Origin of the sequence: Micromonospora sp. LOL_013, assembly GCF_048060315.1 — a bacterium.
In the GTDB taxonomy this organism is placed as follows: Bacteria; Actinomycetota; Actinomycetes; order Mycobacteriales; family Micromonosporaceae; genus Micromonospora_E.
Map to the genome: position 1 here is coordinate 57,672 of NZ_JBHMIQ010000018.1, position 57,671 is coordinate 115,342.

Here is a 57,671-nt window from a genome sequence, read left to right on the forward strand (position 1 = left end):
GTGCCGTCGTAACTGACCTGGATACCGCAGCTGACGAACTCGGCGTCCGGGTGGGCGAGCAGCTCGGCGACCTGGGCGGCGAGCTTGCCGGGCAGCCACCGGTCGTCGTCGTCACAGAACGCGACCAGCTCGCCGGTCGCGGCCAGGATGCCGCTGTTGCGGGCGCCGGCCAGGCCGGCGGTCCGGCCGTTGCCGATCACCCGGACCGTCCGGTGCGGATCGTCACTGGCCAGCGTGATGTCCGGAGTGGACTGATCGTAGACCACCACCACGTCGACGACGCCCGGATAGTCCTGCTCGCGGATCGCGGTGATGGCCTCGCGCAGCAGCTCGGGCCGGTCCCGGGTGGGGACCACGACGCTGACCGTCGGGGTCCGGCCGGCGGTCACCGCGACCGCCGGCTGAGCACGCGGCGCGGATGCGCCGATGAGATCAACCCTTCGATGATCTCGCCGACCCGGGCGACGGCCGCGAGTCGTGCCGCGTCGGTGCCGGCGTCGGCGGTGACGCCGAAGCTCGCCGGGGCGCGCAGCCCGTCCTCCAGCGCCTCGAACAGCGCCGTACGCGACTGGCAGAGCCGGACCAGCCCGGCGTCGGCCAGCCGGCGGGCGAACAGCATCTGATGGTCGTCGACGTGCTCGTCCAGAGTGGGATCCCGCGGTACGACGATCGGCAGGTGCCGGTGCCGACGCGCTTCGAGGATGGTCGCTGGGCCGCCGTGGCACACCACCAGGGTGGCCCGCTGCATGGCCTGCTGCAGCGCGTCGTGGTCGAGGAAGTCGACTGCCCCGGCCAGCTTCGGTGCCTGGCTGTGCCCGTACTGCACGATCAGCTCGACCCGGTCCGCGGCGGTGTGCCAGTCCTCCAGCCAGCCGATCAGCCGGTCGAACCGGTGCCGGTCGGTCCCGACGGCGACCAGGATGGTGCCGGTACGCGGCCCGACGCGCTGCCGGGGGATTCGTGCGGCGACGCTGGTCGGCCCGGTGTTCGACAACGCGGATTCCACCACGATCAACTCCTTGACCTGGCCACTTCTACTCTTGTTACGTTGACATGTCATCGTCATTCATAAATGCGCACAGTTATAGCAGGTTGCCAACGACGGTTGCCTCCGGGTACTGGCGCCGCTGCTCCTCCCACTGCACGAGCATCGCCGACAGGAAAGGGCGACACAGCCGCGCGGTGAGCGTCGCCGTGTCGATGCGGTCATAGACCTCGATGTAGATCGCCGGCACCCCGCGCAACCAGGCAAGGAACACGAAGGGAAAGGCCACTCCGGCACCGGTGGTGATTACGGCGGCGACCCGCCGCCGCCGGAAGATCCGCACCGCGAGCCGGGCGTTGCGGACCAGGTTCCGCAGGTTCCGGGTCGTCGGATGGTACGCCCACATGACATCTTCGCCACGCAACAGCGACGTGGCGTCCGGCGTGTCGAAGGTCACCCAGCACCGGGTTCGGTTGACGTACCACGGCTCGAGCGCGAGCAACTGCGCGAGGTGACCACCGCTCGAGCCGACGAGCAGGAGCGTGGGTGCACTGTCAACGTCAGGCACGTTGTTGGCCACAGATGCCCCCAGAGTTCACTAGCCGGCCAACCACTGTTTGCATTGACAATATATGCGACCACGGCCGGAAAGATAATTGGCGGGGGTCGCTTGACGCCTTCCCGTCGATCCACTTGACCTGCGACAACATCCCCGATCACCACAGCTCGCAGCTACACACCGAAACCGTACGACCACCGAGCATTCCAACAAGCAGTTACTATCCGTGCCCAAGAATGTGAAAGTATTTCTATCCGTTCGATAGGATTAGTAGGCAAGCAGACCCAGGCGCCACCGCCGGCAAGCTGGCAATCACGTGATCGACAATCCAGACGTCGGGCCCACGACAAGCGGGTCTCAATATATGAGACGATCCAGGGCGACTGTCAGTCGGCGCACCGCTGCTCGATCACGTCCAGCAGCGCCGGGTGCAGCGCCGGATTCCAACCGGCACCGCCGGCCGCCAGCCGCCAGGTCCGTAGCCACATCTCAATCAGGTAACTCTGGACGATCAGCCGCCGCCGCTCGGCGTCCACACCCAACGCTGGGGCCAGCCGGTGCAGTTGGGCGTCCACAGCAGCCGCCGCGCTCGCCGCCGGAGCCCCGTCGAGCACCAGTTTGCGCTGGAAGGCATCGTGCGCCAGGTCAAAGCCGACCGGTACGTCGGGGCCACTGTGCTCCCAGTCCCAGGCGACCAGCCGGCCGGCGTACCGGCCGAGATTCCACGGCACCCAGTCACCGTGCCAGTGACCGAACTCGACCCGCACCTGCTCGAACCGCTCGGCAAGCCGTTCCACCGCCGCTGCCAGCCGGCGTCCGGCCAGCGGATCCAGTGCACCTGCCGCCGCGGCGTCGGCGGCCGTACCGTCGGAGTCACCCGCGGCCGCGGCGGCCGACCGGCGCAGGCGGTCCAGGAACGCCGAGCCGGCCAGCGGCCGCGGCGCGGCCGGCGCACCACCCCGCCGGGCGACCGCCAGCACCGCCGCGACCTGCGGCGGCTCGCCCACCCCGACCCCTCGCACGTCGGCCGGCAGCGGCTCGACGACAGTGACCGCCTGACCGGACCACTCGCCTGCGGCCAGCAACCTCGGCACCATCGGATACTCACCCACCCCCGCTACCGGCGCCACCGCCGCCAACGCGGCTGCCTCGGCACGGACCAGTTCGCGGGTGGCGTCGTTCCATCCGATCTTGGCGTAGCCGCGCGGCCGGCCAGCCGCGTCGAACAGCTGCACCGTCGGCTTGTGGTTCGGGTCCGGCGGACGGACTCCGATCGCCGCGTACCAGCGCGCCCCGCCGGAGTGCGCCGCCAGATCGTCGACCAGGGTCAGCTGCCCGGCTGACCCCGGCCCGGCCGACACGGTCAGCACCGCCGGCCGGGTCACCTGCAGCACCCCGGTCCGGGCCGCCAGACCGAGCAACGCCCGGGGCAGCCGCACCCGCAGCGGGCGCAGCGCGTTGTACGCCCAGACCGAGGCGGCGGTCACCCGACGCGGCCCCAACGGCAACAGAAACCGGGCCCGGGCCGGCGACGGCACCACCGCGTACCGGGCCAGCAGCCGGTCGGCTGGATCCAGCGCCGGCTGCGACGCCCCGGCCGGCAGCAGCGTCAGCCGCACCCGTTCGTCCGGGAAGACCGCCCGGGTCACCCAACCAAGACCGTCGTCGCGGCGACGCGGGTCGGTGCCGGTCATCGCGGCGCCCCGGCCCAGTCCAGCCGCAACCCCAGCCGCTGCGCCAGCGCCTCGTTGTGCGGCTGGTAGTAGGCGGTCAGCTCGGCACGCAACGCGTCGTCCATCGGCGCCGACCGGCGGTCGTTGTACACCTTGAACGTCGGCAGCTCATGCCGGGGCAGGCCGAGGAAATCAAGGGTACGCAGATAGGCCGACCGGGTGTCGCGGTAGAACTCCTCGCTGGTCAGGAAGAGGAACTGGGCGCGGTCGAACCGGTCCAGCCAGGGCTCGAGATGCTCCAGGTAGCGCCCACGCGCCCGGTAGGTGTACCAGTCGTACGGCTCGGAGAAGTAGTTCGGATCGACGATCAGCCGGTCGCGCTCACCGGCGGTCCGCTCCGGCTCGCTCGCCAACGCCTGCGGGAAGTCCAGCGGCTCCTTGCCCTCGGTCCGCCGCTCCTTCCAGTGCGAGTACGCCCGCTCGACCGGATCGCGCAGCAGCACGATCAGCCGTACCTGGGGCAGCAGTTGCTGGACCCGCTCGGCGGCCGTCGGGTGGAACATGTACAGCGGAGCGGCCTCGCCGGCACGGACCGGGCCGCCGTACCGGGCGGTCAGCGCGGCGCGCTGACGCTCGGTGGGAAAGTGCGACCGGTACCACGCTTCCCCCCGCGACCAGTGCTCCTCGAAGTAGTGGGTGGCCTTGGTGTTCCAGGCCGGGAAGAGCCGCGGCACCAGCGGATGCTGGATCAGGTAGTTCCACAGCGACGTGGTGCCGCCGCGCTTCGTGCCGATGATCAGAAAGTCCGGCAGCGGGCGACGGTGACTGGTACGTACTCCATAGTGCACCATCGACTCGCGTACCTGGTCGGTCACCTGGGTCGGTACCGCCTGCTTGATGCGGTCCCTGATGGACGCCATGGCCGTCTCACCCACCTCTCTGTCTGACGCTGCGCCACACCCGGCGCCGCACACCCGGCAGCGCCGACATTACGATCACGACCGCGCCGACCAGAGCCAACGCGGTACCGAGGCCGGCCGCGTCCCGGCCGGCCGCAGCGACCGCAACCACGCTGACCGCCCCGACACCGGCCAACGTCGCCGCCGCCGCCACCGACACCGGGCGGTCCACCAGTGGTTGCCCGACCACCAGCCGGGCGGCGGTCGCCGCGATCAGGTTCTCCAGCACGATCCCGGTGGCCCAGGCCACCGCCATGCCGAGCACCCCGTGCCGGGGCACCAGCCAGAACGCCAACGACACCGTCGCCGTCAGATTCACCAGCGTGGCCACCAGGTGCAGGCCGCTGTGACCACTCATCAGCAGCAACGTCTGCACGTTTCCGACCGCGACGTTCACCAGCATCGCGACCGCCAGCACCGTCATCGCCGTAGCGCCGGCGGCGAACTCCGGCCCGAAGATGCTCAGGAAACCCGGTGCGAAGACCGCCAGCAGCAGATAGACCGGCCAGGAGAGCACGATCGCCCAGCTGGTGGTCTGCCGGTGCACCGCCGCCGCCTCGGCCGGCCGGTCCGCGCCGAGCAGCCGGGACAGCTGCGGCGCGACCGCGACCCGCAGCCCCTGCAGGGCGAGCTGCCCGGCCAGGATGTACCGACCGACCGCGCCGAAAATGCCCGCCTCGGCCTGCCCGGCCAGCACCACCGCCAGCAGCACCCCGATCCACATGCCGCCCGCGTCGATGGCGGCCGAGCCGGCCCTCGGCAGCGCGAACCGCCAGAAGCCACGCCAGTCCGCCGACCCGGCCCGCAGTCGGGCGCCACGCCCCAGACCGAGCGGTCCGGCGACCAGGCCGGCGCAGACCAGCAGGGCGGCCAGCGCCGGCACCAGCCAGCCGGCCAACCCGAGCAGCACTGCGCCGCTGGCCAGCGCGGCGAGGCCGACCAGCACCGGCCGGCCGATCGGCAGCAGGAAGAACTGCACCGCCACGTAGCCGCCGATCGGTCGGACCCCGCGTACGGCCGCGAGCATCAGGCCGGTGGCGACCAGCACCGGCAACCCGACCGCGCAGAGCTGAACCAGGCGTACGGTCTCCGTGCTCGCTCGGTCGAACAGGCCGTCCGCGAGCTGTGGGGCGACCAGCAGCCCGACGACGGCCACCACGATGGCGAACACCAGCGGCGGCAGCAACGCCACCGGCAGCATCCGGGCGGCGTCCCCGGTGGCGCCGGTACGGCGCCGGGGCAACGCCCAGAGCAGTCCTGTCTCGGCCCCCAGGGTGCAGACCGCAGTGGCCACGGTGAGCAGTCCGACGGCGGCGAAGAACGCGCCCGCGCCGGTTGGCCCGTAGCCGCGGGTGATGACCACCGCCAGGACGAAGCCGAACAGCCCGCTGACCGCCGCGCCGGCCAGTCCGATGACACCGCTGCGGGCGCTACGCCGGGTCTCCCGCTGATCGGTGGCGGCGGTCACCGTGCAGCCCCGGCCAGAGGCTGCGGGGTTGGACGCTGACTGGGCGGGCGACCCGGACGTTCCCGGTCGACGAGCACCAACGCCACCCCGGCGACGTAGAAGATCGCAGTCAGGTTCTGGTTGACCAGGCCGTAGAAGGGCAGTTGGACCAGGCCGATCAGTGGCACGACGGAGAGCCACTGCGCGGCCGCCGTCCGAACCGGCCAGCAGCGGAGCCCGACGATGACGAACCAGCCGATGAAGCAGACCAACGCCGGAATACCGTGGCTGAACAGCACCGCCCACAGTTGGCCCTGGGTGCCGATCGGCGCGTCGGCGGTGACCGTGTCGACCTGCACCGGCGCACCGAAACCGAGCAGCGGCGACCGCTGGACCCAGCGCAGCACCTCCAGGTAGAGCGACAGCCGGTCGGTGTTGGTGTCGCTGACACTCACCCGGCGCTCGATCAGCTCGCCGATCGGGATGAACAGGGTGACCAGCCCGCCGACGGCCAGCATCCCGAGCATGGACGCCAACGCCTTGACGTTGCCCCGGGCCGCGGCCCGCAGGCCGAGCACGGCCAGCCCGACGCCGAGGCTGAGGAACATGCCCCGGTTGAGGGTCAGGAACGCCGGCGGCAGCGACAACGGCAGGGCGACCAGCAGGACCGCCCGGGCCGGCCCCCGGGCACCGAGCAGCAGGCAGGCCACCACCGCCGGCAGGGTGATGGCGAACGTGCTGCCGAACGTGTTGGTGTAGGCGAACGGGGCCGCCGGCCGGAAGATCGGATTGGTCGAGCGGGCGCTGTATTCGGTCGCCTGGGCGTGCACCATGTCCCGAATGAACGGGTTGCCGGACAACCCACCCGGTAGCACCAGTTCGAACGGGGTGACCATGCCGAACCGGGGCATCAGCAGGCCGAGCCAGCCGAGCAACACCAGGGCGACGAAGAACGCGCACAGCGGGCCGAGCACCACCGTCAACGCGTCCCGCTCCCGCGCCATCGTGTACACGTAGCAGCAGACGACGATCGCGGTAACGTAGAACAACAACCGGAAGGTGAAGGTGAGCAGCGCGCCGACGTCGGCCAGTTGGGTGGCGCTGACCACCACGAGAGCCAGGAAGGCCAGCCAGAGTCCGGCGCCGGCGGGCAACGGGATCCGCCCCCGGACGAACATGACGATCAGCAGCAGCGCGCCGAGCACCGGCCAGCCGAAGTAGAACAGCCCGCTGAGCCACCAGACCGGCACCAGGCCGAACATCAGCCACAGCGGCCAGATCGGCAGCGCCGGGGGGTGCCGGGCCTGGTCAACCACGGCCGCTGCCGGTGAGCACGAAGCCGAGCGGCTCGGCCCCGGCGGCGCGCAACCGGTCGGTCAACCGACGCAGGTCGGCCAGCCGGGTACGGTCCCGCTCGACCACGACGATCGCGGTGCCGGTCCGCGCCTCCCGCACGCCACGCTCGTCCGACTCGGCCGGTGGGGCGTTGAACAACACGATCTCCCCGTCGCGCGGTGCCTGGGCGTACAGGCCGATCCGGACCATGCCGGCCCCGACGGTGAGCGCGTCCGCCGGCAGCGTACGGACCGGGATGGTGGCTACCACCGGGCCACCGTCACCGGCCGCCGACCGGTCCCCGGTCGACGGCCGGTCCCCGGTCGACGGCCGGGACTGCCCGGTGCCGGCGGTCGGCCGCGGCGACGGTCGCCGTGCGGGACCCGCCGGGGCGTCCGCCGTGTCGGTCACCCGGGGCAGGATCACCGTACGGTCCTGGTCGGCGTTGGGCAGGGAGAAGATCAAGGTGCTCTCCGGGTCGCCGCTGTCGCCGGGGCGCTGCGCCGTACCCCCCGGCTGGGCCGGGGCCGTACCACCCGGCTGGGCCGGCACGAACGGCCCGGACGGCACCCGGCGCCGATCGGCGAGCAGCGCGTCGCGCAGCGCGGTCACCCGGTGGCTGTCGTCGCCGATGTAGACGTCCTGCCCGTCGGCGGCGAGTGCGACGGCGAGGCTCGCGGTCATCGGGGTGGTGTCCTCCCGGTTGCGCGACGAGATCACCACCACCGGAGTACGGACCGCCTGGCGGAGCTGTTCGGCTATGGCCATGCCGACGTACCGGACGTCGGCATCGACGGTACGCGCGTCAACCCGCAACCCGCGGCGGCGTACGGTGCCCAGCAGTGGCAGCCCGGCGACCTCGCTGGCCTCCGCCTCGCTGCGGATCCGCCGGTCCACCGACTCCCGCAGGTAGGTCAGCAGCACCCCGAGCACCGCGCCGACCAGCAGACCGGCCACCAGGTACAGGATCCCGGGCGGACCGTCGGTGGACAGCTGCTGCTGGGCACTTTGGGTGATCCAGCCGGGCGTGACGTCGATCGCGGCGATCTCGGTACGGGCCGCGTTGAGCTCGGTCAGCTGATTGCTCAGCGAGCCGAACTCGGCCAGCGCGGCGTCGGCCGCCGGGGTGCTGTTCGCGTTGGCGAGCCGACTCTGCGCCGCGTCCTGCTGCTCCGCGACCTTGACAATGCTCTCGTCGTAGGAGGCCAGCATGTCGGTCCGCTGCTGCTCGTACATCTCCTGGCGGACCTGCAGGTAGGTGGCGGCCGCCAGGTTCACGGTGTCGACTGCGTCGTCGACCGTGCCGGTCGAGTAGGTGAACCGTAGAATCTGGCCGCCGGTGGGGACCTCGATCTCCAGCGCCCGGCGGACCTCCACGACGTCGGAAGACCGGGCCTCGGCGATCCGGGAGAGTACCTCGGTGCTGGCCGCGATGCCACTCTCGACGTTCATGTTGACCGAACGGTCGGCACCGGCCCCGGGATAGGTGAAGGCGTCGGTGACCACCGGCCGGACCGCGACGACCGCGGTGGCCGAGGCCGCGGGTGGGGCCACCACCAGGTAGCCGATCGCCAACAGCAGGCCGGTCGCGGCACCCGCGACGACCGTCATCCACCGCAGACTCGGAATCCGCAGCAGGTCGGTGAGGGTCACGGTCCGGGCTGGCTGGTCACTCATCGAACTTCTTCACAATCTGCTGCGGATTGCCGATCACGACGACCCGGTCAGGTACGTCGACGCGAACCACCGTGCCGGCACCGACGACGCTGTCGTGGCCGATCCGGACGCCCTTCATCACCAGGACGTGCGCCCCGATCCAGACGTTGTCCCCGACGACAATCGGTGCCCGGGTCGCCGGGCCGGGCGGTGCGTGCCGCAGCTGCGGCGGGAGATTGTGGAAGTCGTTGTCCATCAGCTCGCAGTCGGACAGCAGACAGCGGTCGCCGACCTCAACGCTGGTCCAACTACCGATCCAGGTGGCATTGAGCAGGCAGTCGGCACCGACGGTGACCTCACCCGTGCCGGCGAAGCGGACCAGCTTGTTGAGCCGGGTCCGGTCGCCGATCGTCACCCGTACCCCTCTGCGCAGCCGGACCCGGCCCCGGATCTCGACGTCCCGGCCGAGCCGCAGCCGGGGATAGCGCAGCTGGTAGTAGGTCCGTTTGACGGCGAACAACACCCGCAGCAACGCGCCGTGCCGACGTGTGCTCGACCCCACCGGTCCGCCTCCCCTGTGCAACGATGCCTCACCATACAAAATGGCCGGTGGGCCGGCAGCCTCGGTGCTGCCGCCGGCCCACCTCTGGTCACCGGGCGGTCTACCGCCAGGTCACTCGGCCGCGAAGAACATCGACCGGTTGGTCCAGTCGAGCGCCGGGTCGGGCTCGGCCAGCACGGTCACCGAGGTGCCGGCCACGGCGACGTCGGCGGTCGGATCGAACGGCACCGCTCGCAGCCGCCCGTCGGACGAGCCGAACACGATGCTGCCGGCCACCCAGGCCATGCCACGGACCGAACTCCAGGTGACGCCGTCGGTCGGCACGGTGAATTCGGTGGCGCCGAGATAGTTGCCGTCGAGTTCGAAGTACCGGTAGAACAGCTGGTTGTTACCGCTGCCGGCGCGGGTGTAGTAGAGCCGGCCGTCCAGGTAAAACGCCGCGTTCAGCGACAACGCGTCGAACCAGGAGTTATAGCCCGAGCTCTCCCACGGACCGCCGACGCTGCTGCCGTTGAACATCGAGATGTCCAGCCGGCTGCCGGTCTCGGTGCCGGCGACCGGGCGGGCCCAGTAGATCCGGTCGTGCACCCGCCACACCGCGCCGGCGTCGACCAGGTTGGGCTGGTTGGTGATGGTCGCCGCGCCAAGCGTGGCCCCGTCGAACGGCACCTTGGTCAGGTCGCCGTTGGCGGCCGCCAGGTAGAGGTAACCGGTGCTGTCGGTCGGTGGGTTACGCGACACGATGGTCCGCCCGCCCGCGTCGGGGAACATGCCCAGCCGGCCGTGGTACTCGTTGCCCATGCCGTCGGAGTTGTGGCCGAAGTAGAGGCCGTCGGAGCCGAACCAGAGCACCGGTACTGCGGAACCCCAACTGCTCGCGCCGGCCGGCAGCGCCGATCCGCCGCTGCGCCGCGGGTTCCAGTTGACCGGCATCCCGGTCGCCACGGTCACCGCGCCGATGCCGAGCCGGTCGACCGCGCCGTCGCCGGCGTTGTCGCTGCGGTTCGGGTTGTTCAGCCAGCGGAAGTGCCCACCGGTATAGGCGATGCCGTCGCGGACCACCACCGAGGTGATGGTGTCGTTGCCGGTGAAGTTGAGCCAGGTGGCGTCGAGGCCGCTGCCCCGGTCGGCGGTCTCGTACCGGGCCAGCGAATCGCAGTACGCGGCCGGCCAGCCCGAGCCACCGTTGGTGCCGACGACGAAGTAGCTGCTGTCGTCGCCGAAGCTGATGTCCTGCACGTAGTGGGTGAAGGTTCGCCAGGAGCAGCTCGGCGCGAACCGATGGTTGCTGTCCCAGTCGGCCAGGACCGGGGTGCCGGTCAGGTCGACCATCGCGATCTGCTCCCGGGTCAGGCCTTCGACCTCGCGGAAATTGCCGCCGAACACCAGCGTGTCACCGTCGGGCGCGACGTCGAGCGTCCACACGTACGGCGGCACGTCGTGCCGGCCGACCGCGATGTCGACATCGAAGGTCGGATCGATCGCGCCGGTGTCCACGTCCAGCCGGGCGAGCCCGGCGTGCTGGGTGCCGTTGACCCAGTTGAACGCACCACCGATGTAGAGCCAGTCGCCGCTGACCTCCATGTCGCGGACCACTCCGCCGTCGGAGCGGCCCTCCCAGGAGGACACCGTGGCACCGGTCGCCGGGTCGAGGGCGACCAGATTGCGGCGGGCCTCTCCGTTGACGTTGCGGAAGACCCCGCCGACGATCAGCTCACCGGCCGGAGTGACCTCGAGGGTGTTCACCGCACCGTCCAGGTCGGGCTGGAAGCCGGCGACCAGCGCACCGGTGGACCGCTGGTAGCCGAACAGGTACGGCCGGGCCTGCCAGGTCGCCGAGCTGGTCGGCCGGATCTCGGTGAAGGTGCCACCGACGAAGATCACGCCACCGATCTCGGCGAACGCTCGGGCCTCGCCGTTGCGAGCATGTGGGGTGTGGTCCGCCGGGTTGGTCGAGACCAGAGTGGCCGGGGCCGGGGTGGGGACGACGGCGGCACCCGCAGCCGTCGCGTCGATGATCAGTGTCAGCACTACAGCAGTCGCGACCAGGGACGATGCCCACACGCGACGGCCGCTGGACAGACGCCAGCCAGGCTGGGATTGGTTCACGCTTCCCTCCAGATGGGAAATTGTCTCAGACAGCGTGCGCCAACCCCAGCCGGGTCAGACATCCACCGATCGGACGGCAGCCGATCGGGTTTCTACCAGTCTTGGCTGAACGTTCTACCAGGTCAACTCCGGCCCGGCAGCGGCTGCCGGAAGTAGGAGTCCTTGCCGGCCCTGGTGAATCCGGCCAGCGCCGACGGGTTGTGGTTCATCGTCATGTTGCAGGTGGCCGATGTGCGCGTCGATCCGGCGGAGTTGAAGTAGACCACCGCCTTGATCTTCGGATGCGCCTTGATCGCTGCCGGGAACTGCTCGAACCACCGCTGCTTCGCCGCCGGGTCGTCCGGGTGGAAGTTGCTGCCGAACTCGGCCAGCATCCGGGGTTTGCCCACGCCGATGCGGTGCTCGTCCAGCCACCGGTAGAACCCACCGACCGTGGTGTGCGGGTCCTTCCAGGTCTTGCCACCGTTGCAGGCGTAGAAGTTGTACGGATCGTAGCCGACCCAGTCCACATAGGCATCGCCGGGATAGAGGTCGACGTACCGGTCGTAATGGCCTGACCAGCCCATCATCACCCAAACCCAGACCGCGTTGTCCGCGCCGGCCTTTGCGAAGCGCTGGTGCACGTGCCGCCAGGCCCGCACGAAGTCGGCATCGCTGCCCTTGGCCGGCTCGTCCTCCGGCTCGTGGTCGAAGCCCATGAACACCGGCACCCCGGTCGCCTTGATCCGGCCGGCCACGTCGTCGATCACCGAGTCGTACCGGCCGCTGTAGACGTCCCGCCAGCTCAACGTGGTGCCGGAGGAAAAGATCCGGGACTCCCAGGCGAAGAACATCAACCGGCCGCCCCGCATCTGCTCCTGCTCGAACTTGTCAGGGAACGCCCCGTTGCTGCCGGCGTTCGAGAAATCGTGATAGCGGTGCACGATGTCGAACTTGCGCCCGACCTGCGCCTCCACCTCGGCGACCGCACCCCCGTGGTTCCAGCCCTTCGCGGCGCTGGTCGGCGAGTACATCCCCCACCAGGCGCCACAGGCGGGTACCAGCAGGTCCGACACCGAGCCGCAGCCGGCGCCGGAGGCCGGCGGGCTGGCCGACGCGCTGGGCGCGACGGTCGGCGAAGCGGACGCCGATGCGGACGCCGACGGGGCCGCGGTGGTCGGCACCGGCGCGCTCGGCGGCGCGGACGGAGTGGGCGCCGCTGCCGGTGGCGGAGTGCTGGGCGCGTCCGCCGCCGATTCGTAGCTGATCACCAGCCGGGGTCGGATTGACTGGTCGCGGTACTCGACCGACGGCCAGTAGACGCGCTGGTTCAGCCCGGTCTGGCGCAGCGCGAACGTGTAGGTGCCGTTGCCGGCGACCTGCGCGGACACGTCCCACTCGTTGTAGCCCTTGCGGACCGTCGGCAGCGTCGCGAGTGCCCGGTCGACGGTCCGGGCGATCCCGTCCGCCCCGGCCAGCGACGGCCGCGGCTGACGGGCGTCCACTGCGGTCCGGTACGCGGTGACCTGCGCGTTCAGGTCCTGCCAGGAGTACAACTGCAGACGGACCCGCAGGTTGCGGACGGCCTTCGGCAGTTGGTCGACGGTGAACTCGACGATCGCGTCCCGGGCCCCCCGCGGGTTGCGTTCGCAGAGCGCGGGACAGGTGGCCAGGGTGGTCTTCGCCCCGTTGTCACCGTCCTGCGGCACGTCGGTGGCGGTGGTGTCCGCGGTGGCCGGCACGGTGACCTCGTCGTCGGCGAGCAACGGCAGAGCGGTGACCACCATGCCGGCCAGCAGCGCGGCGCTCACGCCGCCGACGATGAGTCGGCGGCGGCCGGACCCGGTACGCGCGATGGCGTCGCTCAATCTGTGTCTACTCAAGAAAACAGCCCCCCTGTGGCATGAGCTTGCCGCGCGAGCCTAACGGGGGTGAGCTCAGATGTACGCCGCGTAACCAGAGATCTAAGCACTAATTAAATCTACCGGCGTCATCCGACGGTCTTCGCGACGACCTTTGCCATCAACCGGAATGCCTTGCCACGGTGGCTGATCGCGTCCTTCTCGGCCGGGCTGAGCTCGGCGTTGGTCCGTTCCTGACCGTCACCGAGAAAGATCGGGTCGTAACCGAAGCCACCGTCGCCGCGACCGGCGCGCAACAGCCGGCCGGACTGGCGTCCTTCGACCAGGTGTTCCTTGCCGCCGGGCAGCACCAGGGCCGCAGCGCAGACGAACGACGCCGCCCGGTGTTCGTCCGGCACGTCGGCGAGCTGGGCCAGCACCAGATTCAGGTTGGCGAGGTCGGCACCGTGCCGGCCGGACCACCGGGCACTGAACACTCCGGGCATCCCACCCAGCGCGTCGACGGCCAGCCCGGAATCGTCGGCGACCGTCGGCAGCCCGGTGTACCGGCAGCCTTCCCTGGCTTTGAGCAGCGCGTTCTCGCCGAAGGTGAGACCGGACTCGGGCACCTCCGGGTAGGGCTCCAGGTCGGCCAGCCCGACCAGTTCGACCCGGTGGGCACCGAGCGAGGTGTCCAGGATCCGCTGCAGCTCGGTCAGCTTCTTGCCGTTGCGGGTGGCGAGCAGCAGCCGGGTACGCCCGGCCGGTGCCGCGCTCACCGGTCCAGCACCCTACGCTGCGCGGCGGTCAGCTCGGCGCAACCGGCGACCGCCAGGTCGAGCATGGCGTCGAGCTGGTCCCGGCCGAACACCGCCGCCTCGCCGGTGCCCTGCACCTCGACGAAGTCCCCGTCGCCGGTGCAGACCACGTTCATGTCCACGTCGGCCGCGACGTCCTCCAGATAACACAGATCCAGCCGCGGTTCGCCGGCGATCACGCCGACGCTGACCGCCGCGATCGAGCGCCGCATCACCCGGTCCGGCTTGCCGCTGAGCGCCTTGCGGTCGGCCAACCAGCTGACCGCGTCGTTCAACGCGACGTAACCGCCGGTGATCGCGGCGGTCCGGGTGCCGCCGTCGGCCTGCAGCACGTCGCAGTCCAGCACGATCGAATTCTCCCCGAGCGCCTTCAGGTCGACGGCGGCGCGCAGGCTGCGCCCGATCAGCCGGGAGATCTCGTGGGTCCGGCCGCCCAGCCGACCCTTGACGCTCTCCCGGTCCGACCGGGTGGTGGTCGCCCGCGGCAGCATGGCGTACTCGGCCGTCACCCAGCCCAGTCCGGACCCTTTCCGCCAGCGGGGCACCCCCTCGGTGACGCTCGCGGTGCAGAGCACCTTGGTCTGCCCGAACTCGACCAGCACCGACCCTTCCGGGTGCATGCTCCAGTTGCGGGTCAGGGTCACCGGTCGTAGCTGAGCGTGGGTGCGTCCGTCGGGTCGTGCCATGTGCAGAGCCTATGTGCCGCGCCGCTGCGGGCCCCGTCCGGGTCACACCGGACCGGTCCGCTCAGGCGGCGACCGGCAGGCGGGCCACGACGCCGGGTACGTCCAGCACGGCGCGGTAGTGCTCGATCAGCTCGTCGCCGATCGCCGCCCAGGTGCGGCCGGCGACCGCGGCCCGCGCGGCCCGTCCGTACCGGGCCCGACGGGCCGGGTCGGCGACCAGCCCGGCGACCGCCCCGGCGAGCGCCGTCTGATCACCGGGTGGCACCAGCAGCCCGGTCACCCCGGGCGTGACCAGGTCCACCGGCCCGCCGGCGGCCGGCGCCACCACCGGTACGCCGCTGGCCTGCGCCTCCTGCACGGTCTGACCGAACGTCTCGTGCGGACCGGTGTGGGTGAACACGTCGAAGCTGGCGTACAGCCGGGCCAGGTCCCGGCCGTGCCGGGCGCCGAGGAAGCGGACCGCCGGCAGGGCGCGCTCCAACTCCTTGCGGGCCGGTCCGTCACCCACCACCACGACCCGTACGCCCGGCAGCCGGCTGGTCTCGGCGAGCAGGTCCACCCGCTTCTCGGCGGCGAGCCGGCCGACGTAACCGACCAGCGTCTCACCGCCGGGGGCCAGCTCGCGGCGGGTCGGTTCGCAGCGGTGGGCCGGGGCGAACCGGACCGGGTCGATGCCGCGGCCCCAGATGCGTACCCGGTCGATGCCGTTGGCGGTCAGGTCGACGGCCGCAGCGGTCGACGGCGCCAGGGTGCGGTCCGCGGCGTTGTAGATCTCGCGCAGCCAGCGCCATACCGTCGCCGCACTCCACCCCAGGTGGTACGCGCGGGCGTAGGCGGCCACGTCGGTCTGGTAGACCGCCAGGGTGGGTAGCCGCAACCGGCGGGCCACCGTCAGTCCCCGCGCGCCGAGCACGAACGGGCTGGCCAGGTGTACGACGTCCGGGGCGTGGTCGGCCAGCACCTCGGTGAGCCGGCGGCTCGGCAGGCCGAGCCGGAAACTGCGGTAGAGCGGCACCGGCAGGCTCGGCACCCGGACCACCGGGTACGGGTGGACGTGGACCTCCGCCCGCTCGGCCGCAGCCGGCGCCGGTGCGACGACCAACGGCTCGTGCCCGCGGGCGACCAGGTGTTCGGCGACCCGCACCACGGAGTGCGCCACCCCGTTGAGGTCCGGCGGGAAGGACTCGGTGACGATCGCGACGCGCATGGGTGTCACGGTCTCGCCTGTGCGGGTGGCCGAGGCTACGCCGCGTTGACCAGCGGGCGAACTCTGCGGCAAGAGAACCGTTGGCCGGTGTCGACCGGTCAGACCTCGTAGTGGGCGCCGGCCCGGACGATCTCGACCGGCCCGTCGAAGCTCGATGCCGCCGCCTCGAACGTCAACGCCTCGCTGCCCCAGGCGGTGACCAGATGGGTCAGCAGCAGCCGACCGACCCCCGCCTTGGTTGCGGCCTCCCCGGCCTCCCGGCCGGTCAGGTGCAGGTCCGGCGGGTTGTCCACCCCGTCGAGGTAGCTCGCCTCGCAGAGGAAGACGTGCGCGTCCTGGGCCAGCCGCAGCAGCGCCTCACAGGGTGCCGTGTCCGACGAGTAGGTCAGCACCCGGTCGCCGTGCTCCACGCGTACCCCGTAGGTTTCCACCGGGTGGTTGACCCGGTCGACGGTGACCTGCAGCGGGCCGATCGGAAAGCTGCCGGGCTGCAGGCCGTAGAAGGTGTAGACGTCGTCGACCGGCTCGCCGCTGATGTTGTACGCGGTGGCGATCCGGTCGGGCGCGCCGGCCGGGGCGTAGACTGGCAGCGGCGGGTACGGGCCGTCCGGGGCGTAGCGCCGCACCACCACGTAGGTGCAGGCGTCGAGCATGTGGTCGCAGTGCAGGTGGGTGAGCAGGATCGCGTCGACCGCGTGCAGGCCGACGTACCGCTGCAGGGCGGACAGCGAACCCGAGCCGAAGTCGACGAGCAGGCGGAACCCGTCCGCCTCGATCAGGTAGGCCGAACAGGCGGCCTCGGGCCCGGGGAAACTCCCGGCGCAGCCGAGTACGGTCAGACGCATCAACTGTTCCCACGATCGCGGTGAGACACCGGCGATGCGCCGTTCATGCCATCGAAGATCTCCACCAGCGGCTCTGCCACGCTCGGCAGCCTACGCCGCGGCCAGCGGCGGAATGAAAGATCCGCTGCAACTTGTCGTCAACGTGACACCGAAGCGCGAACAACTGGAGCGACTTCGACAACCCGCCCCAGGATCGCCCATAGCGCAACCAATCATTTGCACCGGAGCGCCGGAGCACAAACCATGCCGCCGGTGCGCCTCAGGCCCAGAGCTGACCTTCCAGCGCTTCCTCGGCGTCGGACAGCGTGCCGCCGTACGCACCGGTGGAGAGGTACTTCCAGCCGCCGTCGGCGACCAGGAACGCCACGTCGGCGCGGCGGCCGGCGTTGACCGCCTCGTGCGCGACGGCGAGCGCGGCGTGCAGTACGGCACCGGTCGAGAAGCCGACGAAGAGCCCCTCCACCTCGACCAACTGCCGGGTCCGCAGCACCGCGTCGCGGGTACCCACCGAGAACCGCCGGGTGAGCACGTTCGCGTCGTACAGCTCCGGCACGTAGCCCTCGTCGATGTTGCGCAACCCGTACACCAGCTCGCCGTAGCGGGGCTCGGCGGCGACCACCTCGATGCCGTCGACCTTCTCCCGCAGGTAGCGCCCGGTGCCCATCAGGGTGCCGGTGGTGCCGAGCCCGGCGACGAAGTGGGTGACCGTGGGTAGGTCGCGCAGCAGCTCCGGCCCGGTGGTCTCGTAGTGCGCCTGGGCGTTGCCGCTGTTGCCGTACTGGTAGAGCATCACCCAGTCAGGGTGCTCGGCGGCGATTTGCTTGGCGGTGGCCACCGCCTGGTTGGAGCCGCCGGCGGCCGGCGAGAAGATGATCTCGGCGCCGTACATCCGAAGCAGTTGGACCCGTTCGGCGGAGACGTTCTCCGGCATCACGCAGACCAGCCGGTAGCCGCGCAGCTTCGCCACCATGGCGAGTGAGATCCCGGTGTTGCCACTGGTGGGTTCGAGGATGGTGTCGCCGGGCCGGAGCTGCCCGGCCTGTTCGGCGGCGCGGACCATGAACATTGCCGCCCGGTCCTTGACGCTGCCGGTCGGGTTGCGGTCCTCCAGCTTGGCCCACAGCCGTACCGGCGGCGCCCCGTCGGGCACCACCGGGGAGAGCCGGGGCAGGCCGACCAGCGGGGTGCCGCCACACGCGTCGAGCAGGCTGTCGTAGCGCGTCATGGCGGGCCGCTCAGCCGCTGATGGTGTCGGTGGCGGCCGGGGCGACGTCGCTCGCGCCGCCGGCCACCGCGGGCAGGATCGTCACGGTGTCCCCGTCGGCGACCTTGGCGTCGAGCGCGCCGAGGAAACGGACATCCTCGTCGTTGACGTAAATGTTGACGAACCGGTGCAGGTTGCCCTCGTCGGTGACCAGCCGGCCACGCAGGCCGGAGTGCTTGGCGTCGAGGTCGTTCAGCAGGGCGGCGAGGGTGTCCCCCGTGCCTTCGACGACCTTGGCGCCGCCGGTGTAGCTACGCAGGATGGTGGGGACGCGAACTTCGATAGACATTGACGTGCTCCTATTGCAACGGTAGGTCGGACCAGATCGCGGTGCGGTACGGCGCCAGGTGTCAGCGGCCGGACGAACACTCGTAGTCGACCGTGGTCGGGGTCTGCCCGAACAGGTACGACTGCACCGCGTGCGGGTCGACACCGGCGTCAATGAGATTGACCGGCTCCTCGGTCACCACGCCGTCCACGATGCGGAACGACCGGATCTCGGTGACCTCCGGGTCACGGGTGGAGACCAGCAGGTAGTGGGCCTCGGGCCAGCCGGCGATCGCCGCATCGGTGCGGGACGGGTACGCCTCGGTCGCGGTGTGCGAGTGGTAGATCACCACCGGCTCCTCGTCCCGGTCGTCCATCTCCCGCCACAGATGCAACTGCTCCATCGAGTCGAACTGGTAGAACGTCATCGAGCGGGCCGCGTTCTGCATCGGGATGTGCCGGGTCGGCGTGTCCGAGCCGGCCGGACCGGCGACGACGCCGCACGCCTCGTCAGGGTGGTCCCGGCGGGCATGGGCGACGATCGCGTCGATGATCGACCGGTCGATGCTCAGCACCACCCCAGCCTACCGCCTTCTCCGCTTCTCCGGCCCGGCCGGCCCGTGGCGGTCGTCACGCTCGTCGACACTAGTCGAGCAACGCGCCGAGCAGGGACTCCTGCAGATAGCCCAGATAGGCGTAGACCGACAGCTGGTACAGCCGGCTCGACGACGGATCGTCCCGCTCGGCCGCCGCCAGCTCAGCGCCGAGATCGGTGTCGGCCCGCACCTGCAACCGGACGCCCATCGCCAGCCGGGCGTCGTTGATCGCGCGTAGCCACGCCTCGGCCGCCTCGCCGTCCAGGCGGACCTCCGCGCCCGTGTCGCCGGCGTCGGCCGGCAACGCGGCGAGCACGGCGCCCGCTTGGTCGATCTTTGCCGTCTTGAGGTCGCTCTCGGTGTATCGCCGCAGCTCCGCCGAGCTCGCCGGATCGTCCGGGTAGATGTCCGGAAACAGCCGGTCGACCACCGGGTCGTCCCGTTCGAACCCGTCGGTGAGGAGGTTCACCACCTCACCGGCGACCTTGCGCAACACCCGTACCTCGTCGGGGGAGAAGACGGCCACGACGCGCCCGTTGCGGCGCCGGAACATGCTCATGCCCGGTCGACCGTCGCCCAGAGCCCGTAGGCGTGCAGCCGGGACGCGTCGAGCTCCATCCGCTCGCGGGCGCCGCTGGACACCACCGCCCGGCCCTTGTTGTGCACGTCGAGCATCAACTCCTCCGCCTTGGCCTGGCTGTACCCGAACAACTTTTGAAAGACCCAGGTCACGTACGTCATCAGGTTGACCGGATCGTCCCAGACGATGGTCACCCACAGGCGTTCGTCACCTGGCGTCTCGACCGTGTCCGGCGTCTCGACCGGAGCAACCTGGGGAGCCGCCATTCCCCCATCGTGCCATCGGTGGGGCCGGGGCGGACAACGCCCACCGCGGTCAGCCCGGCGCGTCGCCGCTGTCGATCGCATCAGCCAACAGGTTGGCCAGGCCACGCCGTACTGCGGCGAACCGCAACGCGATCTCCTGGGACAGCGCGATCTCCACCGCCCGCAGCGCCTGCTGGATCCAGGACCGGGCCTGGTCCGGCGCCATCCCGGACGGTCCACCGCGCGGATGCCAGCAGTCGGCGGCGAGCGCGACGCCGATCGGCGGCACCGTGCACCGGGACCGCTGCACCGGGTACGCGGCGAAGACATCCACCACCATGGTGGACGGCCCGGCGACGGTGGACGGCACCGGCTCGCACCGGCCCGCGGCGGTCGTCAGGAGTCCTTCCGCGACCGCCCTGGGCGGATCCCCGAGCAGCCGGCCGCGGAGCTGCTCGCGCAGCAGCGGTCCGAGCCGCTGTGCCGGGTCCGGCCCGAACACCTGCTCGACCGCCTCGTCCACCGCGTCGTCCACGCCGGCGGCACAGGCCGCGCTGGCGTGCAACGACAGGGTCAGGAGCTCGCGGTCCAGGAAGCCGGGTATCCCGGCCGGTCCACCGCCGAACAACAACTCGCGGACGGCAGCCAGGTGCAGGTTGGCCAGCTCGATCGCCAGGGTGTGCCGCACCCGCTGGCCGATCCGTCGCACCACCCGGTCCAGCCGCTCGGACCAGCCGACTGCCGGCCCGCCGGATGGCAGTGTCAGTGGCTCGTCGAACGCCAGCTGATCGGCCAGACCGGCGCCGGCCCGGTGCAGCGCCTCCCGGGCTGCCCAGTCGGTCACCTCCCGGCGGAGAAACACCGCATCGCCGGTTGCCGCGTCGACCGAATGCCAGGGTGCCTGTTCCAGCTCCGGAACAGCGGCGAGCAGCTCGGCCCGCTGGAACGACCCGCCCGCGCTCTGTACGCCGGCCGCGGTGATCGCGACGAACACCGCGACACCGGCACCCAGCGTCCGGCGCAGCAGTTCGTGTTCGATCTGCCCGGGCGGCGGCCCGGCACCAACCACGAAGACCAGCGCGCCGCCGCGTACCGCCGTGTCGAGCAGCACCGTCGCGCCGGCCGACCGGAGCGTCTCCAGGTCGGGCGAATCGACCAGGCTGAGCCGGCGCAGCGAGGCATCCGGCCGGATCACCTCGACCCGGCGCGGTGGACGGGGCAGGGCCAGGTTGGCACCGGACCGCGCTGACCGCGCCGGGACGATCCACGGCTGCGACCAGCCGGGCAGATATGCCGCGATCCGCTCGACCGTACCGTGCCGGACGACCAGGAAACTCTCGGGCGGACGCAGATCGGGCAGCGGTTCACCGTCGACAAACGCGGTCAGCACGGCCGAGCGGCTACTGGCGGCGGCTCCGACCACGACGGCCGCGACCGGTTCGTCGGCCGGTGGGGGCGGCGGCGCCGGGGCGGCCATCGGCTACTCCACAACCAGGTCACCCGGGCGGCGCGGCTGCCTGCGCTGCCGGGGAACGCGGGCGGCGGCGCGGGTGGCCGGGCGATTCGCCGGTACTGTCACGGACTCCACAAGACGAGCTCCTTCGGGCGTCATCGCCACGAATTACCAGTCCACCGACGCTACGTGCACAATCACCTACACAGCGACGACTGTCGCTACTCACTGACCGAACACTTCATACTCAACTGCGATCCGTGACCGACCCTTCCCCCTTGGCGACCGTTCTATATGCTCCCCTGCCATGGGCCTGTGGAGCTTCGTAGGACGGTCCGAAGAGCTCGACCGGCTGTTCGCCGCCGCCACCGACGGCGGTCGCGGCCTGATCCTCAGTGGCTCCGCCGGGATCGGCAAGAGTCGGCTGTTGCGCGAAGTCGTAGGTAGACTGCCGACCAAGAGCTACGCGGTCTGGTCCGCCTCGGGCAGCGTCAGCGCCGCGGGCCTGCCGTTCGCCGGCCTCGCCCAGGTGCTCCCGGCGAACCAGCCACCCGGGTTGTCCCCCTCGGCGCTACTGCGGTGGGCCGTCGAGTCGCTACGACAACGGGCCGCAGGCCGGCCGATCGTGCTCGCCATCGACGACGCGCATCTGCTCGACCCCTCCTCGGCGGCGGCGGCGAACCTGATCGCCCGCTCCGGTCGGGCCACTGTACTGGGTACGCTGCTCAGCGGCGAGCCGGTGCCGCTGCCGATCCGGGCACTGTGGGCCGACGATCTGGTGGTACACGACGAGCTGGCGCCACTGGACGTCGTCGACAGCACTGGCCTGCTGATGGAACTGCTCGGTGGACCGCTGGACCCGACCTCGGCCGAACGGCTGTGGCGGCTGTCCGAGGGAAACCCGCTGCTGCTGCGGGAGCTCGTCATCGCCGCCCAGTCCGGGCAGGAGCTGACCCAGACGTACGGGGTGTGGCGGTGGACCGGCCGGTTGGAGCTGGCGCCGAGCCTGACTGACCTGATCGACACCCGGATCGGCCAGCTCAGCCCGCCGGTCCGCGGCGTCGTCGAGCTGGTGGCGTTCGGCCAGCCGATCGGGCTGCGGCTGCTGCTGCGGACCAGCCGGCACGCCGATGTGGAGGCCGCCGAGGAACGAGGACTGATCCGGGTCGACGTCGACGACCGCCGGCAGGACGTGCACATGGCCCATCCGCTGTACGGCGAGGTGGTGCGCCGCCGATGCCCGGTCACCCGGGCGCAGCGGCTGCAGGCGCAGCTCGCTTCGCTCGTGGACGGGGTAGGGGCACGCCGCCGGGAGGACCTGCTGCGGGTCGCCGTCTGGCGGCTCGAGTCGAACACCGCCGACGACCCGGCGATGCTGCTCGACGCTGCCGGCCGGGCGTTCGCCGGGTACGACGTCCCACTGGCGGACCGGCTGGCCGCCCGAGCGTACGACGCCGGCGGCGGGTTCGACGCCGCCGAGCTGTGGGCGACCATCCTGATGTTCCGAGACGAGCCGGAGCGGGCGCTGGCCACCATCGAGGCGGTCCGCGACGAGGTCACCACCGACAAACGACGCAGCCGCTGGTTGATGGTGCTGGGACTGGTCGCCTACTGGGGGCTCGGCAACGAGTCGACGCCGGAGGACCTGGCGGCCGGTGCCCGCGAGCTGACCGACCCGGCCGAGCGGGTCCGGGTCGACTCGTTCGAGGCGATCATGCGGCTGCACCGGCTGGAGTGTGACGCCGCGCTGCGGCTGGCCCGCGCCGTACTCGCCCGGCCGGCGGCCAGTCCCGCCGCCCACGGGCTGGCCCAGTGCACCATCGCCCACCTACAGGCCGCGCAGGGCGACCTGACCGGCAGCGGCCGGGCCATCGCCCGGGTCGTGGCCGACGCCCCGCACTGGCGAACCGAACTTCCCTACCTTCAGCTGGCACTGGAACTCGCTCGCGGCACCCGGCTGGTGCTCGCCGGGGAGCTGCCCGGGATCGAGACGATCGTCGCCGAGGAGTTCGCCGACCTGGCCGACGCCGGTGACTTCCGGCTCGGGTCCGGCTACCTGTCGGTGATCCGGGCGCAGGCCGCCCGGCTGCGCGGCCGGCTCGACGAGGCGCTGCGACACAGCCTGCAGGCGTGCGCCACGTTGGCCACCGGCCGGGTGTACGCCGGGCTGGCCCACGCCGAACGGGCACACGCGGCCGCCCTGCGTGGCGAGGCGGCCCAGGCCGCTGCGGCGATGGCCGACTCGGACCGGGCGCAGATGCCCGGGATGGCCATCCTGTACCCGTGGCGGGAGCAGGCGCGCTGCTGGGTGGCAGTCGCCGAGGGGGACGTCACCGGCGCGGTCGACATGCTGCGGGAGTTGGCGGCCCGGCTGCGTACCGACGGGTTCGCCGGCCACGAGGTGATGGTGCTGCACGACCTGGTCCGGCTGGACCGGGCCGACCTGGCGGTGGACCGGCTGACCGAGCTCGCCAAGGTGGTCGAAGGCCCACTGCCGCCGCTGGTCCTGCGCCAGGCACAAGGCGCCACCAACGGACCGTACGGTGCCCTGCTGCGCGCTGCCAGCGGCTTCGCCGGCCTCGGGCTGCACCTGTTCGCCGCCGAGTCCGCCGCGATGGCGGTACGGCGGCAGCGGCTGGCCCGGTCGCCGGTCACCGGGCAGACCAACATGCTGCTCGGCCGGTCGCTCGGCCAGTGCGTCGACGTGCGTACCCCGGCGTTGCTGGCCGGCCTGCCCAACCTGACCGACCGGGAGCACCAGGTGGCGAAGCTGGCGGCGGCCGGCGTCGCCAGCCGGGAGATCGCCCAGCGGTTGTTCCTGTCGCCCCGCACCGTGGAGAACCATCTGCAACGGGCGTACGGCAAGCTCGGCGTGACCGGGCGTGCCAACCTGGCCGAGGCGGTGCGCGCTCTGCCCGACGAGCCGGGGCCGCCGGGCCAGGCCGGGCCGGGCCGCACCGGCCGGGCGGCCGTACAGTAGCCAGGTGACCAGCGCCAGCCCTGCTCTGCTGACCGACCACTACGAGCTAACCATGCTCGCCGCCGCGTTGGCGGACGGCAGCGCGCACCGGCACTGCGTGTTCGAGGTCTTCGCCCGGCGGCTGCCGACCGGCCGCCGGTACGGTGTGGTGGCCGGCACCGGTCGGCTGGTCGACCTGATCCGGGACTTCCGCTTCGACGCGGAAACCGTCCGACACCTGCGGGACCGCGCGGTGGTCGACGCCGGCACCGCACAGTGGCTGACCGACTACCGGTTCACCGGGGACGTCGACGGGTACGCCGAGGGAGAATTGTTCTTCCCGAACTCGCCGATCCTCACCGTCTCCGGCACGTTCGCCGAGTGCGTCCTGCTGGAGACTCTGGTGCTGTCGGTGCTGAACCACGACTGCGCGATCGCGGCGGCGGCGGCGCGGGCGGTGACCGCCGCCCGCGGCCGGCCGGTGATTGAGATGGGTTCGCGGCGCACCCACGAGGAGGCGGCGGTGGCGGCGGCCCGGGCCGCGTACCTGGCCGGTTTCGCGGCCACGTCCAACCTGGCGGCGGGTGCCCGGTACGGCATCCCGACCGCGGGAACCTCGGCGCACGCGTTCACCCTGCTGCACGACGACGAACGGGCGGCGTTCGCGTCACAGGTGGCCACGCTCGGGCGGGACACCACACTGCTGGTCGACACCTACAGCATCAGCCAGGGCATCCGTAATGCGATCGAGGTCGCCGGGCCGGACCTGCGGGCGATCCGGATCGACTCCGGCGACCTGTCGGTCCTGGCGCAACAGTCCCGGGAGCTGCTCGACTCGCTCGGCGCCACCGAGACCAAGATCATTGTCTCCGGTGATCTCGACGAGCACGCGATCGCCTCGCTCGCCGCCGAGCCGGTCGACATGTACGGTGCCGGCACCGCAGTGGTGACCGGCTCCGGCGCGCCGACCGCCCGGCTGGTGTACAAGCTGGTCGAGGTCGACGGCCGGCCGGTGGTCAAGCGCTCCGAGAACAAGGCCACTGTCGGGGGCCGGAAGGTGGCGGTACGCCGGCACAAGCCGACCGGCACCGCCACCGAGGAGATTGTCGTCTCGCAGGGAGTCCCGGACCGGGCAAACGGTGACCGGGTGCTGCAACGGTCCTTTGTCGCCGCTGGCGAGGCGCGGACCCGGCCGACCCTCGACGAGTCCCGCGAGCACCTGCGCCGCTGCCTCATCTCGATACCGTGGGAAGGGCTGAAGCTGTCCGCCGGAGATCCAACCATCCCGGTGACCGTCGTGCCCGCCGTCCAGTGACCGCCGGGCCGCGACCGGTAGCGGCTGGTAATCGACCATGCAGAAGTCAGCAGCAGGAGGACGACGAGCATGCACCGGGCACTGATCATCGTTGACGTACAGAACGACTTTTGTGAAGGTGGCTCACTCGCGGTGGGCGGCGGCACCGATGTGGCGGTGGCGATCTCCCAGACCGTCGCCGAGGCACCGCAGCAGCGGTGGCGGCACGTGGTGGCAACCAAGGACTACCACGTCGACCCCGGCGCGCACTTCGGCGACCCGCCGGACTTCGTCGACACCTGGCCGGCGCACTGCGTGGTGGGCACCGGCGGGGACGAGTTCCATCCCGGGCTGGCCACCGATCGGATCGAGGCAGTCTTCCGTAAGGGCCAGTACGCGGCGGCCTACTCGGGCTTCGAGGGCCACAGCGACGACGGCACCGGCCTGGCCGACTGGCTGTGGGAACACGGCATCACCGGGGTCGACGTGGTCGGCATCGCCACCGACCACTGTGTACGGGCGACCGCGCTGGACGCCTCCCGGGCCGGCTTCGATACCACCGTGCTGCTCGACCTGACCGCCGGGGTGGCCCGGGATACCACCGAGGTGGCGGTGGACGCGATGCGGGCCGCCGGGGTGACGTTGACCGGTTCCCCGGTGCTGCGTCCGACCTGACCCGCCGGAAAGCCGGCCCGGATATCGGCTGGCCGACGTCGTACCCGGCGGGCATGATGCCGGCCGGAGGTAACACTGTCGATGAATTTGACTCCTTACCGGCAGGCGCTCGCGCTGCCCGGGGTGGCCCGGCTGCTCGCCCTGTCGGTGCTGGCCCGGATGCCGAACACCGCCGCCGGTGTGGCGCTGACCCTGTACGTCGTGCTGGGCCTGGGCCGGGGGTACGCCGCCGCCGGTTTGGCCGGTACCGCGTTGACCATCGGGGCCGCGATCGGCGCACCGCTGCTGGGTCGGCTGGTCGACCGACGCGGGTTACGCCCGGCGCTGGTCGTCTCGGTCACCGCCCAGGGCGTCTTCTGGACCGTGGCGCAGGCGCTGCCGTACCCCGCGTTGCTGGTCGCCGCGGTCGTCGCCGGCCTGCTCAGCCTGCCGGTGTTCTCGGTGATCCGGCAGTCGCTGGCCGCGCTGGTCCCGGCGGAACAGCGCCGTCCGGCGTACGCCCTGGATTCGATGTCGGTCGAGCTTTCCTTCATGGTCGGCCCGGCGCTGGCGGTGCTGCTCGCCACCGCGGTCTCCCCCCGGATCGCGATGGTCGCGGTCGGCGCTGGCCTGGTCGCCGCCGGGCTGGCGCTGTTTGTCGTCGACCCGCCGATCCGGGCCCGGCACGAGGAAGCCGACCGGGCTGGCACCCGGATCGCCCGCCGGGACTGGCTGACCCCGCAGTTGTTCGGGGTACTCGCGGTCGGCACGGCGTCGACGTTGGTGCTCGGCGGCACCGACGTGGCGTTGATCGCCGCGCTGCGGGAGAGCGACCAGTTGGCCTGGACCAGCGTCGTGCTCGCCGGCTGGGGGGCGTACTCCCTGGTCGGCGGGTTCGCCTACGGTGCGACCCGGCGTGCGGTGCCGCCGGTTGGGTTGATGGTCGCGCTGGCCGCCGCCACGGTCCCGGTCGGGCTCGGGGCCGGGCACTGGTGGACGCTCGGGCTGGCCCTGGCCCCGGCCGGGCTGCTCTGCGCGCCGACGATCGCCGCCACGTCCGACGCGGTCGCCCGGCTGGCCCCGGCGGCGGTACGCGGCGAGGCGATGGGTCTGCACGGTTCGGCGTTGACCGTGGGCATGGCCGTCGGGGCACCGCTGACCGGTGCGGTGATCGACGCCAGTACGCCGACGTGGGGGTTCGTGGCGATCGGTGCGGCGGGGCTGCTGCTGGCGCTGCCGATGGTCGCGATGCGGTGGCGCCGCCGGCCGGTGCCGGACCGGGTGCCGGCACCGCGGTGACGGGCTGCCCGAACACCCGACGCGGCCCCGGGCGATGTCGCCCGGGGCCGCGTCGTAGACCGATCGTGGGGTAAGCGCCGGCCAGTGGGTCAGCGCCGGTCGACGTTGCTGGCGGTGTCCTCCTGGTATGTGGCACCGCCGTCCGACTCGCTGGTCAGCGGCTTGGCACCGCCCTCCGGCGGGCCGGCGACCGAGTGGTGGCCGGCGGCCAGCTCCGGGAACTTCAGGTCGAACGCCGGTCGCTCGGAGCGGATCCGGGGCATCCGGTCGAAGTTGCGCAGCGGTGGCGGGCAACTGGTCGCCCACTCCAACGAGTTCCCGTGGCCCCACGGGTCGTCGACCTCGACCAGCGGTCCGGCCTTGTACGACTTCCACACGTTGTACAGGAACGGCAGGGTGGAGATGCCGGTGACGAACGAGCCGACCGTGGAGATCATGTTGAGTGTCGTCCAGCCGTCGATCGCCTGGTAGTCGGCGTACCGGCGGGGAAAGCCCTCGGCCCCGAGCCAGTGCTGCACCAGGAAGGTGGTGTGGAAGCCGACGAAGGTCAGCCAGAAGTGCACTCGGCCCAGCCGCTCGTCGAGCATCCGACCGGTGAACTTCGGGAACCAGAAGTAGATGCCGGCGAAGACCGCGAACACGATCGTGCCGAACAGCACGTAGTGGAAGTGTGCGACGACGAAGTACGAGTCCGAGACGTGGAAGTCGATCGGTGGGCTGGCCAGCAGGACACCCGACAGACCGCCGAAGAGGAAGGTGACCAGGAAGCCGATCGACCAGAGCATCGGCGTCTCGAAGCTGATCTGCCCCCGCCACATGGTGCCGATCCAGTTGAAGAACTTCATGCCGGTCGGCACCGCGATCAGGAAGGACAGGAAGCTGAAGAAGGGCAGCAGCACCGCGCCGGTGGCGAACATGTGGTGCGCCCAGACGCTCATCGACAGCGCGGCGATCGCGATCGTGGCGGCCACCAGACCCTTGTAGCCGAAGATCGGCTTGCGGGAGAAGACCGGGATGATCTCGCTGATGATGCCGAAGAACGGCAGCGCGACGATGTACACCTCGGGGTGGCCGAAGAACCAGAACAGGTGCTGCCACAGCAGCGGCCCGCCGGTCTCCGGCGCGTACACGTGGGCACCGAGCATGCGGTCGGCGGCGAGCGCGAACAGCGCGGCGGCCAGCAGCGGGAAGACCATGATCACCAGGAGGCTGGTGACCAGGATGTTCCAGGTGAAGATCGGCATCCGGAACATGGTCATGCCCGGCGCGCGCAGGGTCAGGATCGTGGTGATCATGTTCACCGCGCCGAGGATGGTGCCCAGACCGGAGATCGCCAAGCCGACGATCCACATGTTGGCGCCGACGCCCGGAGAGTGCTCGACGCTGCTCAGCGGGGTGTACGCGAACCAGCCGAAGTCGGCGGCGCCGCCCGGGGTGAGGAAGCCACCCATCGCCAAGGTGCCACCGAACAGGTACAGCCAGTAGGCGAAGCTGTTCAGCCGGGGAAAGGAAACGTCCGGCGCGCCGATCTGGATCGGCGTAACGTAGTTGGCGAAGGCGAACACGATCGGCGTCGCGAAGAACAACAGCATGATCGTGCCGTGCATGGTGAACAGCTGGTTGTACTGCTCCGGGGAGAGGAACTGCATCCCCGGCTGGGCCAGCTCCGCACGCATGATCAGGGCCATCAGGCCACCGATCATGAAGAACGCGAAGGCGGTGATCATGTACATGATCCCGATCTGCTTCGCGTCGGTCGTGCGCAGCAGCCGCGCCATGGCCGAGCCGCGGACCGGCCTGCGGACCGGAAAGGGCCGGCTGGCGATCGGCTTCGGTGCGACGGTGGTCACGAATGGCCTCCGGTTCTCGTCAATCCCACGGCGCCCGGGGTGATGATCCGCTGGCCGTGCCTCGCAGGCAGGATAGTCCCCGTTCACCGCCGGTCCGCACGCCGGGTGCCTGCCCCGCTGCGGGCTGCCGGTCGGCTCACACCGGGTCGACGAGCAACCGGTAGTGCTCCTGGAAGATGGTGCCGCCTTTGGCACGCAGCATCGGGTCGCGCAGGGCCGGGGCGGCGTCGCGGGTCCGGTCCCGGTCGCGGGTCCGGTCCAGGACCCACTGGGTACGCGGCCGACGTCGGCTCTCGTACCTGGCGAGCGCTTCGACGACCGACGGCGCGGCGCGTAGCTCCTCGGCCAGAACCAGCGCGTCCTCGAACGCCATCGCCGCCCCCTGGGACAGGGTCGGTGCGGTGGCGTGGGCAGCGTCCCCGACGAGCACCACGTTCCCCCGGGACCAGCCGCTCAGCTCCACCTCGTCGGTGACGGCCACCTGGACCTTCTCCACCGCGTCGAGGACCGCTGGCACCGGCTCACCGTAGTCACCGAGGAGCTGGTGGAGCCGGACCAACGGGTCGGCCGGCGGGGCGGAGCCGGCCGGCAACGGCTCGTCGGCGTAGAGGTAGACCCGGCCGTAGCCCATCGGGGCGAGCGCGATGCCGGACCGTCGCCCGAGCAGTGCCGTCCACTCGGTGATCACCGGACCGCCGCTGACCACGCTGCGGTAGGCGATCTGGCCGACCGGGTGCGGCGCGCCACCGATCTCGGCCAGTCGACGGACCGCCGACCGGCGCCCGTCCGCTCCGACGACCAGGTCGTACTCGGCGTAGGAACCGTCGCCGAAGGCGACCTTGGTGGTCTCGTCGCCGATCTCCACGTCGCACACCTCGGTGTGGTACCGCACTTCGCCGCCGGCACCGGTGAGCAGCACCTGATGCAGGTCGGCGCGGGGCAACGCCCGGCACTGCCCGACCCCCTGCCACAGCTGTTTTAGATCGACCGAGCACAGCTCGGCACCGGTTGCGTCGAGGAATCGCTGGTGCCGGATCACCGCGCCGAGCGGGCGCAACGGATTGTCCAGCCCGAGTTCACGAAGCGCGCGGATGGCATTGCCGGGCAGGAAGATCCCAGCGCCGGCAACGACGGTCGGAGCCAGCTTCTCCACCAGCTCGGGCCGGATGCCGGCCAGCCGCAGCGCCCGGGCGGCGGCCAGCCCGGCGACGCTGGCACCGACGATGAGCACGCGCACGGGTGGTTGAGCCATGGTCCGCGCCGCCTCCGGGGGAATAGACACTCATTGAAGCCAAGAGACTACTGCCGGCAACACTGCCTGCGGTAGGCCCATCCCACCCTGCTTGCTCCGCGCGAATGCCACCCGCCACGGCACCGGGCAACATCCACCAATGGACAATCTTAACGGCTCATCGGTGCCAGCGGGACCCTCAGCGCTGCACCCTTGCCCCACCGCCACCGGCGAGCGCCGCCACCTCCTCGAGGCTGGCCGTCGAGGTGTCCCCGGGAGTGGTCATCGCCAGCGCCCCGTGGGCGGCACCGTACTCCACCGCGACCGCCAGGTCACCCAGCTCAAGCAGACCGTAGACCAGGCCGGACGCGAAGCTGTCACCGCCGCCGACCCGGTCCAGGATCTCCAGGCCCGGCCGGTGGGTGGCGGACACGAAACCGGTCGGTGCCGACCAGGCGACCGCACCCCAGTCGTTCACCGTCGCGGAACGCACCGTACGCAGCGTCGTCGCCACCACCTTGAAGTTCGGGTACGCCCCGGTCACCTCGGTGATCATCCGCTGGAAGTTGGCGACCTCCAGGTCGGTGAGGCTCTCGTCGGTGTCCGGCACGGCGAACCCGAGACTCGCGGTGAAGTCCTCCTCGTTGCCGATCATGACGTCGACGTAGCCGGCCAGCCGCCGGTTGACCTCCTGCGCCCGAGACTGTCCACCGACCGCCTTCCACAGGCTGGGCCGGTAGTTCAGGTCGTAGGAGATGATCGTGCCGTGCCGGCGGGCGGCTGTCATCGCCGCCTCGATCGTGTCCGGCGTGGTCGGCGACAGGGCCGCGTAGATGCCGCCGGTGTGCAGCCAACGCACGCCGAGGGTACCGAACAGGTGGTCCCAGTCGACGTCTTCGGGGCGCAACTGGCTGGCCGCGCTGTTTGCCCGGTCGGAGGTGCCGATCGCGCCGCGCACCCCGAAGCCGCGCTCGGTGAAGTTGAGCCCGTTGCGGACGGTGCGGCCGATCCCATCGTACGGCAGCCAGCGCACGTATGCGGTGTCGACGCCGCCCTGCAGCACCAGATCCTCCAGCAGGCGGCCGACCTCGTTGTCGGCGAACGCGGTGACGACCGCGGTACGCAGGCGGAAGCAGCGGCGCAGCCCCCGCGCGACGTTGTATTCGCCGCCGCCCTCCCAGGCCCGGAAGCTGCGGGCGGTGCGCACCCGTCCCTCACCCGGGTCCAGCCGCAGCATGACCTCGCCGAGCGAGACCAGGTCGTAGCGACAGTCGGCGGCCGGCCGGGGGTGCAGCGGGGCGCGGTCGACAGGGTGCTGTTCGGCCATCTCACGACTCCTCAGTCAAACGGTCGGACCGGTCCTGATCGCGGTCGAACCGGTCCTTGTCAAGGTCGGTCCCACGCCGGGTCGAACCGGTCAGTCGGCGGCGCGGGCAGCGGCGACCGCGGCTGCGGTCAACCGGGTCACCTCGGCCCAGTCGCCGGCCTCGAGCAGGCGGGGGGCGACCATCCAGGTGCCGCCGACGGCGAGGACCGCCGGGTTGGCCAGGTAGTCCGCGACGTTGGCGGGGCTCACCCCGCCGGTCGGAATGAAGCGCACCGACCGGAACGGCGCGGCGAGCGCGGACACCATGCCCACCCCGCCGAGCTGTTCGGCCGGGAAGAACTTGACCGTGTCCAGCCCGGCGTCGAGGGCCATCTGGATCTCGGTGGCGCTGGACACCCCGGGGAAGACCGGCAGGTCGAGCTCCTGGCAGCGGCGCACGACGGCAGGTCCGAAGCCAGGGCTGACCACGAACCGGGCGCCGGCGTCGACCGCCCGGTCGACCTGTTCGACGGTGAGCACGGTGCCGGCACCGACCAGCATGCCGGGGTGCCCGGCCATCGCCGCGATCGCGTCCGCCGCCGCCGGGGTGCGGAAGGTCACTTCTGCGGTACGCAGCCCGCCGGCGAGCAACGCCTCGGCCAGTGGCGCGGCACCGGCCGGATCGGCCAGGACGACCACCGGAAGGATCCGCCCCGCACCGATCACCGAGACGACGTCGCCGCCGTCGTGCGCGCCCTGGTCGGTCTCTCGGCCGGTTGACTCACGTTCAGCATCATGAACATCGGTCACATACGTGACCATACTCCGTGGCACATCGCTGTCAACCGGTGCGGCGCTGGTTAGAGTGACCGCCATGGCGGCGCAGGAGGGTTTCCAGCCGGTGAAGTCCGCCGGCCGGACGTTGGAGGTACTGGAGGCGCTGGCCGCCGCCCCCGACCGCCGGTCCCTCGGCGAACTGGCGCGGGTCCTGCAGATCCCGAAGAGCAGCCTGCACGGGATACTGCGCACGATGGTGCATCGCGGCTGGGTGGAGACCGATCCCACCGGCACCCGGTTCGGCCTGGGCGTACGGGCGCTGCAGGTGGGCGCGGCGTACCTGGCCGCCGACAACGCCGTCAGCCTGCTGGACGGCGTGCTCGACGCGCTGGCCGGGCAGTTCGGTGAGACTGTCCATCTCGGCCGGCTGGACGGCCCGCACGTGGTCTACCTGGCCAAGCGCGAGTCGGTGCACCCGCTGCGGCTGTACAGCGCGATCGGCCGGCACCTGCCGGCGCACGCCACCGCGCTGGGCAAGGCGCTGCTCGCCGAACATCCGGACGACACCGTCGACCAGTTGCTGAGCTGGCCGTTGCGCCGGATGACCCGGCGTACCATCACCGACCAGGCCGCCCTGCACGCCGCCCTGGCCGAGGTCCGCGCCCAGGGCTGGGCCGTGGACCGGGAGGAGAACACCGAGGGGATCGTCTGCCTGGCGATGGCGATGCCGCTGCGCCAGCCGGCCGGCGACGCGATCAGCCTGTCCGTCCCGGCGAACCGGATCGACGCCGCCGGCGAAGCCCGGATGGTCGAGGCGCTGCGGGCCGCCGCCGACCAGGTGGCCGCCGCCCGCGGGCTGATCTCCCACTGACTCTTTTCATGTATGTCGATGTGATCTACCGTGATGGGAGCGCTCCCGCGACGTTGGTTCCTACCCGCCGTCTCCACGGTCTAAGGAGAACCATGAGACGTCCGATCCGCGCCGCCGCCGCAGCCGTACTGCTGCTCACCGGCGGCCTCGTCACCGTGGTCGCCGCCACGCCAGCCCAGGCCGACACACGAATTTGCGAACAGTACGGCAGCACCACCATTCAGGGTCGCTACGTGGTGCAGAACAACCGCTGGGGCACCACCGCCGAACAGTGCATCAACGTGACCGGCACCGGCTTCTCGGTGACCTCGCAGCAAGGCAGCTCACCGACCAACGGCGCACCGGTGTCGTACCCGTCAATTTTCTACGGCTGCCACTACACCAACTGCTCCCCCGGCACCAACATGCCGATCCAGGTGAGCCGGATCAGCAACGCACCGACCAGCATCAACTACCAGTACGTCGGCAACGGGACGTACAACGCCTCGTACGACATCTGGCTCGACCCGACCCCGCGCACCAACGGTGTCAGCCAGATGGAGATCATGATCTGGTTCCACCGGCAGGGCTCCATCCAGCCGATCGGCTCACCGGTCGGCAACGCCACCGTCGCCGGCCGCAGCTGGCAGGTCTGGACCGGCAGCAACGGCTCCAACAACGTGGTGTCCTACCTGGCCCCGTCGTCGATCACCAGTTGGAGCTTCAACGTGCTCGATTTCATCGCCGACGTCCGGGCCCGGGGGCAGATCACCAACTCCTGGTACCTGACCAGCGTCCAGGCCGGCTTCGAGCCGTGGAACGGCGGCGTCGGACTCGGGGTCAACTCCTTCTCCGGTTCGGTCTCCACCGGCGGCGCCCCGCCGACCACCGCCCCGCCGACCACCGCCCCGCCGACCAGTCAGCCGCCCGGTGGTGGCGGGTGCCGGGTCAGCTACACGGCGAACACCTGGAACAACGGCTACACCGCCGACGTACGCGTCACCAACACCGGTGGCGGCACCATCAACGGCTGGACGTTGGCCTACCAACTGCCGGCCGGGCAGACGGTCGGCAACTCGTGGAACGCCACCGTCACCCAGAGCGGATCGTCGGTGACCGCTCGGAACGTGGGCTGGAACGGCATGCTGGCCCCCGGGGGGACCGCCTCGTTCGGCTACCAGGCCAGCTACAGCGGTAGCTACTCCTCGCCGAACAGCTTCACCCTGAACGGCACCACCTGCACCACCGGCTGATCCACGGACCCGGGCCCGGCCCGCGGTGCGAGTGACGCGTCCGCCGCAGGCCCGGCCCGGGATCCCGGACAGCGCCGCGACCTACCCGCCCGGCAGCCGGTGGTAGTGGGCCTCAGTCGCGCAGGGCGTCGATCGCGGCCATCTCGTCGGCGGACAGAGTGAAGCCGAAGACGTCGGCGTTGGTACGGATCCGCTCCGGCGTGACGGACTTCGGAATCACCACGATGCCGTGCTGGATGTGCCAGCGCAGCACCACCTGGGCTGGGCTCGCCTGGTGGGCGGCGGCGACCCGGGCCAGCACCGGGTCGGCGAGGTCGGTGTTCTTGAACGGGCTGTACCCCTCCAGTACCACCCTGCGGTCGCGGTGTTCGGCCACCGTCCGCGGATCATGCATCGCCGGTGCCCACGGCACCTGGTTGACCGCCGGCACCACCCCGGTCCCCTCGGTCAGTTCGTCGATCTGGTCGAGGCCGTAGTTGGAGACACCGATCGCCCGGACCGCACCGGTATCCCGGTGGGCGACGAACTCGCGCCAGGTCGGCACGCCGGCACCACCGGCCGGTGGCCAGTGGATCAGCCACAGGTCGACGTACTCGGTGCCCAGCGCGGCCAGGCTCGCAGCCAGCGTCTCCGCCTCCCGCCCGACCCGCTCGGGCGGCAGCTTGGTGGTGATGAAGATCTTGTCCCGGGCGATTCCGCTGTCCTTGATCGCCCGGCCGACCTCTGCCTCGTTGCCGTACATCGTGGCGGTGTCGACGTGTCGGTAGCCGGCGTCCAATGCCGCTCGGACCGCCCGGTACCCGGCGTCGCCCGTCGCCTGCCAGGTGCCGAACCCGAGCAGCGGCATCCCGACCCCGGACGACAGAATTGCCACAGGTTGCTCACCATGCGTTGCCATCCTCCCCGCCTACCCCCTTCGACCTGCCCGTATTCCTTGACCGGACGACTCATCGTCCGGTAGCCGACAGACCCTACCGCTGCCTGCGACAAGGGCACATGCTGTTCACCGCGCGTACATTCGTCGTTACCACCCCACCACTGGCGGTGGTTCCTGCCTGGCCGACGGCCCGGCCGGAGATTGACCAGGACGGAAGAATGAGCAGTATCAGCACCGCCCACACGGCCATCGCGAGGATCCCGGTCACGGACCGGCCGCCGGCCGGACAACTCGCCGAACGCACGCCCGCCGACCTGTGGCACATGGCCAGAGCCGTGCTCGACGCCAACTGGTCGCGCAACCACACCGTGCCGTCGCGCAGCCTCTACCCGCACCAGTGGAGCTGGGACGCGGCGTTCATCGCGATCGGCCTGGCCCGGATCGACCCCGACCGGGCCTGGCGCGACCTGCGCAGCCTGTTCCTGGCGCAGTGGCCGGACGGACGGGTCCCGCACATCGTCTTCGACCCGGACGTCGCCGAACACGACTACTTTCCCGGACCGGGTTTCTGGCAGGTACCGTTGCGCCGTCCCGGGCACCCGGACGGCACCGGCATCGTCCAGCCGCCCGCCCACGCCCTCGCCATCTGGGAAATCTACCGACGGGCACCGGGGCCGCAGGCGGAAGCCGAGCTGCGCTGGTTCTACCCGCGGCTGGTCGCCGCCCAGGACTATCTGTCGAGCTGTCGCGACGCCAGCGGGGACGGGTTGGCCAGCATCGTGCACCCCTGGGAGTCCGGCCTGGACAACAGCCCGGCCTGGGATGCGGCGCTGGCCGCCGTACCGGCCGACCTCGGCGTGCTCGTCGGGCGGCAGCGGCACGACAACCGGGTGGCCGCGGCGGCCCACCGGCCGACCGATGAGGACTACGCCCGGTTCGTCGCGCTGGCGCTGGCTTACCGCGACGGCGGCTACCGGGACGACGAGCTCGCCGCCCGCCACGATTTCGTGGTCGAATGTCCGACCTTCAACGCGTTGCTGGCCGCCGCCGAACACGCGCTCGCCCGGATCGCCGCCGTGATCGGCGCCGACCCGGCGGTCCACCTGGACCGAGCCGCGCGGATCACCCGGGCGGTCGACGACCAACTGTGGAACCCGCAGACCGGCATGTACCACGCCCGGGATGTCCGGACCGGACGGCTCAGTCCGGCACGCTGCGTGAGCGGTCTGGTCCCGCTGATCCTGCCCGACCTACCGCCCGACCGAGTCGCGGCGTTGGTGGCGACGGCCCAGTCGCACCGGTTCGGGCTGTCTGCGTCGATGCCGGTGGCCAGCTACGACCGCTCCGCTGCCGACTTCGACCCGGTGCGCTACTGGCGCGGACCGGTGTGGATCAACATCAACTGGCTGATCTGCCGGGGACTTCGGGAGCATGGCCATCTGGATCAGGCCGAAACGCTGCGTGACGCAATGCTGGAACTGGTCCGCCGGTCCGGCTACTACGAGTATTTCCACCCGGAGACCGGCGACGGGGTCGGATCAGCGGCTTTCAGCTGGACTGCGGCACTGGTGCTCGATCTGCTCGGCGAAGGGACGGTTCCGCCGGTCAGCGGTCCGGTCGACTAGCCGTTGGCCGGTAGCAGGTTGAGCCATGTCGACCAGCGCCGATCCGACAGTCTGCCCGATACCAATACCCATTCGGCCGACCACCCGCAGATACCGATAATTCTGCTATAAGCCCCAAATCAGACAGAAAACGGTTGCTGAACGACGAATCTTCACTGTTCGTAGCCGTCCTCGCACATTGCGGTGGAGTCGACCGTACGGTGCGCGACTGGCGGCCTCACGGAGGGTTCCGGCCCGCCGGCAGGGCATCTATCTTCCCTGCCGGCGGGCCGCACGAACGACGCGATCCTGCGCACTCGACGCTGTCCGCCGTAATTCGCTGCTACCGCCAGGGGGGTGGGCGATGCAACCTGCACACGAAGCCGTACGGCGACCCGCACAGGACGCCGTACGCCGCAAGCGATGGCTCGACGGAGCACTGCTCCGATCAGCCATCACCGTATTGATGCTCGTACCCGTCTGCGTGCTGTTCACGCAGCTGTGGCGCGGCACCTCGGCGGACATCGCCTTCGCCGAACGCGAACGCGAGGGCGTGGCGTATCTCAGCGCGCTGAACGAGTTGACCGTGGCCCTGGTCGACGCACAGTCAGCGGCCGTCGCCGGTCAGCCGGTCAACGACGAGGCGCTGCTTCGGGCTCTCGACGCGGTCACCGAGGTCGACCAGCGGATCGGTGCGTCACTACGGGCCCAGCAACGGTGGGCGACGCTGCGCTCCGCCGTGGAATCCCTGTCGGACCGGCAGTTCAGCCGGCCGGCCGAAGCCTTCGACTCGTACCGCCAGGCCACCGACCTGCTGCTGGCCCAGTACGACCGAATCCGGGAGAGCTCGAACCTGACGCGCGACCCGGAAGGCGACGCCTACCACCTGCAGGACGGTGCGGCCGAGGAGTTGCCGGAGGCGATCGTCGCCACCGGACGCTTCGCGGATCTCGCCGTGCTGCTGCCGACCCGGCCGGCGCAGGACCAGCCACTGGCGTTGGTCGAGCTGATCAGCGCGGCCGGCGACGTGCTCTCTCCCGCCGGCGACCTGGCCGACAACGTCCAAGCCGCGGTGGAGAGCACCGACAGCCGGACGATGAGCAGCAACCTGCTCACCCAGGTCGACCGATTCCGGCGCAGCATGGACACCATTGCCGCTGCCGCCGCCGCGCTGAAACCCGCAGATGTCGTTTCGGAGGACGGGTCCGCGGCACCGGGCGGCGGGGCAGCGCTGCCCGACCTGGGTCCGCTCATCGGGCTTCGCGGCGATGCCCAGGTTGCAGCGGCCGAACTCACCGGCACCATGCTGGCCGAGCTGGACAATCTGATCACCGACCGGATCAGCACCCTGCAACGCGGCCAGTGGGTCTCGGCCGGCGCCCTGGTGGTGGCCTTCGCCCTGGCCGTAGCCCCGATGGTCATCGCCTACCTCGGCCAGCCCGCGTCGACCGCCGGCCAGCCCGGCACCGGTGCGGCCGGCCACGCCGGGACCGGTCACCCGCCGGGACCGGCCGAGCCCCGTCCGGACGCGGCGGACCAGCAGACCCGCTGGCCGGAACTCGACCCGACGGCGCACGGTGGCGCACCCGCCGGCACCGCCGACCCGGGCACCGGACGATGGGGGCCGACCGTTGCTGCTCGATAGGCTACGGATCCGGGGAAAGCTGGCCCTGCTGGTCATGATCCCGCTGATCGCGGTCGCTGCCCTGACAGTGCCGATCGTGATCGACCGCGCCGCGCTGGCCGGCCGAGCCGCCGACACGGTCCGTACCGTGCAGACCGGTGGCCAGATCGGCTCGCTCGCCCAGGACCTGCAGCAGGAACGTCTGCTGGCGATCGGCTACCTGCTGGACAGCGTGGATCGGTCCCGACTGGTGTTGCAGGAGGCAACCGTCACCGACCGGGTCGCCGACATCCGGGCGGAGCTGGGGGACCACCTCGGCACCGAACTGACCGCAGCGGTCAACAGTGTCGACGACCTCGCCGAGGTCCGGTCCGCGGTACGCGACCGCACGGCAACCAGCGATCAGGTGATGGCCACGTACGGCGATCTCATCGAGCGGTTGATCGACGGGTTGAAGCTGGTCGACTCGGCCGACGTCGCCACCCCGGAGGGACGCCAGATCGTAGCGTTGGACGCCGCGCTGCGGCTGGATGCCGCGATCAGCGCCGGAGCGGCTCACATGCTGCTGGTGGTCGGATCCCGCGATCCGCAGTCCGCCACCCGGTACGCGATGAGCCTGGTCGCCGCGCAGGAGAACGCCGCTCGGTTCAGCCGATTCGCCACCGCCGACCAGGTGGCCCTCTACAGCCTGGTCGAGGAGGCGCTCGACCAGCGGCTCGGCAGCGGGTTCACCGCCACCTCCCAGGCCGGCGCGCAGGACGGCTTCCCAGTCGACCCGACCCAGGCGTTGGCCGGCCTGTCCGTAACCACGCTGTTCCCGGCCCTGGAGTCGCTGATCGCCCTCGGCCGGTTCGTCGAACGCAAGATCGTTATCGACGTCACGGTCGACGTGACCCGGCGGCAGGAACAGATCCTCTTCATCGCGTACGGCGTGGTGGCCGGTGCGCTGCTGGTCCTGCTGGCGGTCGTCGCGTTGAGTCTGTACGTGGCCCGGTCGGTCGCCCAGCCGCTGGCCAGGCTCACCTCCTCGGCCGACCGGGTCGCCCGGATCGCCGAGGCGGAGCTGGTCCGGGTGGCCGATGACGAGTCGGAACGCCCCGACCCGGTGCACCTCGACCCGGTCGAGGTTTCCGCCACCGACGAGATCGGCGACCTGGCCCGCGCCTTCGAACGGGTGCAGCAGACCGCCGCCCGGCTCGTCGAACGACAGGTGTCGAGCCGACGCAACGTGGCGCAGATGTTCGGCCACGTCGGACGGCGGACGCAGAACCTGGTGGGCCGCCAGTTGTCGATCATCGACCGGCTGGAGCGGGAGGAGACCGACCCGCGCCGGCTGCAGCACCTCTACCGGCTCGACCACGTCTCCAGCCGGCTGCGGCGCAACGCCGGCAGCCTGGTGGTGCTCTCCGGCGCGACCGGCGCCGAGGAGCACATGGCCCCACTGCCGATCTCCGACGTCATCCGACTCGCTCTCGGCGAGATCGAGGACTACACCCGGGTCGACGTACAGGCACCAGCCGGGTACGCCCTCCAGCCGTCGGTCATCGCCGACATGGTGCTGCTGCTGGCCGAGCTGATGGAGAACGGCACCGTCTTCTCGCCACCGCACACCCGGGTGACCGTGACCGCCGGGCCGCTCGATGACGGTCTGCGGGTCAGCGTCTCCGACCGTGGGCTCGGGCTGTCTCCGGCACGACTGGCCGAGGAGAACGCCCGGCTGACCCGACGGGAACGGCTCGACCTGGTACCGACCGAGGTCCTCGGCCTGTTCGTGGTCGGCCGACTCGCCCGCCGGCATGCGATGAACGTCGAACTGACCGCCACGCCGGGCGGTGGGGTCACGGTCACGGTCGACCTGGGACCCAATCTGATCGTGCCGGCCACCGGCACCCCTGGACCGGCCATGGCCACCGGTTCCGCCAGCCGGTCGCCAGCGGTCGCGCCCACCGTCGCGCCGATACCCGGCACGGTCCCGGCCGATGCGGTGTTGATCGGCACCGCCCCGGACGGACCGTCCGGGGACAGTCCGGCGGCCGCGCCGCCGGCAACCGCCAGCGAGCCCCGACCGGAACGGACCGTCGCGCGGGCCAGCGTCCGCACCGGCACACCAAACGGCTCCGGCGCCGGCTTCGACTCGTCAGCGGTGCAGCGGGCCACCCGGTCGCTCGGCACCGGAACCCCGTGGAACGCGTTCGGCACGACGGCCGAAGCGGCCGGGGCACCGGACCAGCCGGCGGCGGCGCCCGCCGCCGAGCCGGTGGGACGTGGACCGCTGCGGCAGCGCGTTCCCGGCGCCCAGCATCCGGTCGGCGGCGGACCGGCGGCGCTCAGCGACGCACCGGCCGACCCGGTCGCCGCACGAGCGCTGCTGGAGGAATTCGAGGCCGGGGTACGGCGGGCACAGCAAGCGGTTGCGCAGGACCCGGCGGTCGCCAGGTCGGACCGCCTCACTCAGCGGGTGCCCGGGGCGAGCCTGCCCGACCCGCCCCCGGCCAGCGCAACCGCCGGCAACAGCCAGTCCTGGCCACCGGACCCGCAGCGGGCCAAGGAGTCCCTGGACGAGTTTGAGACGGGCGTTCAGCGCGCGCTCACCGAGATCACCACCACCTTTCAGCACGGCAGCAAAGGAACCGACGGATGAACAGTCCCTACACGCCGGACACCGCGGAACGCCCGACGACCCCGGCCGGCAACGGCAACGGCTCGCTGAGCGCCGAAGCGCAGACCTTCAACTGGTTGCTGGACTCGTTCACCTCCAGCACAGCCGGTGTCCGTGAGACCATCGCGGTCTCCTCTGACGGGCTGCTGATGGCCATGTCCGGAATTCAGGACCGGGCCAACGCCGAGCGGCTGGCGGCGGTGGTGTCCGGCATGACCAGCCTGGCCGGTGGCGCGGCGAACTGGTACTCACTCGGCACGCTGAACCGGGTGGTGGTCGACATGGCCGACGGCTACCTGCTGGTCAGCTCGATCAGTTCCGGATCGGTGCTGGGGGTGATCGCCGACCGCTCGGCCAGCCTTGGCACCGTCGCCTACGAGATGACCCTGTTCGCCGGGCGCGCCGGCGGCCCGCTCACTCCCCGGCTGATCGCCGAGTTGAAGAACTCCGTCCAGTCGTGACCCGACCGCCGTACGGGGCGGACGAGCCGGTCGATCCGCAGCCGCGGATCCGCCCCTACCTGCGTACCCCGCCGGCGGGTGACGCCCCGGCGGGTGGGGCTTCGCCCGGTGTCGGCAAGTCCGATGGCGGCGGGCCGGACCGGTCGGACGGCGACACCGCGCCAACGACGCTGCGGCCGTTCGTGCTGACCGCCGGTCGGGTCACCGGGGCGGACCCGGACATCAACCTGGAGACGCAGGTGACCGCCCGGGCACCGGACCTGTTCGGCCCCGGCCCCTCGGGAGCCGGCCTGGCCCCTGAGCTGCGGGCGATCATCGCGCTCGCCGCCGACCCGATCTCCGTCGCGGAACTGTCCGCCCGGCTGGGGCTGCACCTGGGGGTGACCCGGGTGCTCGTCGGTGACCTCCGCGCCTCCGCCCATCTCGACGTCCACGTACCCGACGTCGACGCCCCTGCCGATGCCGACACCATCCTGCGAGTGATCCGTGGACTACGTGCCATCTCCTGACCGTCCGACCGCCGGACCGCCCCCGACAGCCCGGCACCGGGCCGCACCCCGGACCGCGCCGATCCCGGTCAAGATCGTCGTGGCGGGTGGCTTCGGGGTCGGCAAGACCACCACCGTAGGGGCCATCTCCGAGATCGCCCCGCTGACCACCGAGGCGGAGATGACCACCGTCTCCGTCGGAGTCGATGACCCCGGCTCGGAGTCCGGCAAGACCACCACGACCGTCGCGATGGACTTCGGCTGTGTCACGATCGACCGAAGTCTGAAGCTGTACCTGTTCGGCACCCCGGGTCAGACCCGTTTCGGGTTCATGTGGGACGACCTGGCCCGGGGGGCGTTGGGCGCACTGGTCGTGGTGGACAGCTCACGCCTGGACGACTGCTATCCCGCCGTCGACTACTTCGAGCGGGCCGGGCTGCCGTTCGTGGTGGGAGTAAATACCTTCCACGGCCGCCTTGGTCATAGCATTGACGAGGTTAGGTGGGCGTTGGCGACCGGCCCGGCCGTTCCGGTCGTCGCGTACGACGCCCGCGACCGACTGTCGGTCCGGGACGCGCTGCTGGTGGTCCTGGACCGGGCGCTGGACCGAGCGGTACGGAGTCAGCCATCCTGAGGTGGTAGCGGAGGAGGACAGATGCGTGGTGACCTGGACGACGCGCTCGCCCGGCTCGCCCGACGCGACCAGTTGCAGAAGCGGGTCAGTCAGGGCAACGACCGGACGGCGTCGGCGGCGCACGAGATCGCCGCGGCGGTCCGGCAGGTGGTCGAGCGCCACCCTGGGTTGACCGCGACGGTCCACCTCACCGACGGCGGTCAGGCCGTGCAGCTCACCGTCGGCAACCGGGACGGCCGGGTGCAGGTGACGGTCGACGGCGGTACGCCTGCGGCGGGGCCGAACCCGCCGTCCGGCGACCCGGCGGCGCCCGGGGTGCCGACCGCCGGGCGCCCACCGGAATGGCCGCCGCGCGGACAGCCCGCCCAGGACGGTCCGGCGGCCCGCCTGGCAGAGCTGATCCGACGTGATCCGTCACTGCTCAACGGGGCGACGGAGGGCTGAACCGGCCGCGTCGCCGGATAGCCGAGGTGTACGGCGGAGGCCGCCGTCACGACGTGGGCGGCTCGTCCTGGCCGGACGCCTCCGCCGCGTCCGCCTCCTCCTTGGTGTGGTGCACCGCTCCGTCGGTGTGCTCCGGCGGACCGTAGACGGTGTAGAGCACCAGTGGGTTGGGGCCGGTGTTGACGAAGTTGTGCTTGGTGCCGGCCGGCACGGCGACCAGATCACCGGCGGCGACGGCCTGCCGCTCGCCGGCCACCAGCGCTTCGCCGACACCGCTGACGAAGGTGAGGATCTGGTCGATGTCCGCATGGACCTCCTCGCCGATCTCGCCGCCTGGCGGAACGGTCATGATCACAAGCTGGGAGTGCTCACCGGTCCAGAGCACCCGGCGGAAATCGGGGCTCTGCTCAGCGACCGTGGCGATCGTGAAGTGCTGCATACCGCTCAACGTACCCAGGACCGGCCGTCGGTACGCGTGTTGCTGTGCGCACGGCCGACATCGACGGGCGCCGGGTCAGCCGGCCAGTTCGACGACCGCCTCGACCAGCAGCCAGCAGCCGAACGCGAAAAACAGCGCTGCCGCCCCGTACGCGATCACCCGTTCGGGAAGCCGCCGGCCGAGCAGCCGGCCGACCACGATGGCCAGCGCGTCTGCCGCGACCATGCCGAGCGTGGAGCCGAGCCAGGTGCCGAACCAACCGTGCCGGGTGGCCAACGTGATCGTCGCCAGCATCGTCTTGTCCCCCAGCTCGGCCAGGAAGAAGGCGGTGAACACGGCGATCACCGCTGTCCTGGTGGTCCGCTGCGCCCGGCGGGACTCCTCGTCGGTGAGGGTGTCGCCGCGCAGTGTCCAGAAGCCGAACCCGATGAACGCCAGCGCGGCGGCCAGCGCGATCCAGCCGGTGGGCAGGGCCACGCCGAGGCCGTACCCGAGGGCGACCGACACCAGGTGCACGACGGCGGTGGCCGCGGTGATGCCGATCAGCACCGGCCAGGTCCTGAATCGGGTGGCGAAGGTCAACGCCATCAGCTGTGACTTGTCGCCCAGCTCGGCGATGAAGATCACGCCGAAGCTGATCGCGGTCGCGGCAAGGAAGCCGTCCATGGTGCCTCTCATCCGGTCGGGGCCGGATCGTGGCACGCGGACCTCGACCCGGCTACTGCAGCCTGGGTCGAAGGTCTCGCCCACCCGACGTACCGCCGGGTCGTCGCGGCCGGGTGCGCAGCACCAGTGTGTCGACCGCGATGTTGGGAGCTACTCCCCTTCGCAGTCGCCGAGTCTAGCGGTTCCAGCAGCGACGATCGCGGTTGGTGACCGAACACACGGGGGCGGGTCCACCAACGCGACCAGTTTCCGTTACGTTCACCCCTGTCCGTGGCGTACCGCGCGCATCGCCCCAGGGTGGACGTGACGGCGGCGCTAACGGACACTGTCCCGGAACTTTCAGGACGATCAATCGCCGAACTGCTGTGGTGAGGGCGGGAACATGACCGAGCCAATCCTGGTGGTTGATGTCGGCACCTCGGGCACCCGGGTGGCGCTGGTCGTCGCGGACCAGACGACCCTGGTCAAGGAACCGGCCAGCGGAGCGACCAGCTGGCCGTCGTCGGTGTGTCTGGCGGACGAGGGATTCCTGGTCGGCACTCCGTCCGAGGTACGTAAGCGGGCCATGCCGCGGCGGTACATCGACGGGCCACGCCGGGCCGTCGACGCCCAGGCGGCCATGCGGCTGGAACACCGGGAGGTCACCGGCGCCGAGGCGCTCACCGCGTACCTCACCGTGGTCGCCAATGAGGTTCGCCAACTGTACGGCGGCCAGATCGACCGGCTGACCCTGTCGGTGCCGGCGGACTACCTGCCCGGCGATCCCCGTCGGGACACGATGCTCGCCATCGGTGCGGCCGCCGGGTTCCGCGACGTCGAGCTGATCGACAGCGCGGTGGCGGCGGCGCTGGACCCGACGACCGGCGACAACCTGCCGGCCGGCGCGCTGGTGCTGGTCTGTGACCTCGGCGCGACCTGGACCGTCGCGCTGGTGCAGGTGTACGGCAGCCACACCGTCCAGCTCGCTCAGCAGACCAGCCCGGCCGGGCAGGAGCTCGACGCGCTGCTCATCAACGACCTGCGTACCGAGGGGCGGGCCTGGCTGGAGCCGATGCTCGCCGCACCCGGTGACGCCGGGCTGCGCGCCTACCACGAGGCAATCGACTTCGCCCGCCGGCTCAAGCACCAACTGGTCAACGCCGACGAGGTGGTCGATCACCTCACCCCGCTCACCCCGCCGTACCGGCTGACCCGGGCCTGGCTGGACGCGTTCGCCGAACCGGCGTTGCGCTGGCTGGTGGAGGGCGCCGCAGGTGTGCTGGGCGCGGTCGGCGCCGCACCGGCCGACCTGGCCGCGGTGGTCGTCGCCGGCGGCAACGCCTACCTGCCGGCGGTGCACACCACGTTGCGGGCCGGCCTCGGCATCATCGACGCCGGGTCGCCGGGGCCGCTGCGCTGCGGTTCGGACCCGGAGCTGGCGGTGCTGCGCGGCACGGCCCGGTTCGCGGCCGGCACCAGCGGGCGCACCGTCACCGCCGAGCCTCAGCGGTGGCGCACCGAGCCAACCTCGTGGGAGATCCCGGGCGGTCGGGCCCGGCTGCTGCGCTGGTGCGTGCCGCCGGGCGAGCCCTACCCGGCCGGGGCGGTACTCGCCCACATCCGTACCCCCGACGAGCGGGTCTTCGAGCTCACCGCCGCCCAGCACGGCCGGCAGTTGGGCCAGCAGGCGTACCCGGGCGACCTGGTCGGCCCGGTCCTGGTGGTGGCCACCGCGAAGGACGCGGTGGCCCTGCAGCGCCAGCCGCCGCCCCGGCGGCGGCACCTGGAGTCCACCGGGAGCTGGCTGCTCACCCCGGACCGCGAGCATCTGGTGGAGTGCGACCCGGCGGCCCGGCTGGTCCGGCTCCGGGCGATCGCCGACGACACGGTCCGCGCCGAGTTCCGCCCGGAGCACACCGCCGGCGCACAGCCGACCGGCCGGGTGTTCGTCGACCCGGACGGCCGGCTGGCGGTGGTGGCCTGGGCCACGGACGGGTTCATCTCGGTGTGGGATATCGAGACCGGCAAGCTCAGCGCCCGGTTCCGCGATCCGGGCGAGCCGCACCGGGTGCTGATCGACGAGACCGGGTGGCGGGCAGCGGCCGAGGGCCGGGCGAAGGCGGTAGGCCGGTACCGGCGCACCGTGACGACCCTGTGGGACCTGCGTACCGGCAGCCAGATCGACCGGATCACCGACGACCGGTGGAAGCAGCGGATGCCGGAGTTCGCCGAGCACAGCCGGCGGGAAGGGTTCGGCACGGCTGTGGTCAGCGCCGACGGGCAACTGCGGGCCGCAGTCGCCGGCGCGCTCGACGGCATCGCCGCGGTGGTCCTGCAGGACACGTCGACCGGGCAGGAGCTGTTCCGGGTGCTGGGTGGCACCGGGCAGCGGGTCCGGGTCGGGTTCAGCGCCGACAGCCGGCACCTGCTGGCCAACTGGGAGTCCAACGAGCGGAGCCTGATCGATGTCTGGGATGTCTGACCAGCCCGTCCTGGTGGTCGACTTCGGCACCTCCTCCTCCGCCGCGATGGTGGTCACCGGTGAGACCGGTGAGCTGGTACCGGACCCGGTCACCGGCGCGCCGACCTGGCCGTCGGCGGTGCACTGGGACGGCCAGAGCATGATCGTCGGCGCGTTGGCGGAGCGGCGGAAGCGGTCCGAGCCGACCGCGTACGCCGCCGAGTTCAAACGCGGCATGGCCGCCGATGTGCCGATGACGCTCGGGGATCGCCGGTTCCGGCCGATCGAGCAGGTCGCGGCGGTGCTGACCGCGCTGCGGGCGGAGGCCGAGCGGCGAAACGGCGCCCCGGTGCACCGGACGGTGGTGACGGTTCCGGCGTCGTACGGCCCGGACGACCCGCGCCGCGCGCAGATGATCGCCGCAGCCGAAGCGGCCGGTCTCGGCCCGGTCGAGCTGCTGCCGGAGCCGGTCGCGGCCGCGTTCGCCCCGGTCGCCGGCCCACCGCCGGTCCCCGGCGAGCTGGTGCTGGTCTACGACCTGGGCGGAGGCACCTTCGACACGGCACTGGTGCGCATCGACGAACGCTGGCACGAGGTGCTCGGACACGCGGCGATCGACGACTGCGGCGGCCGGGACATCGACGCGCTGCTGGCCGGACGGATCCACGCCGACGGCCAGCAGTGGCTGGCGCCGCTGCTGGCCAGTGCCGCAGCCAGCCAGTCCGCCCCGGCCACGTTGCGGCTCGGCATGGCGGTCACCGACTTCGCGAACCGGATCAAGCACCAGCTCAGTGACACCCCGGCGGTGGAGGACTTCCTGCTGCCGGACACCCCGGCGTACCGGCTGACCCGAGCGGACCTGGCGCAGCTGGTGGCCCCGCTGCTGGCCCGCACGATCGCCTGCTGCCGGCAGATGCTGGCCGCCGTCGGGGTGCCACCGGCAAGCATCGGATCGGTGCTGCTGGTCGGCGGCGGGGCCCGGATGCCTGCCGTGGCGCAGGCGGTACACGACGCCTTCCAGCGCCCGCTGCGTCAGGTGGAGGAGCCGGAGCTGGCGACCGTGCACGGTGCCGCCCGGTGGCTGCCGCGCAGTGGCCCACGGACCATCCGCGCGTCGACGGAGACCACCGCAATGGTTCCGCTGTCGTTCGGCATCCCGGGCGGGTCCGCGCGGCTGCATCGCTGGCTGGTGGTGCCGGGCCAGCCGTATCCGGCGGGAACCCCGCTGGCCCGGGTCCGGCTGCCCGGCGGCGCGCTGTGGGATCTGGTGGCCGCGACGCCGGGCACACTCGACCGGCTGCTGGTGCCGCCCAGCGCCGAGGTCACCAGCCACCAGTGGCTGGCGCTGGCCACCGGCTGAGGCGACGGGTCAGCGGGCGGTGATCAGCCGGAACAGGGTGAGCCACTGCTCCGGCCAAATCTCGCCGGCCAGGGCGTCGACCGGGATCCGGGTGGCCCGCAACGCCGCGTCGACGCGGCGGACGGGAAAGCCACGCCGCAGCGACGCCGCCACCGAACCGCCGACACCGCTGAACCCGAGCTCGACCAGCCGTTGGTACGCCGGTGTCGCGGCGGGCGGCACCAACGGCACCGGGCGGCGAGTCAGCCGCAGGATGCCGGCGTCCACCCCGGGTACCGGCCGGAACGCGGTGCGCGGCAGCTGGCCGGCCAGCCGCCAGTCGAACTCCGGCCAGGTGCGGACGGTGAGCAGACTCCATCGACCGTAGTCGCCGGTGCGTTTGCGGGGGTACTCCAATTGGGTCACCAGGGTGGCAGCGCGCAGCCGGGACGCGTGCAGGCACCACCGCACGATCGGCGCGGTGGCGGCGTACGGGATGTTGCCGACCACCGCGAACGGCTCGGCCGGCGGCCCGGCGGCCAGGAAGTCGCCGGGTGCCAGCGTCACGTTCGGCAGATCGGCACACCGGCGGGCCAGGCGCGCGGTGAGGTCCGGATCGACCTCGTACGCCAGGAGCCGGCCGTCGACCCGGGCGAGCACCCGGGCGAGCACCCGGGTCAGCTGCCCGGTGCCGGCACCGACCTCGATGGTCAGCTCACCGGGCGTGGGCCGTACGGCCCGGACCACCCGGTCGATGGCCGACCGGTCGTGCAGAAAGGTCTGGGAGAAGGCCCGACGGGTACGGTCGGCGCCGGTGGCGGCACCGACCCGGGTCGGGTCGAGGTTTCGCGTCGGATCGGATCTGCGTGTCGGATCAGATTTGCGGTGGGGGCGAGGCACGGCCAGGTCCAGTCTGCCGGCCGGCAGGGGCCGGCTCGGCGGTTCACGGACCGGCCGCCGGTCCGGCGGCCGGTCCAGAAAGGGCAGGACTCGGACCGCCCTGGCCGGGGCGGGGTGCTTCGCGCGCGACTGGTACCCGTCGGCGGGCCGACGGGTGGATCGGAATCAGCAGCACTGGTGACCGGCGGAGTGCCGGTCAGCTGCCGGTCAACTGCCGGGCGCGAACTGACCGCAGGCCAGGACGGGACGCCGGGCACGCGGGCGGGCAGTCAGCAACGGGCACCACCCGGCCGGCGTACCGCCGGTCAGGATCAGCGCCTGGAAGGTGGTCGACACGCCTGGCAGATTAACCGGCGGGCATCGCTCAGGCGACCGGTTTTTCAGCCGGGACGTTGACGGTGCGCTGCTCGGTCCGGGCGGTGTCGGCGGCGGCCAGGACGGCCACCACCTGCCGGCCGAACCGGACGTCGCACGGGTGTCCGGCCCGGCCGGCGGTGACCTGCCCGAGCAGCGCGTCGACGGCCGTGTGGAACGCCTGCCCGGTGGTCGCGTCCCGGTGCGGCACCGGCACGATTCCGGGCTCACCGAAGAACGTGACGTCGAAGGTCTTCGCCGCCACCGGGCCGTCCAAGTTGAGCGACAGCGTGCTGGTGGCCCCGCCGGTGTGTTGCAGCAGCAGGTGCACCCCGCCGGCCGGGCCGGGCATCGCGGCGACCCGGGCGACCGGGCCGAGCACCGGCAGCACCACCGACAGCACGTGCGGGCCGATGTCCCACAGCCCGCCGTAGGTGCGCCGCCAGGGCGAGGCACCATACGGGTTGCCGGGCTCGGAGATCGCCGCGAACAGCGCTCCCCGGGCACCGTGCCAGGCACCGTTGGCCGGCCGGGCAATGAAGTCGATCATGGCCGGGTTGAACCGGCTGGTGAAGAAGACCACCGAGGCGACGGCCCGCCGGTCGACCGCCGCGACGATCCGGTCGGCGTCCGGCAGGGTCAGCGCCAGCGGCTTGTCCAGCAGCAGGTGCCGGCCGGCGTCGGCGGCGCGGACCGCGATCCCTGCCTGCACGTCGGGCGGCAGGGCGACGGCGACCGCGTCGACGTCGGCGAGCAGCGCGTCCACGTCCTGGTACGGCGCGACGCCATACCGCTGCGCCAGCGCCGTAACCTTCGCCCGGTCCCGTCCCCAGACCCCGACCAGCTCCGCGCCGGGGTGCGTGGCGAGCCCGGCCGCGTGGGTCTCGGCCGCCCAGTGCCCGGTGCCGAACAGACCGAACCGCAATGCCATCGCCGCGTCTCCCTTCGTCGACCGGAGTTCAGTGTGACCGCTCGGCCCGGTCCGCGACGTAGCGGGCCTCCTCTGCGTCGGCTGCGGCGGCCGCCGCCTCCTCGGCCAGCCCGGCAGCACTCAGCTCGGCGATATAGGCCGCTTCCGTGGCCCGACGCGCGGCGGCGGCGACCACGTCGTACTCCCGGCGGGCCGCCTGGTCGCGGACGCGGTGCCGGTCGACGGCCCGGTCGGCTCGGCCGGCCGCCGTCGGATCCGGCGACGCGCCACCGGCCCGCCGCCACACCGTACGCAGTTGCTGCACCGAGATGTCGCCCCGGCGGTACGCGGTGAGCGCGGCCCGGCTGACATCGCGCCCGTGCTCGGCGGGCAGCGGCGCACCGGTGACGACGGCCGCCGGCCGGTCCTCCTGGTCGGCGAGCATCGCCTGCTGATAGGCCCGGCCGGCGGTCTCCTGGCGCTGCCAGGCGTCGTCGCGGGCCAGCTCGGCGGCGGCCGCCCGGTCGCGCAGCTGGTCGGCGGCGGTCCGGGCGGTGGCGGCCGCGACGGCGATGGCCTGCGCCTCGGCGGCGAGTTCGTCGGCTTCGGCCCGCAGCGCCCGCCGGTCGGCCGGGTGCTCCGCCGTACGGGCGGCCAACGCGGCCAGCGCGAGCAGGGCGAGCAGGACGAGACAGCTGGCGATCAGAAGGCCCCAGATGCCGACGCCAACCACCACACCCTCCCCAGGGTGGATCGGACCGTCCCGGACTGACTATAAACTCCGGCTGATACCGACAGCCACCGTCCGAACACTGCGGATCGGAGCGCCGGTTACCGGTCCTCGGCGACCGGCGGGGGCGCACCTCGGCGGGTCGGGTAGCTGGTGAGTATGGTGTTCGGCGTGACTGTGGCAGCTGAGCCGGTGGTGCGGCGGTGAACGGGCCGATCGCCGCCGTGGTCATCGTCGGCGCGCTGGCCGTCGCCGGCTGGGCGCTGCTCTGCGCGGCGTTGGACCGGCCGCCGGGTCTGATCCAGTACGGCGGGCTGGCGGTGGTCGAGGTCGCCCTGCTCGCACTGACCGTGGCCGCCGTGGTGGCGCTGGTCGGTGGGGAGCGTCCCGGTGAACCACCGGTCTTCGCCGGTTACCTGATCACCACGCTCAGCCTGCCGCCGATGGCGGGGGTGCTGGGTCGGATGGAGCCGACCCGGTGGGGCTCGTTGACCGTCGGCGTCTTCGCCCTGGTGATTCCGGTGCTGGTGGTCCGGCTGCAGCAGACCTGGACGGCGGTCGGCGGTGGCTGACCCGACGTCGACGGACGGCCGGACGGCGCGCACCGGCCGGACGGCGCGCACCGGCCGGACGGCGCGGACCCGCAGCGGGCCGGGACGGGTGCTGATCGGCGTCTACATCCTCTTCGCGATCGCCGCCTCGTCCCGGGCCGGCGTGCAGATCGCCACCCGGTTCGGCGAGGCGCCGGTGGCGTATCTGCTCTCCGCCTTCGCCGCAGTGGTGTACCTGGTGGCGGCCGCCGGGCTGATCATCGATGGCCCGGTCGGCCGGCGGATCGCGTACGGCTGCTGCACGGTGGAGCTGGTCGGCGTACTCGGCATCGGCGCGGCGAGTCTCGCGGTGCCGGCGGCGTTTCCGGACGAGACGGTCTGGTCGGGCTTTGGCAGCGGCTACGGCTACATCCCGCTGGTGCTGCCGGTCGTCGGGCTTCTCTGGCTGCGCCGCGGCCGAGCCTCGGCCGATCCGGGCGCCGGCGCAACGGCGTAGTTCGTACGCCGCGCTCGGGCTGGTGCGGGCACCGGTCAGCGGATGTCCGCTGTGGAATCTTCACTGGTGTCGGTATCCCGACAGTGGACGGTCACGGCGTCGCAGCTCAGCGCCGGACTGCATGCGCTACGCCATGGGTGTCCGATCTGCTGGGCCATCGCGCTCCGTACCCGGTCTGTAATTATCGTCCCGGGTTCCGTGACCGGCACCCTCGGGCCGGGAGCAAGTGAAGAGGGCGATGAACAATGGCGACCATCTACGACGTTGCGCGGAAAGCGGAGGTCTCCCCGGCTACCGTCTCCCGGGTCGTCAACGGCCACACCAACGTGGATCCCGCGCTGGCGGACCGGGTCCGGCGGGCGATGCGCGAGCTGGACTACCGGCCCAACGCGGTGGCCCGTAATCTGCGCCGCAGCCGGACCACGTTGTGGGCGGTGGTGATCAGCGACATCGGCAACCCGTTCTTCACCGCCCTGGTCCGCGGCGTCGAGGACCTCGCCCAGCAGGCCGGCTACTCGGTCGTGCTGTGCAACACCGACGAGGATCCGGCCAAGGAAAGCCGCTACCTGAACGCCGTCCTCGCCGAACAGGTCGCCGGGGTAATCATCGCCCCGTCCGGGCCGGCCGCCGATCTGGGGCAGCTCACCGCCGCCCGGGTGCCGGTGGTGGTGGTGGTGGTCGACCGGCAGCTGCACGGCAGCCGGATCGACACCGTACTGGTGGACAACGAGCACGGCGCCCGGCTGGCCACCGCGCACCTGCTCGACTCGGGCTACCGGCGGATCGCCTGCATCACCGGGCGACGTGGCGTCTGGACCGCCTGCCGACGGCTGGGTGGCTACCAGCGGGCACTGGCCGATGCCGGGCAGCCGTACCAGGAGGAGCTGGTCCGCCATGCCGATTTCCGCTCCGACGGAGGCTACCGGGCGATGACGGAGCTGCTGCGGCTACGACCGCGACCGGATGCGCTGTTCGCGGCGAACAACCTGATGACCGTTGGTGCGGTGGAGTACCTGGTCGACCAGGGCATCGCGGTGCCGGCGGAGATGGGTGTGGTCGGCTTCGACGACCTGCCGTGGGCACATCTGGTTCGGCCCGCGTTGACCACCGTGACCCAGCCGACGTACCAGTTGGGCGAGACCGCCGCCCAGCTGCTCATCGAGCGGATCGCCGACCCCGACCGGGCCGCGACCACCGTCACCCTGCCCACCAAGCTGCAGGTCCGGGAGAGCTCGGTACGTCGCCGGCCGTCAGCGGTCGTTGACCCAACGTGAGGCGTAGCCGGTCGTTGAGCAGGTGTAGCGCCGTCGGCCGCCGGGTATCCGATGGACTTACCTCGACGCAGGGAGCGCCATGGCCGTCACCGTCGACACCCCACCGGACCAGATCGGCGGGCTGACCGGCTGGGTGGCCGATGTCATCGCCCGGCTGGGCGAGCTCGGGGTCGGCCTGCTGGTGGCGCTGGAGAGCGTCGTCCCGCCGATCCCCAGCGAGGTGGTGCTGGCGATGGCCGGCTACCTGGCAAGCCAGGACCGGGCGAATCTGGTCGGGGTCTGGGTCGGGGCGACGATCGGCTCGCTGGCCGGCGCGTTGCTGCTCTACTGGCTGGGTGCGGCGATCGGCGAGGCACGGCTGCGACGCTGGTTGGACAGGGTGCCGCTGGTCGATCTGGAAGACCTGGACAAGGCCGACCGGTGGTTCGACCGGTACGGGCGGTGGGCGGTGCTGTTCGGCCGGATGGTGCCGGTCGTGCGGAGCCTGGTCTCGGTGCCGGCCGGCGCCGACCGGATGCCGTTGACCCGGTTCAGCGCCTTCACCACGCTGGGCAGCGGGGTGTGGAACGCCCTGTTCGTCGGTGCCGGGTTCGCGCTCGGTTCACAGTGGCAGCAGGTCGAGCGGTACAGCCGCTGGTTCGACGTGGCGGTCCTCGTACTGCTCGGCGGGCTGGTCGTCTACTGGGTGGTCGGCCAGGTCCGGCGTCGCCGCCGTCGGGCTGCCGCTGGCCGCCGACCGTCGCCCTGATGCCAGGGACGGTTCGGCCGACGAGCCGTCGCCGGTGCCGATAAGCCCCCGGCCAGTTTGACTCAGAGCGACACCGTCGGGACGAGGTAGACGTCCAGGAGATACCTTGGGTTCCCCGGAGCTACGCGGGGGACGTGTCTGCGTCGGATGACCACGGGCATCGAGGGAACCTACCTGGTTGTCTCCGGGCCGGTTTGACGACAATGAGGGCTCCCTCGGCTGGGTGGATCAACGTACATCGTCGCGGCGTCCGTGTCGGCCGACGCGTAACCACCGCCGGGCCTCCCGTCCAACCCACTGTGGCACAGGCCGACCACGAGGTTCATGAAACCCCATTACTGGTGATAATACCCCTGGGGGGTATCGTGGTGACGTGGAAACGGACGGCACCCGACACGACGAGCACACCGGCCACGACCCGGAGATGTTCCGCCGCAGGTTCTGGCTGAGTCTCGCGCTGACCGTACCGGCCGTGGTCACCAGTCACATGGTGATGGACTGGTTCGGCTACTCGCTGGATGTTCCCGGTATGTCCCTGGTCGGCCCGGTGCTCGGCTCGGTGGTGTTCTGCTACGGCGGCTGGCCGTTCCTGGTCGGCGGGGTACGCGAGGTCCGCGACCGCGCACCCGGCATGATGCTGCTGATCTCGATGGCTATCACCGTCGCCTACCTGGCCTCGCTGGCCACCAGCTTCGGTGCCTTCGACCTGGACTTCTGGTGGGAGCTGGCGGCGCTGGTGACGATCATGCTGCTCGGCCACTGGCAGGAGATGAGGGCGATCGGCCAGGCACAGGGGGCGCTGTCCGCGCTGGCCGCGCTGCTGCCCGACAACGCGGAACGGGTCGCCGACGACGGGCAGGTCCAGCAGGTCACGGCGGCCGACCTGCGGGCCGGGGATCTGGTGCTGGTGCGCTCCGGTGCCCGGGTGCCCGCCGACGGGCGGATCACCGACGGCGAGGCGGAGATGGACGAGTCGATGATCACCGGAGAGTCCCGGCCGGTGCACCGACGCGTCGGTGCACCGGTGGTTGCCGGCACCGTCGCGACCGACTCGGCTGTCCGGGTACGGGTCGAGGCCGTCGGCGAGGACACCGCCCTGGCCGGCATTCAGCGCCTCGTCGCACAGGCCCAGGCATCGAGCGGCCGGGCCCAGATGCTCGCCGACCGGTTCGCCGCCCTGCTGTTCTACGCCGCGATGGCCGCCGCCGTGCTGACCTTCGGCGCCTGGTGGGCGTTTGGCAGCCTCAACGACTCCGTGGTACGGACGGTCACCGTACTGGTGATCGCCTGCCCGCACGCCCTGGGCCTGGCGATCCCCCTGGTGATCGCGTTGTCGACGGCCGTGGCGGCCAAGGCCGGAATCCTGGTCAAGAACCGGCTGGCCCTGGAACGGATGCGGACCGTCGACGCGGTGCTGTTCGACAAGACCGGCACCCTGACCCGGGGCGCGCACACCGTGACCGGGGTCGCGGCGGCCCCCGGGCGCACCGAGCACGACGTACTGCGGCTGGCCGCGGCGGTGGAGGCCGACAGCGAGCACCTACTGGCCCGGGCCATCGTGGCCGCCGCCACCGGACGCGGTCCGACGAGCGCCGCAACCGACTTCCGGTCGTTGACCGGCCGGGGCGTGCAGGCAAACGTGAACGGCACCCACTATGCCGTCGGCGGCCCGGCGCTGCTGGGCGAACTCGACGCCGCAGTCCCGCCGGAGCTGACCACCACGACCGTGGGCTGGTCGCAGCGTGGTGCCGCCGTGCTGCATCTGCTGCGGCTCGACGGCGGCCGAGCCGAGGTGCTCGGTGCGATCGGGCTGGCCGACGAGGTCCGGCCCGAGGCCCGGCAGGTCGCCGAGGCGGTCGCCGCCGATCTCGGCTTCCGGCCCGGCGTGGACGAGGTCTTCGCCGAGGTGCTGCCCGCTGACAAGGACAAGACGGTGGCGGACCTGCAGGCCCGGGGGCTGACCGTGGCGATGGTCGGCGACGGCGTCAATGACGCACCGGCGCTGGCCCGAGCCGACGTCGGCATCGCGATTGGGGCCGGCACCGACGTCGCGATCGAGTCCGCCGGGGTCGTTCTCGCCTCGTCCGACCCGCGCGGGGTCACCGGGGTGGTCCGCCGGCGTGCTGGCCTGGGCCGGGCTGACGTTGAGCCCGGCGGTCGGGGCGATCCTGATGTCCGCGTCCACCATCGTGGTCGCGCTCAACGCGCAACTGCTCCGCCGGGTGCGGCTCGCCCCGGACGAGCGGTAGCGGCGGGTGGCCGGCCCGGTCGTCCGGGCCGGCCACCCGCTGCGGGTGGCCGGGCCGCCGGTCAGGGCAGCGTCGCCAGGTGCGGCTTGACGGTACGGGCGAACCCGTTGCCGTTGGTCACGTCCCAGTTGATCGACCAGGTCATCGCACCCCGGATGCCGGGGTAGGTGCGCGGCGGCCGGAAACTGCCGCAGCTGGTGCCCCGGGCCAGGCAGTCGAGTGCCTGGTTGACCATCGTCGGGGCGACGATGCCGCCGCCGGCCGCTCCCGGACCGGCGGGCAGGCCGAGGGCCACCTGGTCGGGCCGCAGGCCCGATTCCAGTTGCAGACAGGCCAGCGCGGTCATGAAGTTGACCGTGCCCTGGCTGTAGGCAAACGCCTGGTCGCAGCCGAGCATCGACCCGGAGTTGTAGAACTGGGTGTGCACCACGGTCAGGATGTCGCGGATGTCCAGCGCCAGTTTGAAGTACGACACCGATGCTGACTGCATGTCGATGGTCTGCGGTGCCATCGTGATGATCAGCCCCGGCCCGGTCCGGCTGCGCAGCGCGCGCATCGCCTCCGCCATATAGGTCGGGTTGAGCCCGTTCTCCAGGTCGATGTCGACGCCGTCGAAGCCGTAGTCCTGGATCAGCCGGTACAGGCTGTCGGCGAGCGCAGCGGCGGACGCGGGGGCGTTGACCGCGACCCGGCCGGTCTCCCCGCCGATCGAGATGATCACCTTCTTGCCGCGCTGGTGCAGGGTGGCGAGGTCGGCCTTGAACTGTGCGTCGGTGTAGCCGCCGAGTGCGGCGGACAGACCCGGGTCGATGCCGAAGCTGACCGCGCCGGGGGTGCTGGTGGCCTCGGCGAAGGCGACCGCGATCAGGTCGTACTCGGCCGGCACGTCGCGTAGCCGCAGCTCGACGGCCGGGTTGTCGAAGTTGTGCCAGTACCCGGTGAGGAAGTGCTCCGGCAGCCCGTCGTCGGTTGGCGGCGCCGTGCTGGGGGGTGAGGTCGTCGGGGGCGCGGTGGTGGGTGGCGCGGTAGTCGGTGGCGCGGAGGTGGGTGGGGCCGTGGTTGGCGGCTGCTGGCCGCCGCAGGACGCACCGTTGAGGGTGCAGTTGGTCGGGCTGCCCGGCCCGCTGCCGAGGAATCCGAACGAGACCGACGCGCCTGGCGCGAGTTGGCCGTTCCAGCTGCGGTTGGTGAAGGTGAACCGCTGCCCGGAGACGCTGAGCAGGGCGTCCCAGTAGGTGCCGACCG

Annotated in this window: 52 protein-coding genes and 1 pseudogene (2 of these 53 cut by a window edge); 20 read left to right on the top strand and 33 right to left on the bottom strand. The window is 71.5% G+C overall.

The features are described 5' to 3' along the window. From ACFHWS_RS13955 to ACFHWS_RS14055, 21 genes are all read right to left on the bottom strand, one after another. Positions 1-389 carry the start of a glycosyltransferase family 2 protein gene (locus ACFHWS_RS13955; protein ID WP_416554670.1) on the bottom strand. The gene continues 535 nt to the left of window position 1, outside the view, so the window shows 389 of its 924 coding nt (coding positions 1-389); its start codon is at positions 387-389; its stop codon lies off the left edge, out of view. Next, positions 386-994, bottom strand: a complete 609-nt coding sequence (locus tag ACFHWS_RS13960; RefSeq protein ID WP_416554789.1) for a glycosyltransferase — start codon at positions 992-994, stop codon at positions 386-388. The genes ACFHWS_RS13955 and ACFHWS_RS13960 overlap by 4 nt, the downstream gene beginning before the upstream one ends. Before the next feature lie 88 nt (positions 995-1,082). Further along, positions 1,083-1,565, bottom strand: coding sequence for a UDP-N-acetylglucosamine--LPS N-acetylglucosamine transferase (locus ACFHWS_RS13965; protein WP_416554672.1), 483 nt, complete (start codon positions 1,563-1,565; stop codon positions 1,083-1,085). Positions 1,566-1,930: 365 nt separating this feature from the next. Then, the gene (locus ACFHWS_RS13970; RefSeq protein ID WP_416554674.1) at positions 1,931-3,238 is read right to left on the bottom strand and encodes a hypothetical protein; all 1,308 of its coding nucleotides are present in this window, start codon (positions 3,236-3,238) and stop codon (positions 1,931-1,933) included. Then, entirely contained in the window at positions 3,235-4,137 is a 903-nt protein-coding gene (locus ACFHWS_RS13975; RefSeq protein WP_416568323.1) for a sulfotransferase domain-containing protein, read from the bottom strand. The genes ACFHWS_RS13970 and ACFHWS_RS13975 overlap by 4 nt, the downstream gene beginning before the upstream one ends. Before the next feature lie 7 nt (positions 4,138-4,144). Continuing rightward, positions 4,145-5,644: a lipopolysaccharide biosynthesis protein gene (locus tag ACFHWS_RS13980; RefSeq protein WP_416554678.1), complete on the bottom strand. Its 1,500-nt coding sequence runs from the start codon at positions 5,642-5,644 to the stop codon at positions 4,145-4,147. Beyond that, entirely contained in the window at positions 5,641-6,885 is a 1,245-nt protein-coding gene (locus tag ACFHWS_RS13985; protein WP_416554791.1) for an O-antigen ligase family protein, read from the bottom strand. Before ACFHWS_RS13985 ends, ACFHWS_RS13980 begins: the two co-directional genes overlap by 4 nt. Positions 6,886-6,931: 46 nt before the next feature. Continuing rightward, positions 6,932-8,635 carry a lipopolysaccharide biosynthesis protein gene (locus ACFHWS_RS13990; protein ID WP_416554680.1) on the bottom strand — a complete coding sequence of 568 codons (1,704 nt, stop codon included), beginning with the start codon at positions 8,633-8,635 and terminating at the stop codon, positions 6,932-6,934. Further along, complete coding sequence (locus ACFHWS_RS13995) at positions 8,628-9,176, bottom strand: acyltransferase (protein WP_278167452.1); 549 nt, start codon at positions 9,174-9,176, stop codon at positions 8,628-8,630. Before ACFHWS_RS13995 ends, ACFHWS_RS13990 begins: the two co-directional genes overlap by 8 nt. 111 nt (positions 9,177-9,287) lie before the next feature. Further along, on the bottom strand, positions 9,288-11,225 hold the full coding sequence (locus ACFHWS_RS14000) for a hypothetical protein (RefSeq protein WP_416554793.1): 1,938 nt from the start codon (positions 11,223-11,225) through the stop codon (positions 9,288-9,290). A 182-nt stretch (positions 11,226-11,407) separates the two neighbouring features. Then, positions 11,408-13,132, bottom strand: coding sequence for a glycoside hydrolase family 26 protein (locus ACFHWS_RS14005; RefSeq protein ID WP_416554682.1), 1,725 nt, complete (start codon positions 13,130-13,132; stop codon positions 11,408-11,410). A gap of 122 nt (positions 13,133-13,254) precedes the next feature. Next, positions 13,255-13,884, bottom strand: a complete 630-nt coding sequence (gene rdgB / locus ACFHWS_RS14010) for an RdgB/HAM1 family non-canonical purine NTP pyrophosphatase (RefSeq protein WP_416554684.1) — start codon at positions 13,882-13,884, stop codon at positions 13,255-13,257. After that, entirely contained in the window at positions 13,881-14,609 is a 729-nt protein-coding gene (gene rph / locus ACFHWS_RS14015; RefSeq protein ID WP_416554686.1) for a ribonuclease PH, read from the bottom strand. The genes rdgB and rph overlap by 4 nt, the downstream gene beginning before the upstream one ends. Before the next feature lie 61 nt (positions 14,610-14,670). Continuing rightward, a complete protein-coding gene (locus ACFHWS_RS14020; protein ID WP_416554688.1) occupies positions 14,671-15,816 on the bottom strand; it encodes a glycosyltransferase family 4 protein in 1,146 nt (381 codons plus the stop codon). A gap of 98 nt (positions 15,817-15,914) precedes the next feature. Beyond that, the gene (locus ACFHWS_RS14025) at positions 15,915-16,661 is read right to left on the bottom strand and encodes an MBL fold metallo-hydrolase (RefSeq protein ID WP_416554690.1); all 747 of its coding nucleotides are present in this window, start codon (positions 16,659-16,661) and stop codon (positions 15,915-15,917) included. A 259-nt stretch (positions 16,662-16,920) separates the two neighbouring features. Then, positions 16,921-17,886, bottom strand: coding sequence for a PLP-dependent cysteine synthase family protein (locus ACFHWS_RS14030; protein ID WP_416554692.1), 966 nt, complete (start codon positions 17,884-17,886; stop codon positions 16,921-16,923). Positions 17,887-17,896: 10 nt separating this feature from the next. After that, entirely contained in the window at positions 17,897-18,214 is a 318-nt protein-coding gene (locus ACFHWS_RS14035; RefSeq protein ID WP_416554694.1) for a MoaD/ThiS family protein, read from the bottom strand. Between the two features lie 61 nt (positions 18,215-18,275). Beyond that, positions 18,276-18,767, bottom strand: a complete 492-nt coding sequence (locus ACFHWS_RS14040; protein WP_416554696.1) for a Mov34/MPN/PAD-1 family protein — start codon at positions 18,765-18,767, stop codon at positions 18,276-18,278. A 70-nt stretch (positions 18,768-18,837) separates the two neighbouring features. Then, on the bottom strand, positions 18,838-19,347 hold the full coding sequence (locus ACFHWS_RS14045) for a DUF2017 domain-containing protein (RefSeq protein ID WP_416554698.1): 510 nt from the start codon (positions 19,345-19,347) through the stop codon (positions 18,838-18,840). Further along, a complete protein-coding gene (clpS, locus tag ACFHWS_RS14050; RefSeq protein WP_416554700.1) occupies positions 19,344-19,634 on the bottom strand; it encodes an ATP-dependent Clp protease adapter ClpS in 291 nt (96 codons plus the stop codon). The genes ACFHWS_RS14045 and clpS overlap by 4 nt, the downstream gene beginning before the upstream one ends. Positions 19,635-19,683: 49 nt before the next feature. After that, positions 19,684-21,090, bottom strand: coding sequence for a hypothetical protein (locus tag ACFHWS_RS14055; protein WP_416554702.1), 1,407 nt, complete (start codon positions 21,088-21,090; stop codon positions 19,684-19,686). A gap of 283 nt (positions 21,091-21,373) precedes the next feature. Between ACFHWS_RS14055 and ACFHWS_RS14060 the strand changes: the two genes are divergently transcribed. The 4 genes from ACFHWS_RS14060 (at position 21,374) to ACFHWS_RS14075 (ending at position 27,272) form a co-directional block, all read left to right on the top strand. Continuing rightward, positions 21,374-24,046 carry a LuxR C-terminal-related transcriptional regulator gene (locus ACFHWS_RS14060; protein WP_416554704.1) on the top strand — a complete coding sequence of 891 codons (2,673 nt, stop codon included), beginning with the start codon at positions 21,374-21,376 and terminating at the stop codon, positions 24,044-24,046. 4 nt (positions 24,047-24,050) lie between these two features. Further along, complete coding sequence (locus tag ACFHWS_RS14065) at positions 24,051-25,340, top strand: nicotinate phosphoribosyltransferase (RefSeq protein ID WP_416554706.1); 1,290 nt, start codon at positions 24,051-24,053, stop codon at positions 25,338-25,340. A 69-nt stretch (positions 25,341-25,409) separates the two neighbouring features. Further along, positions 25,410-25,994, top strand: a complete 585-nt coding sequence (locus ACFHWS_RS14070) for a nicotinamidase (protein WP_416554708.1) — start codon at positions 25,410-25,412, stop codon at positions 25,992-25,994. Between the two features lie 81 nt (positions 25,995-26,075). After that, the gene (locus ACFHWS_RS14075) at positions 26,076-27,272 is read left to right on the top strand and encodes an MFS transporter (RefSeq protein ID WP_416568324.1); all 1,197 of its coding nucleotides are present in this window, start codon (positions 26,076-26,078) and stop codon (positions 27,270-27,272) included. Positions 27,273-27,361: 89 nt separating this feature from the next. Here ACFHWS_RS14075 and ctaD read toward each other — a convergent pair whose 3' ends face one another. From ctaD to eda, 4 genes are all read right to left on the bottom strand, one after another. Next, positions 27,362-29,122 carry a cytochrome c oxidase subunit I gene (gene ctaD, locus ACFHWS_RS14080; protein ID WP_278167436.1) on the bottom strand — a complete coding sequence of 587 codons (1,761 nt, stop codon included), beginning with the start codon at positions 29,120-29,122 and terminating at the stop codon, positions 27,362-27,364. Positions 29,123-29,258: 136 nt separating this feature from the next. Continuing rightward, a complete protein-coding gene (locus ACFHWS_RS14085) occupies positions 29,259-30,374 on the bottom strand; it encodes an FAD-dependent monooxygenase (protein ID WP_416554710.1) in 1,116 nt (371 codons plus the stop codon). Positions 30,375-30,552: 178 nt separating this feature from the next. Beyond that, positions 30,553-31,680, bottom strand: a complete 1,128-nt coding sequence (locus ACFHWS_RS14090; RefSeq protein ID WP_416554712.1) for a sugar kinase — start codon at positions 31,678-31,680, stop codon at positions 30,553-30,555. A gap of 90 nt (positions 31,681-31,770) precedes the next feature. After that, on the bottom strand, positions 31,771-32,469 hold the full coding sequence (gene eda / locus ACFHWS_RS14095) for a bifunctional 4-hydroxy-2-oxoglutarate aldolase/2-dehydro-3-deoxy-phosphogluconate aldolase (RefSeq protein ID WP_416554714.1): 699 nt from the start codon (positions 32,467-32,469) through the stop codon (positions 31,771-31,773). 64 nt (positions 32,470-32,533) lie between these two features. Between eda and ACFHWS_RS14100 the strand changes: the two genes are divergently transcribed. Both ACFHWS_RS14100 and ACFHWS_RS14105 read left to right on the top strand, forming a co-directional pair. After that, positions 32,534-33,307, top strand: a complete 774-nt coding sequence (locus ACFHWS_RS14100) for an IclR family transcriptional regulator (protein WP_416554716.1) — start codon at positions 32,534-32,536, stop codon at positions 33,305-33,307. A 92-nt stretch (positions 33,308-33,399) separates the two neighbouring features. Beyond that, complete coding sequence (locus ACFHWS_RS14105; protein ID WP_416554718.1) at positions 33,400-34,539, top strand: GH12 family glycosyl hydrolase domain-containing protein; 1,140 nt, start codon at positions 33,400-33,402, stop codon at positions 34,537-34,539. Positions 34,540-34,651: 112 nt separating this feature from the next. Here the strand turns inward: ACFHWS_RS14105 and ACFHWS_RS14110 are convergent, their stop codons facing one another. Next, entirely contained in the window at positions 34,652-35,386 is a 735-nt protein-coding gene (locus tag ACFHWS_RS14110; protein ID WP_416554795.1) for an aldo/keto reductase, read from the bottom strand. Positions 35,387-35,634: 248 nt separating this feature from the next. Between ACFHWS_RS14110 and ACFHWS_RS14115 the strand changes: the two genes are divergently transcribed. The 7 genes from ACFHWS_RS14115 to ACFHWS_RS14145 all read left to right on the top strand — a co-directional run bounded on the left by ACFHWS_RS14115 (position 35,635) and on the right by ACFHWS_RS14145 (position 43,330). Beyond that, complete coding sequence (locus ACFHWS_RS14115; RefSeq protein ID WP_416568325.1) at positions 35,635-37,041, top strand: MGH1-like glycoside hydrolase domain-containing protein; 1,407 nt, start codon at positions 35,635-35,637, stop codon at positions 37,039-37,041. A gap of 445 nt (positions 37,042-37,486) precedes the next feature. Then, positions 37,487-38,665: a hypothetical protein gene (locus ACFHWS_RS14120; RefSeq protein ID WP_416554722.1), complete on the top strand. Its 1,179-nt coding sequence runs from the start codon at positions 37,487-37,489 to the stop codon at positions 38,663-38,665. Next, positions 38,652-41,285 carry a nitrate- and nitrite sensing domain-containing protein gene (locus tag ACFHWS_RS14125; protein ID WP_416554724.1) on the top strand — a complete coding sequence of 878 codons (2,634 nt, stop codon included), beginning with the start codon at positions 38,652-38,654 and terminating at the stop codon, positions 41,283-41,285. The genes ACFHWS_RS14120 and ACFHWS_RS14125 overlap by 14 nt, the downstream gene beginning before the upstream one ends. Further along, positions 41,282-41,764, top strand: coding sequence for a roadblock/LC7 domain-containing protein (locus tag ACFHWS_RS14130; protein WP_416554726.1), 483 nt, complete (start codon positions 41,282-41,284; stop codon positions 41,762-41,764). Before ACFHWS_RS14125 ends, ACFHWS_RS14130 begins: the two co-directional genes overlap by 4 nt. Continuing rightward, positions 41,761-42,273 carry a DUF742 domain-containing protein gene (locus tag ACFHWS_RS14135; RefSeq protein ID WP_416554728.1) on the top strand — a complete coding sequence of 171 codons (513 nt, stop codon included), beginning with the start codon at positions 41,761-41,763 and terminating at the stop codon, positions 42,271-42,273. The genes ACFHWS_RS14130 and ACFHWS_RS14135 overlap by 4 nt, the downstream gene beginning before the upstream one ends. Continuing rightward, a complete protein-coding gene (locus ACFHWS_RS14140; RefSeq protein ID WP_416554730.1) occupies positions 42,251-42,886 on the top strand; it encodes a GTP-binding protein in 636 nt (211 codons plus the stop codon). The genes ACFHWS_RS14135 and ACFHWS_RS14140 overlap by 23 nt, the downstream gene beginning before the upstream one ends. A gap of 21 nt (positions 42,887-42,907) precedes the next feature. Beyond that, on the top strand, positions 42,908-43,330 hold the full coding sequence (locus ACFHWS_RS14145; RefSeq protein ID WP_416554732.1) for a hypothetical protein: 423 nt from the start codon (positions 42,908-42,910) through the stop codon (positions 43,328-43,330). A gap of 46 nt (positions 43,331-43,376) precedes the next feature. On the opposite strand, the gene ACFHWS_RS14150 is transcribed toward ACFHWS_RS14145, so the two are convergent. Both ACFHWS_RS14150 and ACFHWS_RS14155 read right to left on the bottom strand, forming a co-directional pair. Beyond that, complete coding sequence (locus ACFHWS_RS14150) at positions 43,377-43,769, bottom strand: cupin domain-containing protein (RefSeq protein ID WP_416554734.1); 393 nt, start codon at positions 43,767-43,769, stop codon at positions 43,377-43,379. A 75-nt stretch (positions 43,770-43,844) separates the two neighbouring features. Then, the gene (locus ACFHWS_RS14155) at positions 43,845-44,435 is read right to left on the bottom strand and encodes a TMEM165/GDT1 family protein (protein ID WP_416554797.1); all 591 of its coding nucleotides are present in this window, start codon (positions 44,433-44,435) and stop codon (positions 43,845-43,847) included. Between the two features lie 382 nt (positions 44,436-44,817). Here ACFHWS_RS14155 and ACFHWS_RS14160 point away from each other — a divergent pair, with 382 nt between their 5' ends. After that, positions 44,818-46,896 (top strand): Hsp70 family protein, encoded by a 2,079-nt coding sequence (locus tag ACFHWS_RS14160; protein WP_416568326.1) that lies wholly within the window; start codon positions 44,818-44,820, stop codon positions 46,894-46,896. Beyond that, positions 46,880-48,235, top strand: a complete 1,356-nt coding sequence (locus ACFHWS_RS14165) for an Hsp70 family protein (protein WP_416568327.1) — start codon at positions 46,880-46,882, stop codon at positions 48,233-48,235. Before ACFHWS_RS14160 ends, ACFHWS_RS14165 begins: the two co-directional genes overlap by 17 nt. Positions 48,236-48,244: 9 nt before the next feature. On the opposite strand, the gene erm is transcribed toward ACFHWS_RS14165, so the two are convergent. The 4 genes from erm to ACFHWS_RS14185 all read right to left on the bottom strand — a co-directional run bounded on the left by erm (position 48,245) and on the right by ACFHWS_RS14185 (position 51,111). Further along, entirely contained in the window at positions 48,245-49,114 is an 870-nt protein-coding gene (gene erm, locus ACFHWS_RS14170; protein ID WP_416568328.1) for an ErmE/ErmH/ErmO/ErmR family 23S rRNA (adenine(2058)-N(6))-methyltransferase, read from the bottom strand. A 207-nt stretch (positions 49,115-49,321) separates the two neighbouring features. Next, the gene (locus tag ACFHWS_RS14175) at positions 49,322-49,450 is read right to left on the bottom strand and encodes a hypothetical protein (RefSeq protein WP_416554742.1); all 129 of its coding nucleotides are present in this window, start codon (positions 49,448-49,450) and stop codon (positions 49,322-49,324) included. Between the two features lie 28 nt (positions 49,451-49,478). Continuing rightward, positions 49,479-50,399 carry a Gfo/Idh/MocA family protein gene (locus ACFHWS_RS14180; protein ID WP_416554744.1) on the bottom strand — a complete coding sequence of 307 codons (921 nt, stop codon included), beginning with the start codon at positions 50,397-50,399 and terminating at the stop codon, positions 49,479-49,481. A 28-nt stretch (positions 50,400-50,427) separates the two neighbouring features. Beyond that, positions 50,428-51,111 carry a hypothetical protein gene (locus ACFHWS_RS14185; RefSeq protein WP_416554746.1) on the bottom strand — a complete coding sequence of 228 codons (684 nt, stop codon included), beginning with the start codon at positions 51,109-51,111 and terminating at the stop codon, positions 50,428-50,430. A gap of 200 nt (positions 51,112-51,311) precedes the next feature. Between ACFHWS_RS14185 and ACFHWS_RS14190 the strand changes: the two genes are divergently transcribed. The 5 genes and pseudogenes from ACFHWS_RS14190 to ACFHWS_RS14210 all read left to right on the top strand — a co-directional run bounded on the left by ACFHWS_RS14190 (position 51,312) and on the right by ACFHWS_RS14210 (position 56,426). Then, on the top strand, positions 51,312-51,680 hold the full coding sequence (locus tag ACFHWS_RS14190) for a hypothetical protein (protein ID WP_278167410.1): 369 nt from the start codon (positions 51,312-51,314) through the stop codon (positions 51,678-51,680). Positions 51,681-51,768: 88 nt separating this feature from the next. Beyond that, positions 51,769-52,155, top strand: coding sequence for a hypothetical protein (locus ACFHWS_RS14195; protein WP_416554799.1), 387 nt, complete (start codon positions 51,769-51,771; stop codon positions 52,153-52,155). A gap of 245 nt (positions 52,156-52,400) precedes the next feature. Continuing rightward, positions 52,401-53,429: a LacI family DNA-binding transcriptional regulator gene (locus tag ACFHWS_RS14200; RefSeq protein WP_416554748.1), complete on the top strand. Its 1,029-nt coding sequence runs from the start codon at positions 52,401-52,403 to the stop codon at positions 53,427-53,429. 79 nt (positions 53,430-53,508) lie between these two features. Then, complete coding sequence (locus ACFHWS_RS14205) at positions 53,509-54,177, top strand: DedA family protein (protein ID WP_416554750.1); 669 nt, start codon at positions 53,509-53,511, stop codon at positions 54,175-54,177. Between the two features lie 424 nt (positions 54,178-54,601). After that, positions 54,602-56,426: pseudogene (locus ACFHWS_RS14210) on the top strand (heavy metal translocating P-type ATPase). Positions 56,427-56,487: 61 nt separating this feature from the next. On the opposite strand, the gene ACFHWS_RS14215 reads toward ACFHWS_RS14210, so the two are convergent. After that, positions 56,488-57,671 carry the 3' portion of a chitinase gene (locus ACFHWS_RS14215; RefSeq protein WP_416568329.1) on the bottom strand. 220 nt of this gene lie beyond the right edge of the window, so 1,184 of the gene's 1,404 nt are visible here — the last part of the coding sequence; its start codon lies beyond the right edge, outside the window — the gene reads right to left on this strand; its stop codon occupies positions 56,488-56,490.

Coding starts and splice junctions, on each gene's coding strand:
- ACFHWS_RS13970 (WP_416554674.1), bottom strand. CDS start 3,238: ATGACCGGCACCGACCCGCGTCGCCGCGACGACGGTCTTGGTTGGGTG.
- ACFHWS_RS13975 (WP_416568323.1), bottom strand. CDS start 4,137: ATGGCGTCCATCAGGGACCGCATCAAGCAGGCGGTACCGACCCAGGTG.
- ACFHWS_RS13985 (WP_416554791.1), bottom strand. CDS start 6,885: ATGTTCGGCCTGGTGCCGGTCTGGTGGCTCAGCGGGCTGTTCTACTTC.
- ACFHWS_RS13990 (WP_416554680.1), bottom strand. CDS start 8,635: ATGAGTGACCAGCCAGCCCGGACCGTGACCCTCACCGACCTGCTGCGG.
- rph (WP_416554686.1), bottom strand. CDS start 14,609: ATGGCACGACCCGACGGACGCACCCACGCTCAGCTACGACCGGTGACC.
- ACFHWS_RS14020 (WP_416554688.1), bottom strand. CDS start 15,816: ATGCGCGTCGCGATCGTCACCGAGTCCTTCCCGCCGGACCTCAACGGG.
- ACFHWS_RS14025 (WP_416554690.1), bottom strand. CDS start 16,661: ATGCGTCTGACCGTACTCGGCTGCGCCGGGAGTTTCCCCGGGCCCGAG.
- ACFHWS_RS14030 (WP_416554692.1), bottom strand. CDS start 17,886: ATGACGCGCTACGACAGCCTGCTCGACGCGTGTGGCGGCACCCCGCTG.
- ACFHWS_RS14035 (WP_416554694.1), bottom strand. CDS start 18,214: ATGTCTATCGAAGTTCGCGTCCCCACCATCCTGCGTAGCTACACCGGC.
- ACFHWS_RS14045 (WP_416554698.1), bottom strand. CDS start 19,347: ATGAGCATGTTCCGGCGCCGCAACGGGCGCGTCGTGGCCGTCTTCTCC.
- clpS (WP_416554700.1), bottom strand. CDS start 19,634: ATGGCGGCTCCCCAGGTTGCTCCGGTCGAGACGCCGGACACGGTCGAG.
- ACFHWS_RS14055 (WP_416554702.1), bottom strand. CDS start 21,090: ATGGCCGCCCCGGCGCCGCCGCCCCCACCGGCCGACGAACCGGTCGCG.
- ACFHWS_RS14060 (WP_416554704.1), top strand. CDS start 21,374: ATGGGCCTGTGGAGCTTCGTAGGACGGTCCGAAGAGCTCGACCGGCTG.
- ACFHWS_RS14070 (WP_416554708.1), top strand. CDS start 25,410: ATGCACCGGGCACTGATCATCGTTGACGTACAGAACGACTTTTGTGAA.
- ACFHWS_RS14075 (WP_416568324.1), top strand. CDS start 26,076: ATGAATTTGACTCCTTACCGGCAGGCGCTCGCGCTGCCCGGGGTGGCC.
- ACFHWS_RS14085 (WP_416554710.1), bottom strand. CDS start 30,374: ATGGCTCAACCACCCGTGCGCGTGCTCATCGTCGGTGCCAGCGTCGCC.
- ACFHWS_RS14090 (WP_416554712.1), bottom strand. CDS start 31,680: ATGGCCGAACAGCACCCTGTCGACCGCGCCCCGCTGCACCCCCGGCCG.
- ACFHWS_RS14100 (WP_416554716.1), top strand. CDS start 32,534: ATGGCGGCGCAGGAGGGTTTCCAGCCGGTGAAGTCCGCCGGCCGGACG.
- ACFHWS_RS14105 (WP_416554718.1), top strand. CDS start 33,400: ATGAGACGTCCGATCCGCGCCGCCGCCGCAGCCGTACTGCTGCTCACC.
- ACFHWS_RS14110 (WP_416554795.1), bottom strand. CDS start 35,386: ATGCCGCTGCTCGGGTTCGGCACCTGGCAGGCGACGGGCGACGCCGGG.
- ACFHWS_RS14115 (WP_416568325.1), top strand. CDS start 35,635: ATGAGCAGTATCAGCACCGCCCACACGGCCATCGCGAGGATCCCGGTC.
- ACFHWS_RS14120 (WP_416554722.1), top strand. CDS start 37,487: ATGCTCGTACCCGTCTGCGTGCTGTTCACGCAGCTGTGGCGCGGCACC.
- ACFHWS_RS14130 (WP_416554726.1), top strand. CDS start 41,282: ATGAACAGTCCCTACACGCCGGACACCGCGGAACGCCCGACGACCCCG.
- ACFHWS_RS14145 (WP_416554732.1), top strand. CDS start 42,908: ATGCGTGGTGACCTGGACGACGCGCTCGCCCGGCTCGCCCGACGCGAC.
- ACFHWS_RS14150 (WP_416554734.1), bottom strand. CDS start 43,769: ATGCAGCACTTCACGATCGCCACGGTCGCTGAGCAGAGCCCCGATTTC.
- ACFHWS_RS14155 (WP_416554797.1), bottom strand. CDS start 44,435: ATGGACGGCTTCCTTGCCGCGACCGCGATCAGCTTCGGCGTGATCTTC.
- ACFHWS_RS14160 (WP_416568326.1), top strand. CDS start 44,818: ATGACCGAGCCAATCCTGGTGGTTGATGTCGGCACCTCGGGCACCCGG.
- ACFHWS_RS14165 (WP_416568327.1), top strand. CDS start 46,880: ATGTCTGGGATGTCTGACCAGCCCGTCCTGGTGGTCGACTTCGGCACC.
- ACFHWS_RS14180 (WP_416554744.1), bottom strand. CDS start 50,399: ATGGCATTGCGGTTCGGTCTGTTCGGCACCGGGCACTGGGCGGCCGAG.
- ACFHWS_RS14200 (WP_416554748.1), top strand. CDS start 52,401: ATGGCGACCATCTACGACGTTGCGCGGAAAGCGGAGGTCTCCCCGGCT.
- ACFHWS_RS14205 (WP_416554750.1), top strand. CDS start 53,509: ATGGCCGTCACCGTCGACACCCCACCGGACCAGATCGGCGGGCTGACC.